This is a genomic window from Methylomonas rivi, assembly GCF_024505165.1.
GTDB classification, from domain to species: domain Bacteria; phylum Pseudomonadota; class Gammaproteobacteria; order Methylococcales; family Methylomonadaceae; genus Methylomonas; species Methylomonas rivi.
On the sequence record NZ_JANIBK010000016.1, the window covers coordinates 1 to 49,754 of the forward strand.

Annotated in this window: 42 protein-coding genes, 1 other RNA gene and 1 pseudogene; 12 read left to right on the forward strand and 32 right to left on the reverse strand. The window is 51.8% G+C overall.

Translation table 11 applies throughout. From position 1 onward, the window contains the following. Nucleotides 1-1,180, reverse strand: a 1,180-nt coding sequence (tyrS, locus tag NP596_RS04840; RefSeq protein ID WP_371927904.1) for a tyrosine--tRNA ligase, incomplete at its 3' end; no start/stop codon positions are given. Nucleotides 1,181-1,325: 145 nt separating this feature from the next. Between tyrS and NP596_RS04845 the strand changes: the two genes are divergently transcribed. Continuing rightward, the gene (locus NP596_RS04845) at nucleotides 1,326-2,615 is read left to right on the forward strand and encodes an OapA family protein (RefSeq protein WP_256614135.1); all 1,290 of its coding nucleotides are present in this window, start codon (nucleotides 1,326-1,328) and stop codon (nucleotides 2,613-2,615) included. After that, nucleotides 2,602-3,729, forward strand: coding sequence for an anhydro-N-acetylmuramic acid kinase (locus NP596_RS04850; protein WP_256614136.1), 1,128 nt, complete (start codon nucleotides 2,602-2,604; stop codon nucleotides 3,727-3,729). The genes NP596_RS04845 and NP596_RS04850 overlap by 14 nt, the downstream gene beginning before the upstream one ends. Nucleotides 3,730-3,736: 7 nt before the next feature. Here the strand turns inward: NP596_RS04850 and argC are convergent, their stop codons facing one another. Continuing rightward, nucleotides 3,737-4,765: an N-acetyl-gamma-glutamyl-phosphate reductase gene (gene argC, locus NP596_RS04855; protein WP_256614137.1), complete on the reverse strand. Its 1,029-nt coding sequence runs from the start codon at nucleotides 4,763-4,765 to the stop codon at nucleotides 3,737-3,739. Nucleotides 4,766-4,884: 119 nt separating this feature from the next. On the opposite strand from argC, the gene NP596_RS04860 reads away from it, so the two are divergent. Both NP596_RS04860 and NP596_RS04865 read left to right on the forward strand, forming a co-directional pair. After that, a complete protein-coding gene (locus NP596_RS04860; RefSeq protein WP_256614138.1) occupies nucleotides 4,885-5,862 on the forward strand; it encodes an NAD(P)H-quinone oxidoreductase in 978 nt (325 codons plus the stop codon). Beyond that, nucleotides 5,863-6,708, forward strand: coding sequence for a sulfurtransferase (locus tag NP596_RS04865; RefSeq protein WP_256614139.1), 846 nt, complete (start codon nucleotides 5,863-5,865; stop codon nucleotides 6,706-6,708). Between the two features lie 58 nt (nucleotides 6,709-6,766). Here NP596_RS04865 and NP596_RS04870 read toward each other — a convergent pair whose 3' ends face one another. The 5 genes from NP596_RS04870 to NP596_RS04890 form a co-directional block, all read right to left on the reverse strand. Continuing rightward, complete coding sequence (locus NP596_RS04870; protein ID WP_256614140.1) at nucleotides 6,767-6,994, reverse strand: hypothetical protein; 228 nt, start codon at nucleotides 6,992-6,994, stop codon at nucleotides 6,767-6,769. Nucleotides 6,995-7,041: 47 nt separating this feature from the next. Further along, nucleotides 7,042-9,201 (reverse strand): S8 family serine peptidase, encoded by a 2,160-nt coding sequence (locus NP596_RS04875; protein ID WP_256614141.1) that lies wholly within the window; start codon nucleotides 9,199-9,201, stop codon nucleotides 7,042-7,044. Nucleotides 9,202-9,390: 189 nt separating this feature from the next. Beyond that, entirely contained in the window at nucleotides 9,391-9,804 is a 414-nt protein-coding gene (locus NP596_RS04880) for a hypothetical protein (RefSeq protein ID WP_256614142.1), read from the reverse strand. Nucleotides 9,805-9,929: 125 nt separating this feature from the next. Continuing rightward, a complete protein-coding gene (locus NP596_RS04885) occupies nucleotides 9,930-13,283 on the reverse strand; it encodes a M4 family metallopeptidase (RefSeq protein WP_256614143.1) in 3,354 nt (1,117 codons plus the stop codon). 464 nt (nucleotides 13,284-13,747) lie between these two features. Beyond that, nucleotides 13,748-14,626 carry a C1 family peptidase gene (locus NP596_RS04890; protein ID WP_256614144.1) on the reverse strand — a complete coding sequence of 293 codons (879 nt, stop codon included), beginning with the start codon at nucleotides 14,624-14,626 and terminating at the stop codon, nucleotides 13,748-13,750. Nucleotides 14,627-15,290: 664 nt separating this feature from the next. Between NP596_RS04890 and NP596_RS04895 the strand changes: the two genes are divergently transcribed. Next, nucleotides 15,291-16,232, forward strand: coding sequence for a hypothetical protein (locus NP596_RS04895; RefSeq protein WP_256614145.1), 942 nt, complete (start codon nucleotides 15,291-15,293; stop codon nucleotides 16,230-16,232). A 109-nt stretch (nucleotides 16,233-16,341) separates the two neighbouring features. On the opposite strand, the gene trmL is transcribed toward NP596_RS04895, so the two are convergent. From trmL to NP596_RS04930, 7 genes are all read right to left on the reverse strand, one after another. Then, on the reverse strand, nucleotides 16,342-16,812 hold the full coding sequence (gene trmL, locus NP596_RS04900; protein ID WP_256614146.1) for a tRNA (uridine(34)/cytosine(34)/5-carboxymethylaminomethyluridine(34)-2'-O)-methyltransferase TrmL: 471 nt from the start codon (nucleotides 16,810-16,812) through the stop codon (nucleotides 16,342-16,344). Nucleotides 16,813-16,815: 3 nt separating this feature from the next. Next, a complete protein-coding gene (locus NP596_RS04905) occupies nucleotides 16,816-19,320 on the reverse strand; it encodes a glycogen/starch/alpha-glucan phosphorylase (protein WP_256614147.1) in 2,505 nt (834 codons plus the stop codon). Nucleotides 19,321-19,437: 117 nt separating this feature from the next. Beyond that, nucleotides 19,438-22,179, reverse strand: a complete 2,742-nt coding sequence (gene secA, locus NP596_RS04910; RefSeq protein ID WP_256614148.1) for a preprotein translocase subunit SecA — start codon at nucleotides 22,177-22,179, stop codon at nucleotides 19,438-19,440. 236 nt (nucleotides 22,180-22,415) lie between these two features. Beyond that, the gene (gene sixA, locus NP596_RS04915) at nucleotides 22,416-22,907 is read right to left on the reverse strand and encodes a phosphohistidine phosphatase SixA (protein ID WP_256614149.1); all 492 of its coding nucleotides are present in this window, start codon (nucleotides 22,905-22,907) and stop codon (nucleotides 22,416-22,418) included. A 90-nt stretch (nucleotides 22,908-22,997) separates the two neighbouring features. Beyond that, on the reverse strand, nucleotides 22,998-24,206 hold the full coding sequence (gene ubiH, locus NP596_RS04920; RefSeq protein ID WP_256614150.1) for a 2-octaprenyl-6-methoxyphenyl hydroxylase: 1,209 nt from the start codon (nucleotides 24,204-24,206) through the stop codon (nucleotides 22,998-23,000). Continuing rightward, nucleotides 24,207-25,517 (reverse strand): Xaa-Pro aminopeptidase, encoded by a 1,311-nt coding sequence (pepP, locus tag NP596_RS04925; RefSeq protein ID WP_256614151.1) that lies wholly within the window; start codon nucleotides 25,515-25,517, stop codon nucleotides 24,207-24,209. Nucleotides 25,518-25,530: 13 nt separating this feature from the next. Next, nucleotides 25,531-26,055: a UPF0149 family protein gene (locus NP596_RS04930; RefSeq protein WP_256614152.1), complete on the reverse strand. Its 525-nt coding sequence runs from the start codon at nucleotides 26,053-26,055 to the stop codon at nucleotides 25,531-25,533. A gap of 109 nt (nucleotides 26,056-26,164) precedes the next feature. Between NP596_RS04930 and NP596_RS04935 the strand changes: the two genes are divergently transcribed. The 6 genes from NP596_RS04935 to NP596_RS04960 all read left to right on the forward strand — a co-directional run bounded on the left by NP596_RS04935 (nucleotide 26,165) and on the right by NP596_RS04960 (nucleotide 29,515). Next, nucleotides 26,165-26,392 (forward strand): TIGR02449 family protein, encoded by a 228-nt coding sequence (locus NP596_RS04935; protein WP_256614153.1) that lies wholly within the window; start codon nucleotides 26,165-26,167, stop codon nucleotides 26,390-26,392. Further along, on the forward strand, nucleotides 26,389-26,682 hold the full coding sequence (locus tag NP596_RS04940; protein WP_256614154.1) for a cell division protein ZapA: 294 nt from the start codon (nucleotides 26,389-26,391) through the stop codon (nucleotides 26,680-26,682). The genes NP596_RS04935 and NP596_RS04940 overlap by 4 nt, the downstream gene beginning before the upstream one ends. 21 nt (nucleotides 26,683-26,703) lie before the next feature. Next, nucleotides 26,704-26,883, forward strand: a non-coding RNA gene (ssrS, locus tag NP596_RS04945) — 6S RNA. A gap of 254 nt (nucleotides 26,884-27,137) precedes the next feature. Beyond that, on the forward strand, nucleotides 27,138-27,572 hold the full coding sequence (locus NP596_RS04950) for a hypothetical protein (RefSeq protein ID WP_256614156.1): 435 nt from the start codon (nucleotides 27,138-27,140) through the stop codon (nucleotides 27,570-27,572). A gap of 61 nt (nucleotides 27,573-27,633) precedes the next feature. Continuing rightward, nucleotides 27,634-28,743 (forward strand): tRNA guanosine(34) transglycosylase Tgt, encoded by a 1,110-nt coding sequence (gene tgt / locus NP596_RS04955; protein ID WP_256614157.1) that lies wholly within the window; start codon nucleotides 27,634-27,636, stop codon nucleotides 28,741-28,743. 22 nt (nucleotides 28,744-28,765) lie between these two features. Continuing rightward, on the forward strand, nucleotides 28,766-29,515 hold the full coding sequence (locus NP596_RS04960; protein WP_256614158.1) for a Fic family protein: 750 nt from the start codon (nucleotides 28,766-28,768) through the stop codon (nucleotides 29,513-29,515). Between the two features lie 36 nt (nucleotides 29,516-29,551). On the opposite strand, the gene NP596_RS04965 is transcribed toward NP596_RS04960, so the two are convergent. The 10 genes and pseudogenes from NP596_RS04965 to NP596_RS05010 form a co-directional block, all read right to left on the reverse strand. Beyond that, the gene (locus NP596_RS04965) at nucleotides 29,552-30,601 is read right to left on the reverse strand and encodes a type I glyceraldehyde-3-phosphate dehydrogenase (protein ID WP_256614159.1); all 1,050 of its coding nucleotides are present in this window, start codon (nucleotides 30,599-30,601) and stop codon (nucleotides 29,552-29,554) included. Nucleotides 30,602-30,834: 233 nt separating this feature from the next. Next, nucleotides 30,835-32,055, reverse strand: coding sequence for an aspartate kinase (locus tag NP596_RS04970; RefSeq protein ID WP_256614160.1), 1,221 nt, complete (start codon nucleotides 32,053-32,055; stop codon nucleotides 30,835-30,837). Between the two features lie 387 nt (nucleotides 32,056-32,442). Further along, nucleotides 32,443-33,810, reverse strand: coding sequence for an AlbA family DNA-binding domain-containing protein (locus tag NP596_RS04975; protein WP_256614161.1), 1,368 nt, complete (start codon nucleotides 33,808-33,810; stop codon nucleotides 32,443-32,445). A 530-nt stretch (nucleotides 33,811-34,340) separates the two neighbouring features. After that, nucleotides 34,341-34,583 carry a DUF2442 domain-containing protein gene (locus tag NP596_RS04980; RefSeq protein ID WP_256614163.1) on the reverse strand — a complete coding sequence of 81 codons (243 nt, stop codon included), beginning with the start codon at nucleotides 34,581-34,583 and terminating at the stop codon, nucleotides 34,341-34,343. A 60-nt stretch (nucleotides 34,584-34,643) separates the two neighbouring features. After that, nucleotides 34,644-34,845 (reverse strand): annotated as a pseudogene (locus NP596_RS04985) (DUF4160 domain-containing protein). Between the two features lie 21 nt (nucleotides 34,846-34,866). After that, nucleotides 34,867-37,479, reverse strand: a complete 2,613-nt coding sequence (alaS, locus tag NP596_RS04990) for an alanine--tRNA ligase (RefSeq protein ID WP_256614164.1) — start codon at nucleotides 37,477-37,479, stop codon at nucleotides 34,867-34,869. A 100-nt stretch (nucleotides 37,480-37,579) separates the two neighbouring features. Next, on the reverse strand, nucleotides 37,580-38,077 hold the full coding sequence (locus tag NP596_RS04995; protein ID WP_256614165.1) for a regulatory protein RecX: 498 nt from the start codon (nucleotides 38,075-38,077) through the stop codon (nucleotides 37,580-37,582). Then, entirely contained in the window at nucleotides 38,040-39,095 is a 1,056-nt protein-coding gene (recA, locus tag NP596_RS05000; RefSeq protein WP_256614167.1) for a recombinase RecA, read from the reverse strand. The genes NP596_RS04995 and recA overlap by 38 nt, the downstream gene beginning before the upstream one ends. A gap of 118 nt (nucleotides 39,096-39,213) precedes the next feature. Then, nucleotides 39,214-39,726: a hypothetical protein gene (locus NP596_RS05005; protein ID WP_256614168.1), complete on the reverse strand. Its 513-nt coding sequence runs from the start codon at nucleotides 39,724-39,726 to the stop codon at nucleotides 39,214-39,216. Between the two features lie 33 nt (nucleotides 39,727-39,759). Then, nucleotides 39,760-40,224 carry an SRPBCC family protein gene (locus NP596_RS05010; RefSeq protein ID WP_256614169.1) on the reverse strand — a complete coding sequence of 155 codons (465 nt, stop codon included), beginning with the start codon at nucleotides 40,222-40,224 and terminating at the stop codon, nucleotides 39,760-39,762. Between the two features lie 114 nt (nucleotides 40,225-40,338). Between NP596_RS05010 and NP596_RS05015 the strand changes: the two genes are divergently transcribed. Then, entirely contained in the window at nucleotides 40,339-40,959 is a 621-nt protein-coding gene (locus NP596_RS05015; protein ID WP_256614170.1) for an SOUL family heme-binding protein, read from the forward strand. Nucleotide 40,960: 1 nt separating this feature from the next. Here NP596_RS05015 and NP596_RS05020 read toward each other — a convergent pair whose 3' ends face one another. The 8 genes from NP596_RS05020 to NP596_RS05055 all read right to left on the reverse strand — a co-directional run bounded on the left by NP596_RS05020 (nucleotide 40,961) and on the right by NP596_RS05055 (nucleotide 49,605). After that, nucleotides 40,961-42,571, reverse strand: a complete 1,611-nt coding sequence (locus tag NP596_RS05020; RefSeq protein WP_256614171.1) for an ABC transporter ATP-binding protein — start codon at nucleotides 42,569-42,571, stop codon at nucleotides 40,961-40,963. After that, entirely contained in the window at nucleotides 42,572-43,312 is a 741-nt protein-coding gene (locus tag NP596_RS05025; protein WP_256614172.1) for a DUF4276 family protein, read from the reverse strand. Then, complete coding sequence (locus tag NP596_RS05030; RefSeq protein ID WP_256614173.1) at nucleotides 43,276-44,361, reverse strand: AAA family ATPase; 1,086 nt, start codon at nucleotides 44,359-44,361, stop codon at nucleotides 43,276-43,278. Before NP596_RS05030 ends, NP596_RS05025 begins: the two co-directional genes overlap by 37 nt. A gap of 14 nt (nucleotides 44,362-44,375) precedes the next feature. Beyond that, nucleotides 44,376-45,719 (reverse strand): ABC transporter permease, encoded by a 1,344-nt coding sequence (locus NP596_RS05035; protein WP_256614174.1) that lies wholly within the window; start codon nucleotides 45,717-45,719, stop codon nucleotides 44,376-44,378. Further along, nucleotides 45,719-46,696 carry an ABC transporter permease gene (locus tag NP596_RS05040; protein WP_256614175.1) on the reverse strand — a complete coding sequence of 326 codons (978 nt, stop codon included), beginning with the start codon at nucleotides 46,694-46,696 and terminating at the stop codon, nucleotides 45,719-45,721. The genes NP596_RS05035 and NP596_RS05040 overlap by 1 nt, the downstream gene beginning before the upstream one ends. Before the next feature lie 49 nt (nucleotides 46,697-46,745). Next, a complete protein-coding gene (locus NP596_RS05045; protein WP_256614176.1) occupies nucleotides 46,746-47,123 on the reverse strand; it encodes a type II toxin-antitoxin system VapC family toxin in 378 nt (125 codons plus the stop codon). After that, on the reverse strand, nucleotides 47,107-47,358 hold the full coding sequence (locus NP596_RS05050; protein ID WP_256614177.1) for a type II toxin-antitoxin system Phd/YefM family antitoxin: 252 nt from the start codon (nucleotides 47,356-47,358) through the stop codon (nucleotides 47,107-47,109). The genes NP596_RS05045 and NP596_RS05050 overlap by 17 nt, the downstream gene beginning before the upstream one ends. A gap of 99 nt (nucleotides 47,359-47,457) precedes the next feature. Beyond that, nucleotides 47,458-49,605, reverse strand: a complete 2,148-nt coding sequence (locus NP596_RS05055) for an ABC transporter substrate-binding protein (RefSeq protein ID WP_256614178.1) — start codon at nucleotides 49,603-49,605, stop codon at nucleotides 47,458-47,460. Nucleotides 49,606-49,754 lie beyond the last annotated feature (149 nt).

The window sequence follows — 49,754 nt, forward strand, 5'->3', positions numbered from 1 at the left end:
CAACTTTGGCAAATTTTCGTTTACCTACTTGATAAACGTGATTACTGGCAACAGCCAAAACCGCTTTCGTATCTTCCAATTTTTCACCGTCAATTTTTACCGCCCCTTGTTTAATCATACGCAAAGCTTCGGACGTACTAGCCACAAGACCCGCTTCTTTTAATAAATTGGCGATAGGCATTCCTTGCGCATCCGCCGGCAACTGAATTTCAGGCATATCATCTGGTAAGGCACCACGCTGGAAGCGCGCTTCAAAATTTTCCAGCGCCTTTTCCGCCGCCTGCTTACCATGAAACCTGGATACAATCTCCTGACCAAGACTAACCTTATAGTTTCTCGGGTTAGCTCCAGCTCGACACTCTTTACGCCATTTCTCGATTTCCACCATCGGCTTGAAGCTTAACAATTCGAAATAGCGCCACATTAAATCGTCCGATACCGACATTATCTTACCGAACATATCATCCGGCGCATCGGCTATACCGATATAGTTATTCAGGGACTTGGACATTTTTTGCACACCATCCAAACCCTCCAGAATCGGCATGGTTAAGACCACCTGCGGTTTTTGCCCGTAAATTTCCTGTAAATGCCGCCCCATCAATAAATTAAATTTCTGATCGGTGCCTCCTAATTCCACGTCGGCCTTCATTACCACCGAATCGTAACCCTGAATTAGCGGATACAAGAATTCATGAATGGCGATAGGCTGCCCGCCTTTATAACGCTTATGAAAATCGTCGCGCTCCAACATACGAGCAACCGTGTGCTTAGCGGCGAGCTGAATCATTTCGGCGCTGGACATTGCCCCCATCCATTCGGAGTTAAACTTGATTTCCGTTTTTTCCGGATCCAGTATTTTGAACACCTGCTCCTGGTAGGTTTTGGCATTTTCGACCACCGCCTCCCGGCTTAAGGGCTTCCGAGTGACATTCTTACCGGTTGGATCACCTATCATCGCGGTAAAGTCCCCGATCAAAAACTGCACCCTGTGCCCCGCGTCTTGAAACTGTTTCAGCTTATTAATCAACACGGTATGCCCTAGATGCAAATCGGGAGCCGTGGGATCAAAACCTGCTTTAACCGTTAGCGGACGATTTTCTTCCAATTTCTTAATCAGTTCCGCTTCCAACAGAATTTCATCCGCTCCATATCGCAGCTGGGCCAAGGTTTCTTGCAACAATTTCCTTCTCCTAAAATAATCATGTTTACGCTCATTATAAATTATCGACCCGATAATTCAGGACAAATTGGCCTTAAAGTTCGCCATATCCGCAAAAATTGCCTACAATGAACCGCTCGACAACCAATGAAGTGTGATTGCTGTGAAAAACAGAATACTCAAAACGGTGCTGTTAAGCACCTGCACCGTTGTTGCCGCTAGCGCAAGTTACGGACTTATCCCTTACAAAAACTTTCAAGACTCAAAATCCCTGGAACAAGAAAAACTGATCTCCTCCAAGGTCAATCAATATACTAATTACGTCGCCCCTGCTCAGCCGGAAGCCACCTTTTCCGAAGACATGGAGCACACGGTTAAATCGGGCGAAAATCTATCGACCATCTTCTCGGACCTGAATCTCAGCCGCGAGGATTTGCACAAAATCATTCATTCCAATGCCACGGGCAAGCAATTCGCCGACATGCTACCCGGACAGGATGTGGTTGCAACGGTTAATGCCGAAGGCGAACTGGAACAGCTCACTTACGCAAAAAACCCTTTCGAAACCCTGGTAGCCACCCGCAGTGACGATGGATTTGACGTTAAGCTGTTCAGCAAAAAAATCGACCATCAAATCAGCAGCGCCAAGGCCACGATACAATCATCGTTATTCGAGGACGGCGTAAAAGCCGGCCTGTCCGAAAAAATAATCTTGAAACTGGCCGACATTTTTGCCTGGGACATCGACTTTGCCCTCAACTTGCGCGAAGGCGATGAGTTCACGGTGGTTTACGAAAAACTATTCGTTGACGGCAAGGAATTCGACACCGGCGATATTTTATCGGTCGAATTCATTAACCAAGGCAAAGCCTACACTGCGGTGCGTTTTGCGGACAATCAAGGCCATACCGGTTACTACAGCCCAGAAGGCAACAGCCTGCGCAAAGCTTTTTTACAAAATCCGATGGATTTTGCAAAAATCAGCTCGCACTTTGATCTACACCGCAAGCACCCGATACTCAATACCATACGCGCCCATAAAGGCGTCGATTATTCGGCTTCCATCGGCACGCCGGTCAAAACCACCGGCGACGGTAAAATCGTTTTCCATGGCGTAAAAAACGGCTACGGAAATGTAGTTGAAATCGAGCACGGTCAAAAATATTCCACGTTGTATGCCCACCTTTCCGGCTTCAAATCCGGCCACAAAGTCGGCAGCACCGTTAAACAAGGCGACGTGATCGGTTATGTCGGCAAAACCGGCTTGGCTACCGGCCCGCATTTACATTACGAATTCCGCATTGCCGGCCAGCATGTCAACCCTGTCACCGCCAAGCTGCCTCGCAGCCTGCCTATGGATAAAGCAGTGTTAGCCAAATTCAAAGCCCAAACCCAGCCACTGATGGCCGAATTGCAAAAGGCCAAAGGCGACGCCTTGCTTGCTAAAAATTAACCCGAAAACCGAGCTTTATATCGGCTTAATGTCCGGGACCAGCCTCGATGGTATCGATGCCGGTCTCGTCGATTTTAGCCCCTCCCTTCCCCGCCTGATCGCTTTTCACTATCAAGCCTTTCCGGACGAACTCAGAAGCCAAATCCATCGGATCAGCCAGCCCGATACAGCCATTTTATTGAACGATTACGGCACGCTGGATGCGCAACTCGGCCAATTATTCGCCGAAGCCGCCCTGGCCCTGCTTAAGAATACGGACATACCGGCCACGGAAATTAAGGCCATAGGCAGCCACGGTCAAACCGTTTATCACGCGCCACAAGGACCATACGGTTTTTCGCTGCAGATCGGCGACCCTAATCGCATAGCGCAAACCACCGGCATCGCCACGATTAGCGACTTCCGCCGCCGCGACATAGCCGTCGGCGGCCAGGGCGCACCGCTAGTGCCTGCATTCCACCAAGCCCTGTTTGGCACCCCCGGCAAGACTGTTACCGTGCTGAATATAGGCGGTATTGCCAATATCAGTCTGCTAACCGCTCAAGGTGTACGGGGCTTCGACACGGGCCCCGGCAACACGCTGATGGACCATTGGTGCCGACTGAATACCGGCCGCAATTACGATGCTAACGGCGACTGGGCCAAGACAGGCCAAGTTCAACCGGCTTTATTTCAGCAACTTCTGGACGACCCTTATTTCCGGCAAGCACCGCCCAAAAGCACGGGCAAGGAATATTTCTCGCCGGCCTGGCTTGCCGCAAAACTCACGGATTATTCAGCCTGCCAACCCGCCGACATTCAAGCCACTCTGTGCCGATTCAGCGCCGATAGTATTGCCAACGCCATACTGGCGCATGCGGCCGACAGTAGCCAAGTATTGGTCTGCGGCGGCGGCGTGCATAATCGGCAATTAATGGCCATGTTACGTAACAAGTTGCCGATACCGGTACTGTCGACCGCCGAATACGGCGTCAACCCCGACCATGTGGAAGCCATGGCCTTCGCCTGGTTGGCGCGGCAAACTCTCAATGGCTTAACCGGCAATCTGTGCAGCGTTACCGGTGCCAGCGTGCCGGTGATACTGGGCGGCATTTATCCGGGCCACCCGGTTTAAACCCGTTTTAAGGATATAGCGCCACCGTTTCCAGACCTTGCTGTTCAGGCAAACCGAATAGCAGATTCATATTCTGCACTGCCTGGCCCGAGGCGCCTTTCACCAAATTGTCGATCACCGACAAAATCACCACGGTATCGCCGCCTTGCGGCTGATGCACGGCAATTTGGCAACGATTGCTACCCCGCACATTACGGGTATCGGCGTGCGAGCCGGCCGGCAACACATCCACGAATGCTTCGTTTTGATAACGCTGTTCGAATAGCGCCTGCAGATCGGCGCCACCCCTTAAGCGCGCATACAAGGTCGCGTGAATCCCGCGTATCATCGGCGTCAGATGCGGCACAAAAGTCAAACCGACCGATTCAGACGTAGCAAGCTGCAGGCCTTGCCGAATTTCCGGCAAATGCCGATGCCCGGCCACCGCATAGGCTTTAAAACTCTCGCCGGCCTCGCTCATCAATGATGAAATTTCGGCTTTCCGGCCTGCTCCGCTGACCCCGGATTTCACATCGGCAATCAAATACTGCGTATCGACCAGGCCATTTTCCAGCAAGGGCAAAAAACCCAACTGCACGGCGGTGGGATAACACCCCGGACAGGCAATCAGGCGGGCCTGTTTAATCGCCTCCCGGTTGACTTCCGGCAAACCGTAAACCGCTTCGGTAATCAATTCCGGACTGGCATGTTGCATGCCGTACCATTTTTCCCATTCGGCTACGTCCTTGATGCGAAAATCGGCCGACAGGTCGATCACTTTGACGCCGCGCGCCAATAAATCCGCTGCCATTTGCATTGCCGTGCCATTGGGCGTAGCAAAAAACACCACGTCGCAAGCCGCCAAATTGTCGATTTCAGGCAAACTAAACGCCGCATCGCATAAACCTCTGAGACTGGGATACAGTTTATCCACGCGCTGTCCGGCATCGGCGCGCGACGTGACCGCCGAAACCGCCACCTCCGGATGCAACGCCAAAATCCGTAATAATTCCACCCCGGTATAGCCGGTACCGCCCACAATGCCAGCACGTATCATGTATTTTGTATCTCATCAGTTATCAAAATGAAGCCGGGAACGCCGCAAAACCGCCTGCAACGCCGAGCATAAAGCCGCATATAATAAAGACTATCGCCACTCCGAAAAACCCCTTAAACATGCGCGCGATTGAAATCATCCCCAATACCGCCGGAAACGCATTAACGCTGAGCGAACTGCCCACACCGGTTCCGAACGATTTCCAGGTCTTGATCGAGGTCAAGGCCGCCGGGATTAACCGGCCGGATTTAATGCAGCGCCAGGGCGTATATCCGCCGCCTGCCGGCGCCTCGCCGATATTGGGATTGGAAGTAGCCGGCATCGTCGTGGAAACCGGCGGCAACGTGACCGGTTTCAAACCCGGAGACGCGGTTTGTGCGTTGCTTACCGGCGGCGGCTACGCCGAATATTGCGTGGCCAACGAAGTCTGCTGCCTACCCATGCCAAACGGATTGACTTTTACCGAAGCCGCCGCCTTACCTGAAACTTTTTTTACCGTCTGGAGCAATGTCTTCGAACGCGGCCGGCTAGCCTCCGGCGAAAGCCTGCTGGTACATGGCGGTGGCAGCGGCATCGGCACTACCGCCATCCAGCTGGCCAAGGCCTTCGGTCATACCATTTATGTCACGGCGGGCAGCGAGGAAAAATGTCGTCACTGTCTCGATCTCGGCGCAGACGCCGCCATCAATTACCGGCAACAGGATTTTGTCGAAACTATCAATCAATTGACCCGAAACTGCGGCGTCGACGTCATTCTGGATATGGTAGGCGGCGACTACCTGCCGCGTAACCTCAAATGTCTGGCCGTTGAAGGCCGCTTGGTGCAGATTGCCATTCAAAACGGCGCCAAAAGCGAAGTCAACCTGTGGCACATCATGCTCAAGCGCCAAACCATCACCGGCTCGACGCTGCGCGCCCGCGAGGACGATTTCAAAGCCGGTATTGCTTTACAATTACGCGAAAAAGTCTGGCCATTACTGGAGGCCGGCACACTCAAACCTAGCCTGGATTCCGTCTTTCCGCTGGCGGACGCCGAGCAAGCGCACGCCCGCATGGCCGGCAACCAGCATTTCGGCAAAATCATTTTGGAGATTTAAATGGCCTATACCACACTTATTTCCGCTGCCGAGCTGGCAGCCAACCTGCACAAATCCGATTGGGTGATTTTCGACTGCCGCTTTTCTTTAGCCGACGACACCGCCGGCAGCAAAGCCTATCGCCAAGGCCATATTCCCGGCGCGCGTTACGCGGACTTAAACCAGCAGCTGTCAGCGCCGGTGCAGAGCTATACCGGCCGCCATCCCCTACCCAACTTTGCGGCGCTTTCTCAACAGCTGGGTGCCTGGGGTGTCGGCAACCGCAGCCAAGTCGTGGTATATGACGATGCCGGCGGCGCTTTTGCCGGCCGCCTATGGTGGTTACTGAGAACCATGGGCCACCAGAATGTTGCCGTACTGGATGGCGGAATCCAATATTGGCAAAAACAAAATCTGCCGTTTACCACGGTTCTACCTAAAATAACGCCCAGCCATTTCCGCTGTTATCTGGATCAACAACAATGGTTAAGCGCTGCCGAAGTTGAAAATGCCCTGGCCGCTAACAGCATCACGTTAATAGACGCCCGCACGCCGGAACGCTTCCAAGGCCTGCAGGAACCCATCGACCCGGTCTCCGGCCACGTACCCAAGGCGGTCAATCGGCCATTTCAATTGAACCTGGATAAACAAGGCTTGTTCCTGCCCGCAGAGCAGCTAAAAACCCAATTCCAAACCTTGACTCATTTACGGCCGCCGGCGCAAGTCGTGCACATGTGCGGTTCGGGCGTCACCGCCTGCCACAATCTGTTAGCGATGGAAATCGCCGGATTGAGCGGCTCCAAACTTTACGCGGGATCGTGGAGCGAATGGATTGTGAATAAAAATCGGCCGGTAGCGAAAGCTTGAATGTATAACTGCCTGTTAAAGATCTTGATGCATTACAGAGTAATTGCTTCCCCTGCCTTCAAAACTCCGAACATAATCCAGCAGAAACAGTCCAGATGTTATGCAGAAAATTGCCAGACAATTGCTCGTAATCAACAAACAGTTGAATTCCATGAGCCTTAACCGTTGAAACGCCACCACCGAAATGAAAAAAATCACGATCTGGCTGTTGGTTGGATTTGTAAAGCCAGCCGTTGGAAGAGTTGCTATAGAAATGGCTATTCGCGCGAGGGATCTTTAAACTCATGAACATAAAATACTCGAACTTGTGGTATTAACACCCCAAAGAACACTTTAGTGACAAACTACGGAAAAGGTTACTCCAGAGGGGGCACTGTTGTACCCGTACAGGCTGATATAGTACTTCACATTGCCGTTTGTCATATTACAGGTCTCAACATTACTAGACGACTCCGACACGCAGGTCTTGGACGAATAGCTGGGCCAACCACCGATTTTCACGTAAAGATCGGCATCCGGCGTTCCCCCCGATGATGTAATGGTGGGATTGTTGCATGTGACGGTTCCAATCTGTTTCATTACATTTCGGGTGGCGGATAGGTTCGATTGCGGCCAAGCGGTGCAATTAACACCGGGACAACTGCCGCCACCATCGGCCGAGCAGTCGCTCGCGCAATGTGCATTGGTCTCGATACCGTTGCACACGGTATCCCCACAGCTCGTTCCGAAACTCTGCAAGAAAAGATTGGGAGCCAAGTTGCCAGCCGGGCCTAAATAGCCTGTTAGTTTACCGCTGGCAGCGGCGCTGAGAATTGCGGTTTTGACCTCGGGTACGGTGGCGCTCGGGTTTTGCCCGCGATACAACGCAGCCACCCCCGCAGTGAGCGGTGAGGCGAAAGAGGTCCCGTCATCAGTCGTGAAGGCGGTGTTGGAAGTATTTGTCGCGAACCTTACATTTGTACCCGGAGCCCAAATATCCACTGCGGCACCCCAGTTCGAGTAGTCAGCGACCGAATCGGCCTGAGAGGTAGCTCCAACCACGAAGGCCGCAGGGGATGAGCCGGGGGAAGTTTTCGCAGCGTCCTGCATATTGTTCCCTGCGGCGACCGACACAAAGATTCCGGCATCGACGCATGCGGCTATGGAATTGTCCTCGGTGGCGTAGACAGCGTCTTCTCCGATGCTGAAATTGATTATGGAAATGTTCGAGCCATTGTTCGCTAAAACCCAGTTAAAACCCGCAACTTGGTCGGACAGGAGGCCGTAGCCTGAATTTGGCATTGTTCGAACGGTGTGCAGGATAGCTGCCTTCGCCACACCGGCAGTGGCCCCACCAGAGAGGCTGAGCGTCCCTGTTCCGTGTGTACCGCTCTTCCCGCTCGTGCAGGCGTCCCCATATGTTCCTTGGCTAGTAGATGCACAGGCATCGAATCTCTCCAAGGTCAACCCGGTCACAGCTCGGTAACCGTAGACCATGATGTAGTAAGTACCCGTTCCGAAAGAAGACATGTCGCAGGTTTCGGTGTTGCTCGATGTATAAGGGCGGCAATCGTAGTTTGAGGCGGTGGGTGCAGAACCCTTTTTCACGTAGAGGTCTGCATCACCAGTTCCACCGTAGATTTTCACCATGACCTTGTCTCCAGAGATGATCGCTGGCGAAGGGGTATAGGGAGCCTTACTCCCGATGCTGACGCTGGTGCTAAACATTTTAGCTCCCTCAACACATCCCCCCGACATACCACCCTGGATGTCCGGGCTGTTGGCAGCGCCGCATTGCATCCGGCCGGCAAATTCAGTGTGCGTGGAAAGAGCGCCTTGGTCGAGGTTGTAAATGTGAACACCTGCACCGGTCATGGTGGTCGCGAAGGAATTGTTCAGGGTCGGGCTAGCTTGATCAATTCGATCCAGAGCCCATCCGGGGTTTGTGTACACGGTGTTGACGTGGACATAAGCGTCCTGTTCCACCAATAATACACGAGGATCCTTAACCAGGGCCGCCGCTTCCTCGTGGGACATCTGAGCCGAGAAACCCCGAATGGCGGCATTAAAGACGTGGCCCAACTTGACGGTCTTGAGCTGGTTCTCCTCGACGACCATGCGCGCGATGTTCTTCGCGCGATCCATATTGAGGATCAGATTCTGGCCTTTAGCCACCACCATATCGTCCTTAAACTGGACGATGTACGAATCCGGGACTGCATTCTGGTGGACGATGATCCCGAAGGAGTCAAATTCAGGTATAGCCGAGCTAGTATTAGCATCTTTCCGAGAAGAGGCTGTTGTCAGCTCCTTTTCAGAATCCGGGATCATGGGAATGACCATATTGGTTTTGCTATCTGCCGGAGCAGGTACCGCTGTCGACTCTATTTCAGATGCCGAATCCATAGCGAGCAGATGCGTCCCATCGACTTTGCAACTTGAAAGTAATCCGCCTGACAGAATCATCAAGGCTGCCGATACACCGCGCCTACTTATAGCCAATATCTTTTTCACAAGCCTCTCCTTTACAACTAAAATCTTGAAAGTAGACAGTAACCATTCGGTGACAATTTGCAAAACGAATGGTGTTTTCTTGCATGTAAGTTAAATAGTGTTTAAGTCATTGATTTTTCAAAAGGCCCTGAACTTAAGTCGACGCTATCGAGACGTATGCAAAATGGCTAAGTTTCAGCTTGAGTCGGATTACTTTTTTTTGACGTACAACGTTACTGCGTAATCTCCGGATGAAATCGATACGCCGTCGATTCTGGGCGGGTTTAACGCGATCAATTTTAGCTCGTGCCCCTTCAAGGCTATTTCTTTCGGTTTATCCTCGGTATTCAAGAGCACTGTTTTATTTTGTCCAGCTATCTCAATGACTTCTAATTCGGCTTTGCCGTTACCCGCCCATACACAAACAGCATTAACAGGGCAGCGTGAATCTTCGAGAACAGCCTTAAATTTGATAACGAGTCCTTCGTCTTCAATCGTTACCGTTTGACCTACTCTCAGAGAAAATTCTGTATCCAAACTAACTTTGCTTGCTTGTGCCGAGGCAGCACCGATCCAGATAAAGAAAACGAAGAAAGTAAGGTAGCTATCAATCAACCGGTGCATAGTCGCCCTTAAAAACTGACATGATTAACTGCCAAGGCATTAAAGGGTTAGCTTTGTCATGTCACAAATTGTGTAGAAAACCCGAAAGGGCGAATGAAAGCGCCCCTTCGGGAAATAGTCCGCTATTAATGGATTAAGGTAAGGTTATAAGGCACAGTTGTGCTGTAAGCACCACCAAAAGCAACTACCTTGATGTAATAGCTGACAATCGAGGCCGAGGTGTTTTTGTAACTCACTGACTCGGTTGAACCCACGTTGGCGCTGGTTCTTAGTCTGCTGCCGGAACTATTCATCAAGTAAAGATCGTAATCCTTTGCCGGCCCCTTCATATTCACCGTGAGGCTTTGACCGGCAGCAAGATTGATCTTGAAGTAGTCTTGGTCGGCAGAATTGCCGATATAGCCTATGATCTTTGTGACTGTGGCGCTGATAGTATTGGCTGTGCGAATTGTGCCATTGTTCTCAACCTCGTCGTAGGTAGTGGAGGTCGCCCCGCCATTATTGATCGCAAAAGTCACAGTAGTGGAGGTGCCGATATTGCCGGCGGCATCGAAGGCTTTACCCATCAGCAAGTGATTGCCGTCGTCCAACGTCAGAGAATCCAGAACCATGCTGTAAGACACAGTCGTATCCGCGCCTTTAAGATTGTTGTCGACATAGAACTCCACTTTAGTGACGCCAACATTGTCCGTGGCGGTGGCATTGAAGGTGATATGCCCGCTAGAGCCGCTCTCACTAACAGAAATGACCGGCGATTCTTCGTCAATAATTGTATTGTCGACCATAAAGGTCACGGGGGATGACACGCCTAAGTTGCCAGTCGCGTCATACGCTTTTGCTACCAGCGTATGGCTGCCCTTGGTGAGCGTGGTGCTGTCCAGCTCAATGCTATAAGGCGCGATCTGATCAGTTCCTATAGATTTATTATCGACAAAAAACTCTACTTTAGTGACGCCAACATTATCGGTAGCGACGGCGGATAACGTAATGGTACCGCTAGAACCACTCTCGCTGGCGCTGACAGTGGGGGCTTTATCGTCAATTTCGTTACCGCCATCGGTTACGTTGAGATTGACCTTGTCCAGGATAAATCCGGTGGCGAGCGCCGAATCCTCGGCTCCCAAGAAATAGACTTGGATGGTTTGCCCTTTATAGGCGGCCAAATCATGGCTATAAATCTGATAACCGCTGGCTGCGTTCAAATTACTGTGAGTGGCCAGTGTTTTAAGAATAGTCCCTGAACTGCTGCGGATCTGCACGGCAAGGGTATCGCGAACCGAAGTTTTGCTGGTCTCCTGGGTTTCGATATGTAGGGCATAGCTCAATGTTGTCGAGGATACGTTGGCTGGAATATTGACCGACTGATAAAGAGCGACGCTCATTTGTGAGCCGGTACCGCAAAACTTGGCCATCTTGATGCCGTCGTAAGGGGTTTGGCGCAAAATGGCGCCGATCTGCATACCGGTCGTATTCGACCAGCCCACGCCATAACCTTTTTCAAAGCTACCATTACGTATCAATTGTCCATTGGCAATCGTAAAGGTCATGGTGGCATTAGTGTATTGCCCCGTAGTATCGGTGGCTTTGGCAACCAACGTGTGACTGCCGTCATCCTGCATGACGGAATCATAGGTTACTGAGTAAGGCGATGCGGTTTTAGTGCCCACCAAGGCGCCATCCAGCAGAAACTCAACTTTCACGACCCCTTTATCATCAGTGGCAGTGGCATTAAAGGTCAGGATGCCTTTTTGGCCGATTTCACTCACGGTGACGGATGGCGGCGTATCGGCGCCAGACCAGGCACTGCCTACATTGATCGCCGCGAAGGCATTCCATACCGCGATTTCTTCTGGCCCCGAAACAGCGAATAGATCACGCACCGCCTGAATATTGGCAACTCGGGCACCCAAGTAGTCTGTAGAGGAAGTCATGTAAGTGGTTAAGGCGCGATACCAAATTTTGGCTGCCTTGTCGTTACCAATGCCTTTCATGCCTTGCGGCAAATAAGAACTTGCTGTTTCACCGCTAGTGGTGGCGCCTTGACTCAGAAAATAAAAGGCGCGATTCATGGGGCCGGAACTGTAATGTACATCCAGGTTTTGTAACGTTGGGCTCCAGGCATCGGCGCTATTGCCATCCTTGCTGGGCTTGTACAGGAAGCGCATTTTTAACGGATAGGCTGCGGTTGTGATCTGTTCACCGTGCGTCCAGTTTCCGCCAGTGTCGGGGATGATATTGCCTTTGCCATTGGCGCCCCGCGCGTAAAATTCGGTCATTGTGCCTATGATGTCGGAATTGGCTTCGTTCAGGCCGCCGGATTCCTTGTTGTAAATCAGATTGGCCGACGTAGAACAAACCCCATGCGAAAATTCATGGGCAGCGACATCGATTGCCGTCAGTGTCTGCAGTTTGGTGCCGTCGCCGTAAGTGATGCACATGCAATAGTCGGAATAGAAGGCGTTATCGTAAGCGTTGTCGTAATGTACGCGGGCATAGGTTGGGCTGCCCAGTCCATCAATACCACTACGTCCGAAAACGTTTTTATACATATCCCAGGTGGCTTGTATGCCAAAAGCAGCATCTACCGCGGCTGTCTGGCCATTGTCGGATGCGGTGGATTCAGGTTCTTCCTTGAAATTGTTGCCGTCGCCCCAGATATTATCGGAGTCCTTATAGAGCGTACCGGTGCCTGAAGTGGAATGGTCAAGATTATAAACCACGTTGCCGCCGCTGGCCGGTCTGGTCAAATCCCTTAACTCAAATCCGCTAGCCAAGCTATTGGTGTTTAGACTCACCGTGCCACTGTATTGGCTTTTGCCGGTGCCTAAGGCATTATCGGTACGAAGACTATCCCATTTTTCGATGATCGCGCCGGTGTGGGCATTCACCAGATAATCCGTGTGTCGTGTGTCACCCGGTGATTCCAGCTCGGTATGGACATAATAGGCCAACAGGTAACCCTTCACTTCGCTAATAAAGTCTTCAGCGTTCAGTTTGTTTTCGGCAACAAGGGTCTTGCGCGGTAATACCTGTTTAGTTGTTTCGGGATAGACCACGAGCTCGGTCAGCGGTTTAGTGATGAAATCAGCGCGAGGAGCGATATCCTTTTTAACGACAGCCAGTACGTCGGTAACGGAAAGTTTCGGCTCGGTATCGACTTGAATGTCTTGCTTAAGCGCAAAAGTGGTGGGGGGACGTTCTATCTGGTTTGGTTGTGTATGAGTAATGACTTCCCCTCCCCAGATGCGTATACCACGGTAGAGCTGTTGGAAGCGGACATGAGTTTGCCCCAGTTTGTCCTGCTGAAGATTTTGAAATTGAAAGGAATGATTCTCATCGAGACCTAACGTCTCGCGCATACCGGTCAGTCGTTGTTGCGATTGTAACATCAACTCATTATTGCTAGGATTTGTAGCGGACGAGGGTGACGAGGTTACTAGCAATAATGCGAAGATAAGGACGAATTGACTATGTTTCATGACGCACTCCTCGAGTGTATTTATTATTGAATTTTATGTATCAATTTCTGACCTATTTCCTTGTGCGTTAAAATGTCGCCGAAAAATATTACATGATGGATGTAGTAGTAATGCCTTGAAATCGCTAAGAATTATATTGGGCCGCCATCTGACGTTTGACTGTCTCGGGTGAGTATCTTCGCATATGACTCATAAGCATTATTTAATCAAATACTTTTAAAACAGATCAGTCTGAACAAGTCGTACAATTAAATACACCCTAGACTTTCCGGGTTAAAACCTCATCAATTTGAGTTGCCAAGTACGTTTCATTTCGTTGGCGGCTAGTTAATAGTCACGTTTTGCAAATCATGCCTCTTTTGTCGCTCAGTTCATGCGTTATGACTGATCTTTGGCTTGCCTTAAGGGACTTCGTTATTCGTCAAGATTTACGGGATTCCCCCCAAGGCTTTACTTAATAAGCTCTAAAGCCCGAATTTCTTGGTTTCGATATACTCGTGCTTGAGCAATGCCCACCAATCCACCGCTAGTCCTTTCAGTACATATTCATAGGGCAGCCAACCGTACCCCTCATCGCCCCAGCTGGTTCCCCAGGAGTTTCTGATTAATAACGCGCCGGTGGTGGCTGAACCACAATTGCTGTTCTTGATTTTCATAGCATCGTCATAGCCGACCGCCACAATCGCATGTCCGCCCACAACCTTGTCTTTAGGGCAAGGGAAAGGAATTTTGCCTTTACCGGCACCCTCTGCCTGCCTGTACGAGTCATAAACCGTAAATCCAAACATGACGGGCATATTGCCCGCTAAATTGGTTTTGATCTGATTAAGTAAGTTTGCAGATGTAGTGCCTGGAGGATCGAGCCGGTAATAATTAATCGCCTGGTAAGACTGAGCAAAGGCATATAAAAACGCGGAGGGTTCCACATCGAAGTCAGCGACTTTATAAGGCCAATACTTTTCCGGCGGTACACCGAACAAGACCATCGCACCCATGGTGGACCTTAAAAAAGCGCCTGTATCGCCAGTCCAGCCCAAAAGATTACGCGTCGCTTTGTAAAGGAATAATCTGGAAGCATCCAGCGCTACACCATAAGCCTTTCTTTCATAGAATTCGATCAATCCAACGCCCGCGTTGGCGGTGCAAGAACCTAATGCCCCCTGATCTTCGATAGGCGAACACCATGCTCTAAGATCTACTTTCGTCGCTAACGTTGCCGGCTCCGACAAGACTTTGAGCTTTTTAAGCATCGGTTTGATTGCTTCATGCTCAGGCGAATAGTCCCTAATATCAGGCAGATCACGCATCCATCCCAGGCCGTATTTTTCATGTAATGTTTTCATGGTTTTATCTCCTTGAAGTATAAGCATAAATTCATCTTATAAAAGACAGGGTAATACTAATTTTCAAAAGTATCTACTGAGCATTTAAGTCAAGATATAGACCCTAAATTATTGAAGCGAAGCTGGGTCAGAGAAGGGAATAAAACCATTCAACATAGTTGGCGATTTTATCTTTGCGGATTTGACAAGCCACCCAATCCGATTGATTGTCGGCCACTGATTACAATCGCAAAACCGCCACCAACTTCGAGAGGCACGCCGATTCCCGCTTAGCACGTCGAGAGTCGACTTCCCGCGCTAGTAACAGAGTAGGCATGTAAGGCGTCAGCTTACTGGTAACCTGTGGCCTTTTGAGATACCGGGTTGCCTTCCTTGAACTAGGTTTTAATGGTATTACGCGACAGACTGGTCCGGTGCTGGATTTCACTGATAGTGAGGTGGTTGCGATGAAACAAGCGACGAACTTTTGCGAACATTGACATGTATTTCACTCGGGTTTTGCTCCCGCCTAAAATCGCAGCAGGATCCGTGGATTACCTAATCAATTTTCAATCGGCGCCAACATACTGCCTTTGAATCACTCCAGCCTGTCCTTTTGCGTATTGGCAAGGAATCGCCGAAGGAGGATACTTAGGCCAATTCCCCCCGGAATAAAGGATCAGTCATGACCACTACAATGAAACTTAAATGGCTATTGGCTTTAGTGATGGTGTTTGGCGGATTTACCGTTTATAAATTATTCGAGGGGCTGGCCCATAATCCTGCTTATCAAGAATACGAATGGATATTCAAAGTCATTTCGGAATTTGGTTTGTTCATATCCGTGATCGTTTCGGCCGGTTATTTTCATCATTGGTTTATCGCCGCCGAAGAACATAAAGAGGCGGAAATAAGTTTACACGCGACGTTGGGCAAATATGTCGATGGCGTTTTAATGAACTCCGTTAAAAGGGGATTTTTAGGCATCACTAATAAGGAGTTCGATTTCAGCCCGATTATGCATGGCCTGAAACCGGGAGATTACGTTTATTGGCTGATAACCTTCGATCCCCGTTTCAAAAACAAATCCCGTGAACTGGAAAACGCCGTCAAAACCGGGGTTAATTTCAGGATACTGATTTTAAAAGCCGATTGCCGAAGCGGCGAATTGCGCGCCCAGGAAACCAACGGCTTTAATCCGCATGAGTTCAATGAATATTCCAAGCTGTTTAAAGTGTCGCTGGAGGACGTGATCAGTCGTATCGACGACAGCGTAACAGGTTCCTTAGGCGTGTTTGTCTATGACGGCCTGCCCAGCCTGCCGCTGTTTATCGTCATCCATAAGGAATCCAAAAAAGTTGAAGTATATAACAGCTTTTATCTGACCGAACCGGTTTCAAAAATGCCGTATTTGCATTGGGAAACCGAACTTAAATCAGGCAATCATGAATTGTTCGAATCCGATCACTGGAATATGTCCGAACTATTTCTCGACTACTTCAAAAAACGCTGGGAAATGGAAAAGGAAAAGCTATATGTGGGCAACCAAGCAGTTGACCTCAAAGACTTTATCCATGCGCCGGCATCAGCTCAACAAAAATGTACTGAACTGGTTGCTTTCACTTAGCCGCCGGACGGAGAGAACCGGCATTCAAGCAAGCCTCGCGATAGCAAAACATTATTGCTGCAAGCCTTCCACCGCGTGGGCACAAAAAGCGAGCCCACCAGACAAGCCGCTATCGGCAATGCGCCCCCGGAAAACCCAGCTGTTTCCAGGCCTCGTAAAGCACGATAGCCACCGTGTTGGACAGATTCAAACTGCGGCTTTCCTGCCGCATCGGCAAATAGACTTTCAATGCGGCTGGATGCTGGGCGAGAAAATCGGCCGGCAGGCCGCGCGATTCGGGACCGAATAACAAGGCATCGCCGGTCTGAAATTTGATGTTGCCGTAACTTTGGCTGCCTTTTGTGGTCAACGCCAACACCCGCCTGGGTTGGCTGTGCTCGATATAGTCGTTCAGGGACGCGTACTGTTTGACGCTGACCCATTCGTGATAATCCAAACCCGCCCGGCGTAACCGTTTGTCGTCCAATTCAAAGCCGAGCGGTTGGATCAAATGCAGTTGCGCACCGGTGTTGGCGCACAAGCGGATGATATTGCCCGTATTCGCCGGTATTTCGGGCTCGAACAGGACAATATCCAGCATGGTTTATTTGCTGTTGACGTCAATCGGCGACAGTTTCCAGATCTCGCGGTTGTAATCGCCGATGGTGCGGTCGGTGGAGAACTTACCGCTGGCGGCTGTATTCATGATGCTCATCTTGGTCCAGTATTCCTGGTCGCGCCACGCTTGATCCACGCGTCTTTGCGCATCCACGTAGCTGCGGAAGTCGGCAATGGTCATCCAGGGGTCGTGCGGATTTTTGATCGAGGCAATCACATCGTCGAAGATACCGGGTTCGAACTGATTGAAGTGTCCGCATTCCAGCAAACGCAACACCCCCTGCAAATCGGCGTCCTGATCGATATAGGCTTGCGGATTATAATGCGGCCGCAAGGCTTCCACTTCCTGCTCGGTCAAACCGAACAGGAAGAAATTTTCCTCGCCTACTTCCTCGCGAATTTCAATGTTGGCCCCATCCAGCGTGCCTATGGTCAAGGAGCCGTTCATCATGAATTTCATGTTGCCGGTGCCGGAGGCCTCCTTGCCGGCGGTGGAAATCTGCTCGGACAAATCGGCGCCCGGGCAGATTTTTTCCATCGCCGACACCCGGTAATTGGGCAGAAACACCAGTTTCAGCTTATCGCCCACTTCGGGATCGTTATTGATCACACTAGCGACGTTGTTGATCAGTTTGATGATCTTTTTGGCCATCACATAACCCGGTGCCGCCTTGCCGCCGATTAACACGCAGCGGTCCACCCAGTTTTGCGTATCGCCGCGCTTGATCCGGTCGTACAAATGAATCACATGCAGCACATTCAGCATTTGCCGCTTGTACTCGTGTATGCGTTTCACTTGCACATCGAACAGGGCATCCACATTGATTTCGATGTCCAGCTCGGCTTTTTTGAAGTCCACCAAACGCTGTTTGCTGGCTTGGTTCAAATCGCGCCAGGTTTTCCGGAACGAGGCGTCTTCGGCATAGGGTTTCAGTTTTTCCAATTGCGACAAATCGGTGATCCAGGCGTCGCCTATGGTGGCGGTAATGAATTCCGCCAATTCCGGATTGCAGCCCGCCAGCCAACGCCGCGGGGTGACGCCGTTGGTTTTGTTGTTGAACTTGTCCGGCCATAACTCGTAAAAATCCTTAAACAAGCCTTCCTTCAATAATTTGGAATGCAATTCGGCCACTCCGTTCACCGAGAAGCTGCCGGCTATGGCCAGATAAGCCATGCGGACTTGCTTGACATGGCCTTCCTCGATCAGCGACATCCTCGTCAAACGTTCATTTTCGCCCGGCCAGCGCGCCGATACCTCGGCCAGAAAGTGGGCGTTGATTTCGAAAATAATCTCCATCAGCCGCGGCAACAGATTCTGCATCAAATTGACGGACCATTTTTCCAGCGCTTCCGGCAACAGGGTATGGTTGGTGTAAGCCATGGTTTTACGGGTAATGCCCCATGCTTCATTCCAGGACAAGCCGTGAATATCCATCAGCAAGCGCATCAATTCCGCCACCGCGATGCTGGGGTGAGTGTCGTTCAGTTGAAAGCAATTTTTCTCGGCGAATTTGGAGAAATTTCTGCCGTGCCGCCCGACCCAATTCGCGATCACGTCTTGCAAGCTGGCGGAAGCCAACAGGTATTGTTGCTGCAAGCGCAGCGCCTTACCATTTTCATTGGCGTCGTTGGGGTACAGCACCATGGTTATGTTTTCGGCGGTATTCTTCTGTGCCACGGCTTCCGCATAATCGCCGGCGTTGAACTCCTGCAGATTGAATTCTTCGGTGGCAATCGCCTTCCATAGCCGCAAGGTATTTACCGTGCCGTTTTTGTAACCGGGAACCGGCGTGTCGTAAGGCATGGCCAAAACATCGTGGGTGTCGACCCAACTGGTGCGCTTGTTGCCGTGTTCGTCGATATGCGACTGGGTACGGCCGCCGAATTTGACGCGGGTCATGTATTCCGGACGTTCGATTTCCCAGACGTTGCCGTTACGCAGCCAGTGGTCGGGTTTTTCCACCTGCTCGCCGTTGACGATTTCCTGGGTGAACATGCCGTATTCGTAACGCAAGCCGTACCCGGTGACCGGCAACTGCAGGGTGGCGCAACTGTCGATGAAACAAGCCGCCAACCGGCCCAAACCGCCGTTGCCTAAACCGGCGTCGGGTTCGCTTTCCATTAGCTCCTCGGCTTCCAGCCCCATGCCATACAAGGCCTTACTGACTTCGTCGTCGATGCCCAGATTCAGCATGGCATTGCTTAACGAGCGCCCCATCAAAAATTCCATCGATAGGTAAAAGGCTTTCTTGCAATCTTCGTCGCGGTAAACGTTGTAGGTTTTTTTCCAGCGCTCGACCAGCCGGTCGCTGATGGCGAGCGATAACGCCTCATAAGCGTAATGCGGCGAACGGCAGTTTTCGTCCCGTCCCAAGCGATGGCTGTAATAGTGTTTGAAGTCGGCGGCGATATGCTTTTTTTCCATGCCCAGCTTGGGGAGTTTGGTGATATCGGCTTTCGGGTTACTCTTTCTGAAGACTTTAACTGGCATCGTTTTACCCTTTTTGAATGTGAATATTTGCTTGGCAAAAACTTAACACTACAAAGCAAAATGCGCCAGCTTTACAGCATTGGCGCACGTTTGCCTGCCGTAAATCGAATCGCTTGGCTAGCTCAATTTACCGTGGCAATGTTTAAATTTCTTGCCTGAACCACATGGGCAAGGGTCGTTGCGCCCGACTTTTTGCGATTCCCGTACAAACGGGTGTTCAGCACTATCGGCGTCCTCTGCCGGCGGAAGTTGTTCCGGCTCCGGCGCGAAAGCGGAATGCGCCTCGGCATGCTCGTAATGCATTTCCACCGGTGCCTGCCGCTGTTCGTCGATAGCCTGCACATCCTCTTCCCGGGTGACCTGAACCTTGGCCAGAATCGTCACCACTTCCACCTTGATGTGGCTCAACAGGTTATTGAACATTTCAAACGCTTCGCGCTTGTATTCCTGCTTGGGATCTTTTTGGCCGTAGCCGCGTAAATGAATGCCTTGGCGCAATTGATCCATGGCCGCCAGATGTTCCTTCCAACTGTTGTCCAGCACTTGCAGCATCACGGATTTTTCGAAATGCCTGATCACGTCCGGCCCGATGGAAGCCGCCTTGGCTTCGCTTTCCTGCTCGGCTTTTTCGACGATCAGCTGGCGCAACTTAGGTTCGTTCAAATTGCGGTCGGCGTCCAGCATCCGCGCGATCGGCATGGCCATATTCAAATCTTGCTGCAGATAGGCCTCCAGACCGGCGATGTCCCACTGCTCCTCCATGGTTTTCGGCGGAATGAACTGGGTGATGGCGTCATTAATGACATCGGAGCGGATGGCGGAGATGATGTCGGAAATGTCTTCCGCCGCCATCAATTCGTTACGCTGGGCATACACCACTTTACGCTGGTCGTTGGCCACGTCGTCGTAGGCCAGGATTTCCTTACGAATATCGAAGTTGCGGCCTTCAACCTTACGCTGGGCGCTTTCGATGGAACGCGTCACCCAAGGATGCTCAATGGCCTCGCCTTCCTGCATGCCCAGTTTTTGCATCAAACCGGCCACCCGGTCGGAGGCGAAAATCCGCATCAGATCGTCTTCCAAGGACAGGTAAAACCGCGAGGAACCCGGGTCGCCCTGCCGGCCGGAACGGCCGCGCAGCTGGTTGTCGATACGGCGCGACTCGTGCCTCTCGGAACCGATCACATGCAAACCGCCGGCGGCGATGACTTTTTCGTGCCTGTCCAGCCAGGCCCCGCGCACTTGCTCTTTTTCGGCATCGCCGGCGTCCTCGCCCAGCGCGGCCAATTCGGCGCTCAAATTACCGCCCAACACGATATCGGTACCCCGTCCGGCCATATTGGTGGCAATGGTCACCGCGCCCGGCATGCCGGCGTTTTCCACGATATGCGCTTCGCGCTCGTGCTGTTTGGCATTCAATACTTCATGCGGAATGTTTTGCTGGGCCAATAAACTGGAAATCAATTCCGATTTTTCGATGGAGGTGGTACCCACCAACACCGGCTGCCCGCGTTTGTGGCAATCCTTGATGTCTTCGATGACGGCGTTGTATTTTTCCCGCGCCGACAGATAGACCAAATCGCCCATATCCTTGCGTATCATCGGCCGGTGGGTAGGGATCACCACTACTTCCAGGCCATAGATTTTGTTCAACTCGAAGGCTTCGGTATCGGCGGTACCGGTCATACCCGACAGTTTTTGGTACAAACGGAAATAGTTTTGGAAGGTGATGGAGGCCAGAGTCTGGTTCTCGTTTTGAATGGTCACGCCTTCCTTGGCTTCGATCGCCTGGTGCAGGCCTTCCGACCAACGCCGCCCGGTCATCATCCGGCCGGTGAATTCGTCGACGATAATAATTTGGTCGTTTCTGACCACGTAATCGACATCTTTCTGAAACAGCACATGCCCGCGCAAAGACGCATTCAGATAATGCATCAGGCGGATATTGGCGGGGTCGTACAGCGTGGAACCTTCCTCGATCAAGCCGTGCTCGACCAATAAATGTTCGACCTTTTCGTAACCGGCTTCGGTCAAATGCACCTGGCGGGATTTTTCGTCGACGAAATAATCGCCCGGCATTTGATCCTGCTGTTCCGGATCGTCGGCTTTTTGCTGCCGGGTCAGGTGCGGAATCACCTGATTGGTTTTCAGATAAATATCGGTGCTGCCGTCGGCTTGGCCGGAGATGATCAGCGGCGTTCTGGCTTCGTCGATCAGAATCGAGTCCACCTCGTCGACGATACCGAAAAACAGCTCGCGCTGTACTTTCTGCTCCAGGCTGAAAGCCATGTTGTCGCGCAGATAATCGAAACCGAATTCGTTATTGGTGCCGTAGGTAATGTCCGCGGCATAGGCGGCCTTGCGTTGGTCGTGGTCCAGATCGCTGACGATGACGCCGGTGGTCAAACCCAGAAAACCGTACAGTTTGCCCATGGTCTCGGCGTCGCGTCGGGCCAGATAATCGTTTACGGTGACGACATGCACGCCCTTGCCCGGCAATGCATTCAGATAAGCCGCCAGGGTCGCCATCAGGGTTTTACCCTCGCCGGTTTTCATTTCGGCGATTTTGCCGTTATGCAGCACCATGCCGCCAATCAGCTGTACATCGAAGTGGCGCAGGCCGAACACACGGGTGGAAGCTTCGCGCACCAGCGCAAACGCTTCGGGTATCAGATTGTCGAGTTTTTCGTCTGCCGCCAATCGGTCGCGAAACTCTTGCGTTTTGGCTTGTAAGGCCGCGTCGGAGAGTTTTTCATATTCAGCCGCCAAGGCATTGACTTTTTTGACTAGCTTGCGTTTTTTCTTGATCAGCCTGTCGTTGCGGCTACCAATTACCAATTTAACCAGCTTACCCAGCATGATACTTCCAGTGTGTGATTGAATTCAAAGCTAGCGATTATAAACCCTATCCCGCTCCCGCCGCCAGAAAACAACCGAACCAATCGGAACAGCGGCAATTAATCGGGACGAAATCCGGCAAAAATCCGGGCTGCCTGTCCGCAATGCGATTTTCCGGTCAAGCAACATGGCCGGCAACTGTTGGGGCGAGCCGACTAATCCGGCGCCACGCTTAAAGAACAAACCCGCAAACAGGCTTACTTCACGGACATTAACGCGCAAGGTATGCTCCATAGCAACTGCCCCGCCGCCGACTTGGAAAAGTCCGCCTGGACGCGGGTCAATGACGCCTTTTTAATCAGGATACTGTCGTCGTCGGCATCGATCAGCCGGGCGACCAAGCCGGACATGGCCGGTTCATGGCCCACCAGCCAAACATCGTTTACGCCGGCAGCCGCCAATATCTTCAGTTCGGCAATGATTGCGTGCGGATCGGCGCCCAAACTCAGCCAATCGACAACTTCAATGGCCGGGCAGTCCGGCAAATGCGTGTGCAATAATTTGGCGGTCTGCTGCGCGCGCCTAAGCGGACTACTGTAAAGCATGGCTGGAAGCAACGCATGCTTTCGGCAAAATTCGGCGACCCGCACCACCTGATCCTTGCCTTTTTTAACCAGGGCCCGCTCGGCATCCGCCATGGGATCGGCGTGGGGTTCGGCCGTGGCGTGCCGCAAACAGGTGATGAGCATGAAACCTCCTTATCTAACGATCATGAAGACGCTTTCGCCACCCCGCATGAGAAGTGCCGGGTGACCGGAGTGCGAAAAAAGCCGGCTAATTCAGTTGTTCTCAAGCCTGGGCAGGGGCTTTGCCAACCCCATGGCGTGTCTGGCCAACAGTTTTTTGGCGAGCGGCAAATGGTCCAAAAATGCCAGCCCGGTATTGCGCAACGCAGCAACCGGCAGCCAATCGTTGGAAAAGATCCGCACTACGTTATCGGTAAAGCTTATGGTTTTACCATGATCGGCCACACGTTGCCGGGCGTAAGCGCTCAATAATTCCGCCGAGCCGATATCGCCTTGATTTTGCCGCTGGTTGAGCAGCCTTTCCGCCAGTTCGACCACATCGCGCATACCCAGATTAAAACCCTGCCCGGCCACCGGATGCAATTGATGCACGGCATTGCCGACGATCACGGCCCGTCCGGACACCATAGTCCCGGCCCGAATCAGGCTGAGAGGAAAAGCCCGCCGCGGCGCCGCCAGTTTCAATTCACCCAAGCGATAACCGAAACAGGCCTGCAATTCCGCCATAAACTCGGCCTCGCCGCCCGCCATCAACGCTTCAGCCTGCTCGTGCCCGCGCGTCCAGACCACCGACAATTGCCTGCCGGCAACCGGCAGCAAGGCCAATGGGCCCTGCTCGGTAAACCGCTCGTACGCGGTATTTAAATGCGGCAAGCCGGCGCGCACCGTGGTAACCAGTGCCGTTTGGCCGTATTCGGTAACTTGCTGCGGAATGTCCAATAATTTGCGCACCGTCGACTGGCCGCCATCGGCGCCAACCAACAATTGCGCGCTTAGATTCAGCGACTGGTTGTGCTGCTTAAGACTGACATTCACCGCATCGCGGCCCGACATCACGCCCGCCACCCGGGTTTCGTATAAGCAGGTCACCGCTATTTGTTCAACCAGATTGGCCAGATGTTCTTCTATATCCCTGGCGGCAATCACGTAACCCAATGCATCCACGCCCTGCTCCGCGGCCGACAAACGGGTTTTGCCGAAATGACCGCGATCGGAGATATGAATATTTTTGATGGCCGTGGCTTTCTCGGCCACGCCTTCCCAGGCCCCCAAGGCATCCAATAATTGCACGGTGCCGGCCGCTAGGGCCAAGGCCCGGTCGCCGGCCGGCGAATCCCTTAATTGCCGGCGGCTGGCGGCCTCGACGACGGCAAGACTAAGGCCGCTGTTTTTTAACGCCAGCGCCAGACAATTACCGGCCAGACCGGCGCCAACGATTATCAGGTCGTAGTGATGCTGCATTTAGCCACCCTGCATCAAGGCTTCGATAGCCGCGATACTTTTCGGCACGCCATGGGTAAGGATTTCATGGCCGTCCTTGGTCACCAGCACATCATCCTCGATGCGAATCCCAATACCGCGCCATTGCTTGTCCACGCTGTCGCAATCGGCCGGCACATACAGCCCCGGCTCCACGGTCAATACCATGCCAGGCTCCAGCAAGCGCCAGTCGTCCTTGATTTTATAATCCCCCACATCGTGCACATCCATGCCCAACCAGTGGCCGATGCGATGCATATAAAACTGTTTGTATTTCTCGTCCTTAATGAGTTTTTTGACCCGTCCCTTCAACAAGCCCAATTCCACCAAACCTTTGGTGAGCACATCCACCGAGGCTTCATGAGCTTTATTCCAGGCAATGCCTGGCCGAATCCGTTCCAGCGCGGCGGCCTGGGCATCCAACACCAATTGGTACAGCAGCCTTTGCGGCTCGCTGAATTTGCCGGATACCGGAAAGGTGCGGGTGATGTCGGCGGCGTAATGGTCGCATTCCACGCCGGCGTCAATCAACAGCAAATCGCCTTTTTGCAGCTTGTCTTTATTTTCGATGTAATGCAGCACGCAAGCGTTCTTGCCGCCGGCGACGATGGACGGATAAGCCACCGCCCGCAAGCCGTCCTGAATGAATTCGTGTATCAGTTCGGCTTCGACTTGATATTCGTACAGACCCGGTTTACAGGCTTGCATGGCCCGCACATGGGCGCGGGCGGACACGTCGGCGGCGCGGCGCATTAATTTGAGTTCTTCCGGACTTTTAAACAGCCGCATTTCATGCAACACATGCTCCAGCGACACCAATTCCCCCGGCGCCGTCACGCCGCTGCGCGATTGTTTGCGGATGTTATTGATCCAGTCCAGCAGCTTGTGATCCAGTTCGCTATCCTTGCCCATTGGGTAAAAAACTTTGCCTTTGTTCTCCAGCATGCCCGGCAAGATATCGTCCAGATCGTCGATCGGAAACGAGTCGTCGGCCTCGTAATGCTTGGTAGCGCCTTCCAAGCCGGCATGCGCGCCTTCCCACAACGCCTTGGTCTGGTCGAATTCGCGGCAGAACAGCACATATTCGCCCTGTTCGCGGCCCGGAATGAACACCGCCAACGATTCGGCTTCGTTGAAGCCGGTCAAATAATAAAAATCGCTATCCTGCCGGTAAGGGTAATGCACGTCGCGGTTGCGGGTTTGGTGCGGGGCGCTGGCAATAATGGCGATATTGCCCTTGCCGATCTGTTTCATCAGCGCGGCGCGGCGTTTTTTAAACTCGGCTTGTTTCATTCGGGCATCCCTATCAATGCATGTTTGTATTTTTGTATTCGGCAAACTGATCACGCACGATCAATACCGCAGCGCGAACGTATTCGTGAATTTCCATCAGCGCGGCTTCATCCTCTTCACCCGCCACATCGCTATCGATTTTGGTCAGCTCGATCAAATCCCGCATCACTTCGGCGCTATCGCCGGGCCAATCCGCATCGGTATGCGCGTATCCGACGCCGAATAAAAATCCCAGGCACCATACTCGCAGGGCTTCCACCTGCTCGCTTAGCGCCTCTTCCTCATCCGGCAGCAGTAAATCGAAATTGAATTCTCCGTTTTCCGGATCGAGCAATGCCCGGCTGCGCTCGAATAAATCCGCCAACAGGGTTTTATCTTCATCGAACAAACCGTTTTGATCGGTAATCAACTCATGCAACCAATTGGCCGCATCAGACTTCAACTCGACGCATAACATCCCTACCGCCATGCCATGGGCTTCGGCGGCCCCCATGTCGGCATCGTATTTTTCCAAAACTGCATTGACGGCCTGATACATGATTTTTCCTGACTTTCCTACTGTGTTAAAGCTGTTTAAAACTGGCACTTATGCTAACATTGTTCGCCATTTTGAATGATTTTAATGTCGTATCGGCCAACACTTTACTATGTCTCAATCGGAAAAAGACCCTTATACGGAATTGGCATCGCTGGAAGCGAAACTGGATACGCTGATTGCGCAATTCAATCTGATGAAAAGCGAAAACAAATCGCTAAAAGTCAAACAAGACGCCTTGGTGAAAGAAAAAGCCAAACTGTTGGAAAAAACCACGCTGGCCAAGGCCCGCGTCGAAGCCATGATTGCCCGCCTGAAAGCAATGGAACACGATTCATGAGCAAAACCATGCAAGCGGTATCGCTGAATATTCTCGGCAAGGAATACAAAATCGCCTGCGCCAAGGAGGAACAGGCCGGCTTGATCCTGACCGCGCAGGAATTGGACAGGCAAATGCGCAAAATCCGCGACACCGGCAAGGTCGCCGGGGCCGACCGGATTGCGGTATTGGCCGCATTGAACCTAGCCCACGATGCGGTTACCGGCAAAAGCGCATCCGGCGATAGCGATTTTTGTGACCGCATAATCGATTTACGCCAAAAAATAGAAAAGGTTTTAGAAAATTCCTAAACCTGTTTAAAATAGCAAGCCTATCTCCTGCAGCGTTCGAGCAATGCTGGGTGTTTCCTGAACCTGTTTTTACCCCGGAAACTTTTTGCCATTCATGGTGCGCATGCCTGTTTATTCAGGAAGCCTGATTGACTGGATTTGGTTTCCACTTGAACCTCCGGTTCAAGGACGAAAGCATGAGACGGCGCAGGCGGGAGATCTCGTTTATCTCTTTTCCCCCGTAAGACCCATATCCCCGCGCATGCCATGCCGGGCGTTTAATCCCGCCGATTATCCCCCACTCCTTTACAACAGCGGTTTTTCTTTTCGTCCCGGCGGTTATAATGCGCGGCTAATTTTTCAATTACCTCTTCGCTCCGCGGCGCAACCCTGACATTATGAAGTTATTGCTGAAGTATCTTTCCAGCTGTTGGTTTCTAAATAACCCGGCCGATTTGGTCCCGCCCGGATCCTTCATGTGGAAAAACGTGTCGTTTTATATTATCTCCGGCTGCATCGTCGAAGGCCTGATTTCAGACCCGGCCGACGGCACACTGGAAGTGCTGGGCCGGTTTATCATGGCCTTCAGCTCCATAGCCGTCCTGCTGTTATTCGAAAAAAAATGGCATTACTTCAACCAGCTATACACCTCCATTTTCGTTTGCGAAAACTTCATCATGACCTTGGCGGTGGGCGCGGAGATGCTGGATTTATGGATGACGATGCAACACATCGAAACGCGCGAGGAAATCAATATTGCCGCCGCGACAATTTTGGTGGTGTGGTATATCGCCATCGTCAGCTATATTTTCAGACAATTTTTCAACTACCGCACCAGCGTCAGCGTCATTTTCGCCTTCAGTTATTTTGTGCTGACCTACGGCGTTCCCATGCTGTTGATGGACATCTAAACGCCGCTGGCCCGACTCTCGCCCCGTCCGGATAACACCGGGCTTTTATGTTTTATAAGCTATGGAATTCACTCTCAAAACCACCGACGGCCAGGCCCGCCGCGGCCAACTGGCCTTCAACCGCGGCGTGGTGGAAACCCCTATTTTCATGCCGGTCGGCACCTATGGCGCGGTCAAATCGCTGACGCCGGAAGATCTACTGGGACTGGGCGCGCAAATCATCCTCGGCAACACCTTTCATTTAATGCTGCGCCCCGGCATGGAGGTCATGAAGGCCCATGGCGACCTGCACGATTTCATGCGCTGGCAAAAACCCATTCTGACGGATTCCGGCGGCTTTCAAGTTTTCAGCCTGGGCGCCCTGCGCAAGATCAGCGAACAAGGCGTGACCTTTAAATCGCCGATCAACGGCAGCAAGATTTTCATGGGCCCGGAAGAATCCATGCAGGTACAGCGCGACTTGGGCTCCGACATCGTGATGATTTTCGACGAATGCACGCCCTACCCGGCCACCTACCAGCAAGCCGCCGACTCGATGCGGCTGTCGCTACGCTGGGCGGAACGCAGTAAACGCGCTCACGAAGGCAACCCTTCGGCGCTATTCGGCATCGTGCAAGGCGGCATGTATCCGGAACTGCGCCGCGAGTCGGTTAACGGCCTGACTAACATCGGCTTCGACGGTTACGCCATAGGCGGCCTGTCGGTCGGCGAGCCCAAGCATGAAATGCTGGCCACGCTGGACGCCATCATGCCGGACATGCCGGGCGACAAGCCCCGTTATTTAATGGGCGTAGGCACCCCGGAAGATTTAGTGGAAGCCGTGCGCCGCGGCGTGGACATGTTCGACTGCGTGATGCCGACCCGTAACGCCCGCAACGGCCATTTGTTCACCCGTTACGGCGTCATCAAAATTCGCAACAACCAATACCAGTTCGATACCCGGCCGCTGGACGAAACTTGCGGTTGCTACACCTGCCGCAACTATTCGCGCTCGTATTTGAAGCATCTGGACAAATGCAAGGAAATGCTGGGCTCGCGCCTCAACACCATCCACAACCTGCATTATTATCTGGAACTGATGCAAGGCATCCGCGATGCGATAGCCGAGCAGCGCTTCGACGAATTTGTACGGGAATTTTACGAACTGCGCGGCGTGACGCCGCCGGGTTAACGCCGCTTTAGGAGACTTGCCGATGGCCATTACCGATAGTCTGGATTTGTTGCTTGCCGAAATCGACCTGCTTAAGGCGGAACTGCAATTGCAAGCGCCCGAAATCGACCGGGTTTTACAGCAAAATCTGGACATTGCCTACACCCATGACAGCACTGCCTTGGAAGGCGGCAGCCTGACTTTACCGGAAACCGACATGGTGATCAGAAACGGCCTGATGCTGCCCGGCAAACCGATGGCGGAAAATCTGACGGTATTGAACCATTATCAAGCCATGCAATTCGTCCGCGAACAAGCCGCCGAACAAAATTTGCTGTCGACCGGCGCGCTGCAAAAACTGCATATCATGCTATCCCGCGGCCTGCAACATCAAACCGGCGGTGCTTACCGCAACCAGCCGGCCAAGCTGATCAACGATCAAATGGCGCCGCCGGCCGACCAAATACCGCAACTGCTGGAGGAACACCTGCATTGGCTGAACCTGGAAGGCCCATTTCTGCACCCGCTGCTGTTCGCCGCCGAAGCGCATTTCCGGCTGTTATCGCTGCAGCCTTTTCAAAACAATAACGGCCTCTGCGCGCGCCTGCTGATGAATCTGATTTTCTTGGGCGAAGACTATCCCGTACTCAATATCGCCGCCCATCGGACGGTTCGGAGCGACTACATCGCTGCATTCAATGCCGGGCAAACCGGCAAACCGCTGGCATGGCAACTGTTTATCGCCAAACAGGCCCTGCTTAACGGCCAAGATTTACTGCGCCGGCTGCAATAGCAATCGCCCGTCGATGTCGAAAGCCATACCGCCGCATTACCCCCGGCGGCTTTCCAGCACGCCCAAAACATCCAATACCCGGCGGCAATAAGCATGTTCGTTATCGTGCATTAGCGCCACGCCGAGCTGGCGCCGGTTGCTAAGGGTCAAATGTTCCATCAACACGATGGCCGAGTAAGGCGTTTCCTGATAATCGATACTGGCTTTCTGGTGGCCCCAAGCGCCGTATTCGCAATGCAGAATACCCGCCAGCGTACCGTTGGCATAGCTGTTGAATAATTCCGACACTTCCTCCAGCTCAGTATCTCGCGACAGATTGGCGGTAAAATCGATCACCGACACAATAGCGGTCGGCACCCGATAGGACAAGGAATCCAGCTTGCCGTCCAATTCCGGCAGCACCAGCGCGGTGGATTTGCCGACATTGGTCGGCGTCGGCACAATCGACACCGCGCAGGCGCGGCCCAATTGCGAGGAAGGATGATAGCCGTCCAGGACTTTTTGGTCGGATAGCGCCGGATGGATAGTAATGATACGAGCGTAATCGACGCCGAAATGTTTGTCGAGAATGTAGCACAAAGGCACCATCGCATTGCCGGTGCAGGTGCTGGCGGAAATCACATCGTGCAAGGCCGGATCGTAACTCTGATGGTTAACCCCGAACACGACGCTGATGTCGCCCCCCGTTACATTCCAGGTGCACAGAATTTTTTTGGCGACTTTTTGCCGAATCAGGGCCCGAAAGTCGGCAATCGACGCGGTGCCGGTGGCGTCGAACAATACGTCCAAATCGAATTCCCTGAGCGGGGCAAAACTGTCGCTCTCGGGCGGACTGCGGCGGCGATCGACGCGTTGGTAACGCACTCTGTTGCCGCCCAAAATCAGATCGCTACCCTCGTAATCCACCGTAAACGGCGGCCGCCCGTAGGTGCTGTCGTGAGCGATCAGATAGGCGACATGATCGATGGGCATCACGTCGCACACCACCCGGATATCGTATTTCCCGCCCGGCGCCTGGGCGAAGTTGTTCCGCAGCACCCCGCCGCCTATCCTGCCCAACCCGACTATCCCCACCCGCAGGCTCATGACCGGTTACCCTTTGCGGCGGCAGGCAAGCGCTGCAAACAAGGCGAAAAAAACAAGGGGTGCGGCGTCGATGAGGGTTGCTTTATGGTCATGGCGAATTTGTTATTGTTATTGACGGCAATTTTTATAAAAGCGAAATCAAACTAGGGCAATAACCGCTTCAAGTCAAGCGCCGGGTTAGGCACAGCCGTAACCCGACTTACGAGAACTTATTCCTCAGCGCGCAGACAGGCTTATTCCCGGTCCAGGCCAAAGGCTTTATGCAAGGCGCGCACGGCCAGTTCAAGATATTTTTCGTCCACCACCACGGAAATTTTGATCTCGGAGGTGGAAATCATCTGAATATTGATGCCTTCATCGGCCAGGGTTTTGAACATGGTACTGGCGATACCGGCATGCGAGCGCATGCCGACACCGACGATGGAGACCTTGACAATGCTGTTGTCGCCGATCACCGTGGTATTGCCGCCCAATTCGTTACGCAAACCTTCCAGCACGTTTTTGGCGCGGGCAAAATCGTTGCGGTTGACGGTAAAGGTAAAGTCGGTAGTGCCGTGGGCGGAAATGTTCTGCACGATCATATCCACTTCGATATTTTCGGCGGCGACCGGCCCCAGAATTTTCGACGCCACGCCCGGCAGATCAGGCACGCCGGTCAAAGTCAGCTTGGCTTCGTCCCGGTTAAACGCGATGCCTGAAATTAACGCTCTTTCCATTTCTGATTCCTCGTAGGTAATAAGGGTGCCGTTGCCTTCCATAAACGAAGACAATACGCGCAATTTGACGTTGTATTTGCCGGCGAACTCGACCGAGCGGATTTGCAATACCTTGGAACCCAGGCTGGCCATTTCCAGCATTTCCTCGAAGGTGATGCGATCCAGGCGGCGGGCTTTGGGCACCACGCGCGGGTCGGTGGTATACACGCCGTCGACATCCGTATAGATATGGCATTCGTCGGCCTTTAAAGCCGCCGCCAGCGCCACGCCGGTGGTATCCGAGCCGCCGCGGCCCAAGGTCGTGATATTGCCGTGCTCGTCCACGCCTTGAAAACCGGCGACAACCACCACCCGGCCGGCATCCAGATCGGCACGCATCTTAGCTTCGTCGATCTCGCGTATCCGGGCTTTGGTATGGGCGCTGTCGGTCAGAATGCGCACCTGCGCGCCGGTATAAGAACGCGCCTCGCAACCCAAATTGTGCAAGGCCATAGCCAACAAGGCGATGGTGACCTGCTCGCCGGTGGATAGCAGCACATCCAGCTCGCGATCGGTCGGCTGCATTTGCATTTCCTTGGCCAGCGCCACCAGGCGATTGGTTTCCCCGCTCATCGCCGACACCACCACCACGATCCGATCGCCCGCGTCGCGGGCTTTTTTGACTTTCTCGGCCACCGCTTTAATGCGTTCGACCGTGCCGACGGAGGTACCGCCGAATTTATAGATGTACAATGCCATGCTCTTTTAGACCTTCTCGGCTCTTAGGCTTTAATAAATGTGTCGCTATCGCGACGGATTATTTTAACGCCGGTTCCCGCACCGGCAAGCGGGGTACTTTTCTTTGCTTGTCCAAAGAAAAGTACCCAAAAGAAAAGACACCCGGACGCCGCTTATTCCCTGCGCTCCTCGCTTTCAACGGGGGTTGACGAAAGGGGCTTCCTGCCCCTTCGTCAACGCGATGCATCCCTGCATCGCCCCTATCGGGCTAATCCCGCCAAAAGCTCCGGTGCTCGGCGCGGCATACGGGGGAAAACCATCCCGAAATTTGTAAGAAAACCAACCATTACAAAATATGGTTCGCTGTTTCGCTAAGAGACTCATCTAACAAACTTAACTATTTAAACTTTACGTCAGATTATTGACTTTACTAAAACCCAACATCTCTGTATCTTCAAAAACATTTATGTCTGAAACAAGCCCCACACAAGTAAAAATATTATAGATTATTGAACCACAAAATACATATGGAACAGATTGATATGTTTCTCGATCTGAGCAATCCGCGTCTCGCAAAGCTGCCTGATGAATTAACATACTATCTTCAGTGGGTTCTTTTGGAAAAACTATTTCACAATCCATTGTTAATGGTAGAGAATATGATTCAATTCTCTCAATAAATCCTTTTGAATCCACATAGGGCGAAGTGTGAAATATATTTATCAATGTAAAACATGAGTAGACATCACGATTATCCCCAATAGCCTTAAGCATATGAAGATAACAATTGGTTAACGCGGCCAAAACTTGAGGAAAAATCGAATAATCAACTATATTCATATTTTCATAGCGCCTTTCATATGCAATGCGACAAAATTGTTTTGCATATATATTTTTTTCATGAGTTTCTTGAAATCCAGAAAAATCATATAAATTTAACGGTACATCAAAGCGCACAACTCCATCGTGCCACCATCGAAATGTTAAAGTCGCTAGACTAGGGTCATTATTCGCAATCTGTCTAGCAACAAAACCATTCACCGCACTGTGAACAGCTGTCATTGGCGCATGTACACCAACAACACTGTTATCTGAATTTGTAACGATTCGAACAAATTCATCAAAGCTTAACTTTTTTTCCGGCGATAGTTGCCATTCGCTTGGCTTAAAGTAAATATGCACCCATGGTTGACTGGATTGGCTTTTTGGTAACTCAGGAATCTGAGTCAATCTTTTAATCGTTTTCTCACGATGTTCATTACCCCTTTTCCACAGTTCATCAAGAATATATCTGTCTGTTTCTTCTTTTGGTTTTGACTGATCAGCTAAACGACGATAGATTCTTCCAGATGAATGAATGTGGGGCGTATTGAAACTCCTTGGAATACCGATGACAATAATCGACTTCCCTTCAACTAGACCTATTTCTTCTAGGGGACCATCAATGACCTTTTCTTCATATAAGATTTCCGGGTTTACATGAGAAGACGCAGCCTCTCTTATTTCTAATGTAATTTTTTCTACATTACTTTTTTCTACACCCAGAAATTCATCTGCAGATCGAGATCCATCATTCTTCTCACTTACTCCAATTATTAACCATCCACCATATTGATTAGCGAAAGCGCACAAATGTTTTCCGTAATCAACAATTTTTAAACCTTGAACCTTATAATCAATATACCAGCCTTCGGATATTTTTCTCAAAAGAGACAAGTCGCTTCCATCAATATCTTCCAATGCCTTATTGAATGGATAAAAAGAATAATTAAGCAAACAATATTCTCCAACTAACAAACTGTAATGATTTATCTTACAAAATATTGCTTTACCCTATCGCTAATTCAATCTACATAGGGGAGGGTTTTGTCCCGTATGCCGCGCCGAGGGCCGTAGGCTGGGTAGAGCAACTCGAAACCCAGCAATAAACATCAAAGCTGGGTTTCATTTCATTTAGCCTAGCCAACAAAAATCAGCTGTCGCAGATTGCCGCTCCGAAATGTTGGGTTACGCTATTGCTAACCAAACCTACATTTAGGAGGGTTTTCATCCCGTTTGCCGCGCCGAGCACCGGAGCTTTTGGCGGGATTCGCCCGACAGGGGCGATGCAGGGATGCATCGCGTTGACGAAGGGGCAGAAAGCCCCTTTCGGCAACCCCCGTCAAAAGCGAGGAGCGCTGGGAGTAAGCGGCATCCGGGTCGCCTTTTCTTTGGATACTTTCTTTTGGCGACGCAAAAGAAAGTATCGCGGTTGTCGGTCCGCGAACCGACATATAAATCACCCGTCGCGTCAGCGACAAATTAACTCAAACAACCTCACCCTCTTCATACAAAGTCTCCGGCGCAATATCCGCTCCATTCGGCCAGGATATGCTCCAGCCATCGACAAAAAACTTCTGAAAATACTGTTTATCTTTCAATGGCTCGAAAACTTCGCCATTCAGCCATTTCCAACAATCAGCAATTCGTTTTTCGCCATTATCGAAAGTCAGTTTAATTTTGTAATCGCTTAAATATTCGGCATCAACAACAACGGGCATGTACTGCATGATTATTCTCCGTCAATTGAGAGGTTCGATTCTATCAATCTGTTTACCTTGATTGGCTTTTTACCAGTTCTGCATCAGCTCTTCCTGATGCAGTAACGCCCATTCCTGAATCAGTTTTTTGGCGGTTTTAGAGCTTATGTTGCCTTTGATCATATTTCCATCCACCGCGTTGACCTTGATATTCAGCATGAAAATGCGGTGGATTGTGGTCGTTATGAAACATCCGAATAATAATTCCAAAAAACATGGATACGTAAGGCATCTTAATCCACCGCTCAAAACACTAACCGGCTAGCCGCTCCCTCACCCACTCCGGCACCGCTTTTAACGCTGCGGCCAGATTGGTTGGATCGTTGCCGCCAGCCTGAGCCATATCCGGCCGACCGCCGCCTTTACCGCCGACTTGAGTGGCAACAAAATTGACCAGTTCGCCGGCCTTGACCCTATCCATGGTGTCCTTGGAAACGCTGGCGATCAGGCTGACTTTATCGCCGCTGACCACCGCCAGCACCAGAGCCGCCGTGCCGAGTTTGTTTTTGAGTTGATCGGCCAAATCTCGCAGAGCTTTGGGGTCGACATCATCCAGCTTCACGGCCAACACTTTGACGCCGTTGACGTCGACGGCCTGACCGGTCATTTCGTCGCCGGCCGAACTGGCCAGCTTAGCTTGCAGTTTTTCCAGCTCTTTTTCCAGCGTGCGGTTTTTTTCCACCAGTTGCTGGACTTTGTCGGCGGCCTTATCCGGCGAGGTTTTCAGCAGACTGGCAATGTTTTGCAGGGCGTTTTCGCGCTGTTCAATCCATTCCAAAGCTGCTTTTCCCGTCACGGCTTCCAAGCGGCGCACGCCCGCGGCCACGCCGGTTTCGCCGATGATTTTGAACAAGCCGATGTCGCCGGCTCTATCCACGTGGGTGCCGCCGCACAGTTCCGTGGAAAATTCGCCGATTTTCAATATCCGCACTTCGTCGCCGTATTTTTCGCCGAACAAGGCCATCGCCCCGGCTTTCATGGCCTCGTCTTTGGCCATCACTTCCGCCGCCACCGGGTTGTTCAAACGAATTTGCTGGTTGACCATGTCTTCGATAATGGCGATTTCCGCCGCCGTCATCGGCTCGAAATGCGAGAAGTCGAAACGCAAGCGCTCGGCATTAACCTGCGAACCTTTCTGCGCCACATGTTCGCCCAGCGTGGTGCGCAAGGCCGCGTGCAACAAGTGGGTGGCGGAGTGGTTGCGTTCGGTGGCTTTGCGGGTTTCCGCGTCGACGCTGACTTCGCAGGCCTGGCCGCTGGTTAGCGTGCCTTGCAGCACTTTACCCTTGTGCAGGAACAGCTTGCCGCCCTGTTTTTGGGTATCGTGCACTTCGAATACCGCGCCGCCGCATTCGATCAGACCGGTATCGCCGACCTGGCCGCCGGACTCGGCATAAAACGGGGTTTGATCCAAAATCACCACGCCTTCGTCGCCGGCTTCCAGGCTTTCCACCGGTTGGCCTTTTTTATACAGGCCGATGATTTCCACCGAACCGTTCAAGGTGTAATAGCCGGTAAACTCGGTATCGCTGTCGTGTTTGATGTCCTGATCGTAATCGGCCGCGAAGCTGCCGCCGGCGCGGGCGCGGTCGCGCTGGGCGCTCATTTCCACTTCGAAACCGTGGTGGTCGACGCTGAGATTGTGTTCGCGGGCGAAATCGGCGGTCAAATCGACCGGAAAGCCGTAGGTATCGTACAACTGAAACACCACGTCGCCGGGGATGACATGGCTGTCCAGTTTGGCGACGCAGGCCTCCAGAATTTTCATGCCTTGTTCCAGGGTTTCGGCGAAGCGTTCTTCTTCTTTTTTCAGCACCCGTTCGACTTGTTCCCGGGCCTTGGCCAGCTCTGGATAGGCCTCGCCCATCTCGGCCACCAAAGGCGCCACCAATTGGTAGAAGAACACTTCCCGGATGCCCAAACGGTAACCGTGGCGGATGGCCCGGCGAATGATGCGGCGCAGCACGTAGCCGCGGCCTTCGTTGGACGGCAATACGCCGTCGGCCACCATGAAGGCGCAGGAGCGGATATGGTCGGCAATCACCCGCAACGAGCTGTTGTTTAAATCGCTGGTGCCGGCCAGTTTGGCGGCCACTTTCAGCAGATTTTGGAATAAATCGATTTCGTAGTTGCTATGCACGCCTTGCAACACGGCGGCAATCCGTTCCAGCCCCATGCCGGTATCCACGGAGGGCGCCGGCAGCGGCGTCAGGTTGCCGTCCTTGTCGCGGTCGTATTGCATGAATACCAGATTCCAGACTTCGATATAACGGTCGCCGTCTTCATCCGGGCTGCCTGGAGGGCCGCCGGCCACGTGTTCGCCGTGGTCGTAGAAAATCTCGGTGCAGGGGCCGCAAGGGCCGACGTCGCCCATGGACCAGAAATTGTCCTTGGCGCCGATGCGGGAAAACCGGTTCGGGTCGATTTTGACATCTTCCAGCCAGATGGCTTCAGCTTCCGAATCCTCGTTAAACACCGTCACCCATAGGCGTTCCGCCGGAATGCCGAGCTCCTTGGTCAAAAAGTCCCAGGCGTAATGAATGGCCTCTTTTTTGAAATAATCGCCGAAGCTGAAATTACCCAGCATTTCGAAGAACGTATGATGTCGGGCGGTATAACCGACATTTTCCAGATCGTTATGCTTGCCGCCGGCCCGCACGCAGCGTTGGCTGGTGGCCGCGCGGGTAAAATCGGTTTTTTCCCGGCCCAAAAATACGTCTTTAAACTGCACCATCCCGGCATTAGTAAACAGCAAGGTCGGATCGTTACCCGGAACCAAAGAGCTGGAAGGACGCACGGCATGGCCGTGTTGACGGAAAAACTCCAAAAAGGCGGCCCGCAATTCGGCGCTGGTCATTTTTTTCATGGTGGTTACTTCGGTTGTTTTTATTCTTTAAACACATGTAGGCTGGGTTGAGCGAAGCGAAACCCAGCGATAAGTCAATTGATGCCGGACTTCACGTAGCTCAACCCAGCCTACGCAATTTAATCTTCAATTCCGCAAACAAGCGTTTGATCATCTCGCCGCTAAAGCCGCGTTGCTGCAAAAAACGGCTGCGTTTTAGCCATTCGTTTTGCGTTAAAGCTGTTTCCTCGCCATATTTGTTGCAGTACACGTCCATCAGCAGATTTTGCCAGTCGCCTTGCTGTTCAGCCAGCGCATCCAAATCGGCATGTTCTATACCGCGCTGCTGCAGTTCGTAACGAATACGCACCGGACCGTAGCCGCCGGCGATGCGCTGACGCACGTAACATTCGGCATAACGTTCGTCGTTTTGCCAGTTTTGTTCGGCCATATCGGCAATGACAAGTTCCACCTCATCGCGCTGAAAACCGCGCAGCGCCAGCTTATCCAGTAATTCCTTTCGGCTATGTTCGCGTCTGGCTAATAAACGCAGACAAGTCGCTTCGATTTGTTGCCGGCGCTCAGTCGCCGTCGACGAACTCGACGTCTGCTTCCGCATCGGGCGCAACTGGCGGCAATGTCGCTAATTTGGCAAAGGCTTTTTCGCGTATGGCTTTTTCCAGCTCTGCGGCTTTGTCCGGGTTGTCCTTCAAAAACTGCTTGGCATTGTCCTTGCCTTGGCCGATTTTGTCGTTGTTGTAGCTGTACCAGGAACCAGACTTTTGTACGAAGCCGAATTCCACGCCCAGGTCGACCAGTTCGCCGAAGAAGGACACGCCTTCGCCGTACAGAATCTCGAAATCGGCCTGCTTGAACGGCGGTGCGACTTTGTTTTTGACCACTTTGACCCGGGTTTCGTTGCCGATCACCTCGTCGCCTTTCTTGATGGCGCCGATACGGCGGATATCCAGCCGAACCGACGCATAAAATTTCAAGGCGTTACCGCCGGTGGTGGTTTCCGGGTTGCCGAACATCACGCCGATTTTCATCCGCAATTGGTTGATAAAAATCACCAGCGTATTTGAGCGCTTGATATTCGCGGTCAGTTTACGTAAGGCTTGCGACATCAAACGGGCTTGCAGCCCCATGTGCGAGTCGCCCATGTCGCCTTCGATTTCGGCTTTCGGCGTTAATGCCGCCACCGAGTCGACTACCACGATATCGACCGCGCCGGAACGTACCAGCATGTCGGTGATTTCCAGGGCCTGTTCGCCGGTATCCGGTTGCGATACCAGCAAATCGTCGATATTGACGCCGATTTTTTCCGCATAAACCGGGTCCAACGCGTGCTCGGCATCGACAAACGCCGCCGTGCCGCCCAGTTTTTGCATTTGGGCTATGGTTTGCAAGGTCAAAGTGGTTTTGCCGGAGGACTCCGGCCCGTAAATTTCAATCACCCGGCCGCGCGGTAAACCGCCCACGCCCAAGGCAATATCCAAAGACAATGAACCGGTAGACACAACCTCAATATCGCGGGAGGCGGCGACATCGCCCATCCGCATGACCGAGCCTTTGCCGAACTGTTTCTCAATCTGCATCAATGCGGCGCCCAGCGCCTTTTTCTTGTTCTCGTCCATTTTTATCCCCACACGATCCACAACTGGTTAAAGCCGCGCATTATCACACAGATAGCCGCCTGTAAAACAGTTTCCATGCGATCTTGGCGGGCGTTTGCATAGACTGATTAATCTGATTCTACTGGCTGTCGATAATTTCCAGACAGCGTTGAAACGTACTCCGCACGATGAACAGCGTCATCACAATGGGATACAGTAGGTAATGGTCCGGCATCGCCAGCCCGATCAGCACAGCCACGGCCAACGCGCAGGTATCAAAACGCGACAGATATTGCTGCAGATAACGCAAAGCCTCCCGCGATTCGCGGTCGAAGCGGGGCGCTTTATTGATGAAGGCCAGCAGCATCCAGCCGCAAAGCAAAGCATAGTAGATGGGGAACACATGAAACATCGGCGAACCTTTGCTGAACAAGGGCTCCCAGTAACCGTACCAGGCCCATAAAACGCTACAGCAGAAACCGTCCTGCCAGACGCTGCTTGACAGTTTTTTCAAGCAACCGCCCAACAAAAACAGCCCGGCCAGACCGGCTCCGGCCATCCATACCGGCTCATCGTTAAGGAAAGGCAAATAGAGACTCTGGGTTTGCACCAGCGTCGTCAACACGATACAGAAGATGATGAAAATAGGCATTGGGATAAACCGGCTTGAACCAAAAGCCCTAATTTACACGCCCACGCCCCATTTGGCATGCAAATAAGCTTGCCGGGTGTCGAAAATCCGTTGCAGTTTTTTACGAATCAGCAAACTGTGCATGATCCGCCCGAACCAGCCGAACGGCATGGCATAAAACACAATGTCTTCCATGACAATATGCCCCTGCTGTTCGGTCAGGCACACTTCGTGACTCCAAAACTTGAACGGGCCGACCGCTTGTTGATAGACAAACCGGTGCGGCTCGTCGCAGTGGCTGATTTCCGACAACCAGGGCATAGCCCTGCCGAACACGGCTCTCATCCGGTAAGCTATCATCAGGCCGGTGTAAATTTTTGCCGGAACCTTCGAGGTAATTTCAACGTTAAAAAAGTCCGGGGTGATCTGGTTCAGGTAATGCGGCGAGGAAAAGAAATCCCAGGCTTCCTGACGTGTCAGCGTTAATGCCTGCCGGCGATAGAGTTGATAAAGATTCATAGGCTTAATCCTGAAAGATCAACTGGAGCACGTCAGCAATCTACCGCAAAAAAAATATTTCGCGGCATACTGGAAGCCGAGGGCGATTTGTCGCCATTATTCCCGGACTTGCAAATGATAAAAACGTTAATGCAACTATTGGCAAGCCTGTTTTTAGCGGGGTGCTCCATACTTGGTATACGCAACAGCGCGGAAGCCGCGTACACGTTGATTTTGCAAGACGGCGACATTGAAATCCGCGCCTATCGGCCTTTACTGATCGCGGAAACCCACGTAGACGCCGATTACGCCAACAGCGGTTCGGTAGGGTTTAACCGTCTGGCCGGCTATATTTTCGGTAACAATCGCCAACAGCAAAAAATGGCCATGACCACGCCGGTTTACCGGGAACAGCAAGGCGAAAAAATAGCCATGACCGCTCCGGTGTTACAGCAAAAATCCGCCGGACATTGGCGCATGGCGTTCGTGATGCCGCCGGAATACACGTTATCCACCCTGCCCGAACCGCTGGATCCTCTGGTGGAAATCAAACAACTACCCGCCAAAAAGGTCGCCGTGCTGCGGTATTCCGGCAGTTTGAGCGAGGAAAAAATCAGCACGATGGCAGACGAATTAAGTGCCTGGCTGAACCGGCATGCTTATAAAGCCCTATCGCCCGCGCGCTCGGTGGCTTACGATCCGCCCTGGACGATCCCGGCATTACGCCGCAACGAAGTACATATCGATATAGAATGAGTTAATGCTTCCGCGTGGACTGCAGTTTTGGCACGGCCGCCAGCAAGGTTTTGGTGTAAGCATGCCGGGGCTGGGTTAAAACCTGTTCGACCAGTCCTTGTTCGACGATTTTACCCCGGTACATCACCGCCACTTCGTCGGCCATTTCCGCCACCACGCCCAGATTGTGGGTGATCAGCAAAAAGCTCAGGCTTTGCTGTTTTTGCAGTTCTTTCAGCAAGGCGATGATTTGCGCCTGTACCGAAACATCCAATGCGCTGGTCGGCTCGTCGCAAATAATCAGTTTGGGTTCCACGGCCAGCGCCCGGGCAATACAGATACGCTGCCTCTGGCCGCCGGAAAATTCGTGCGGATAACGCAAGGCGGCATCAGCAGGTAAATCCACTTGCTGCAGCAATTCAGCCACCCGGCTTTGCATCAGCGGACGAGTGATGTCCGATCGCAATGCACGCAAGCCTTCGGCGATAATGTCGCCCACCAGCATTCTGGGATTCATGGCCGCGAACGGGTCTTGAAACACGATCTGCATGGCCGCCCGTTGTTTCCGCAAGGCTTCGCCCTGCAATTGCGTCAAATCGATGTCATCAAACAACACCCGCCCGGCATGGGCCGGAATCAGATTCAACAAGCCCTTGCCCATGCTGGTTTTACCGCAGCCGGATTCTCCGACCAGCGCCAGCGTGGTGCCGGCATGCAGTTCAAAATCCACCCCATCCACGGCTTTGACATGACCTACCACGCGTTTGAAAATGCCTTTGCGGATCGGGTAATAGACCTTGAAATCCTCCACCTTCAACAACGGCGGCTTGTTTTGGGCGACTCGATCCAGGCAGCTTTCCATCTTCGGCAAAGCCGCCAGTAATTTCAAACTGTAAGGGTGCTTGGCTTGCCGAAAAAATTCGCCGGTGGCGGCGGTTTCGACTATCTTGCCTTTTTGCATCACCGCGATGCGATCGGCGATATTGGATACCAGAGCCAAATCGTGACTGATCAGCCACAAGGCCATGCCGGTTTGCTGCTGCAGATTTTTCAGCAAGTCCAGAATCTGCGCCTGTATGGTCACATCCAGCGCCGTGGTCGGCTCATCCGCGATCAGCAAATCCGGTTTGCCGGCCAGCGCAATCGCAATCATCACCCGCTGCCGTTGGCCGCCGGACAATTGATGCGGATATTCGTTGATGCGGCGCTCGGGTTCCGGAATTTCCACCTGTTTGATCAGTTCCAATACCCGTTGCCTGACCTCGTCCTTGGCTAGTTGAAAATGGATATTCAATACTTCGGCAACCTGCTCGCCGATCGTCATGACCGGATTCAGCGACGACATCGGGTCCTGGAAAATCAAACCGATGCGGCGACCGCGCAGCCTGCAAAAATCGATTTCCGGAATTTTCAGCAAATCCCGGTCTTGTAAAACCATGCCTGCTGCCTGCATCTGCGCGTTATTCGGCAACAACCGCAGCACCGACAACGCGGTAATGGATTTACCGGAACCGGATTCACCGACCAAAGCAAAGGTTTCGCCGGAACGGATTTCGAAGCTGATGTCGTCGACGACTTTATTTTGGAAGCTAAAGCTAACCGATAAATGTTCGACTGATAACAAGGGCTTCATCTAGGCAGTTCCTAAATCGGTTAATTGCTGATACCAATCAGCAAAATGTTTGCACTCTGCACATAATTTATCGATACCGATGTTTTGAATCGCCAGCGGGCCATGATAGGTCTTACGGTAAGATTTTTTGGAGCTGGCAAAAATTTGTACTGACTCCAAAGCCTTCTTGATGCGTTCGGAAGGTTTAGTTTCATAGCTATTATTAATGTGCTCAGGTGTTTCAAAGTCGCTACGATCAGCTTGTAACTTAATTAATGCTTTTGACCATTCTGAATGAATATCCGTTAATTTTGAAATGTCTGAGAATAGTAACCCTTCAAACTCATAAGGCTGAATGTAAGGCACAAAGCGATTTAAATATGTATTATTTGATTGAGCAATATCATCTTTCAGCGCTTGTTCGAGAAACTGAGTTCTTTGATAAACATCGATTATCGCCTGACTTTTCTCATAACCAGGAAAGCGTTTTTCCAGTCCATACAGATCAAAAAAAGTGGTGATAATAGTAGCATTTTCTTCTTTCAGGCAATTAAGGATAAACAGCTTTACCCGATCATAATTTAAAGCCCCTCCTCTATGACCTCGTGAAGTTGTAACACCGCGTCCAGTCAAAAAAATCTGCTGATGAGCCAGTTTTGGTGCCAAAACATTTCGTACAAAAGTTTCTTCAGTTGGCCCTTCGCAGACAACATAAACGCGCATCATTAGGCTGGCCTCCCGCCAATAATGTTTTGCTTCCACAAATCTCCTAAGCTGTAATCCATTAGCCAATCCGTTAATTGGGATTCATCGAGCCGTCGAAAAGTAGATGCATTATTGACTCGATCCACCACAATTAAATCGTTGACTGAGAAATAATTGATTAACTCGACCGACTGTGTAGAGATGATTAACTGAGTACTTTCCGAAGCAAGCTTTATCAAATCAGCTAAAACACCCAAAGCATAAGGATGTAAACCTAACTCCGGCTCATCAATCAAGATGGTGTCGGCCATCAATAACTTAGGTTGTAATAGCAAAGTTGCAAGACAAATAAACCTCAAAGTACCATCTGACAATACATGTCCTTTGAAAGGAGTATCTGGGTTGCCGATTTCTTTCCATTCCAGTTGAATTGATTCTTCGCCTTCACGAATAATAAAATCATCGAAGAATGGAGCAACTAACCGTATTGTTTTAATAATTAGAGAATAATTTTGTGGAAACTTAAGTTTTAGTCTATTTAAAAATGCCGCCAAATTTGAGGCATCCGGCTTGAGTCTTAAGTTATCTGACACTGAGTGAATTTGCTTAACTAATGCCGTATCACTAGTGTCATGAAAATGATAGACGCGCCAACTTTCTATAGCAGGTTTAATGTACTGAGCATAATGATGCTTGGATTCTTTTAGCAACGATTCATCATTGCCAGAGTTGATGATTGTTGATGAAGGGTAAGGCGCAATCACACTACCGTCATAACAAAGCTCTTCTCTAACAAATACAAGTCTATTATCTAGAGTGGGCCTCAGAGAAAACTCGTAGCTATTATGGCCAAAATGAAATGCCAAGGACATTTGAGTAGTTTTTTTTCGCCCATAATATAATAATAAATCCGGGCCACCGTTCATTTGAACATATGCTTTAAGATTTCTATCATATATGTTGGCCAAGAACTTAAATGCAGAAATAAAATTACTTTTACCTGCGCCATTAGCACCTAACAAAATATTTATTTCGTTTAATTCAAGGCCTTTCAAGCTGTGAATTGACTTGTAGCCGCTAATACTAAGTTTTTTTAATCTAGACATAATCAATTCATCGTTTAACTTGCTTGAGCTCGTCTCGGATCAAACGCATCCCTGACGCTATCGGCAAACAAATTCGCCGCCAGCACCAGCGCGAACATGAAGACGAAGGCCGCCGTCAGCGACCACCACACCACCGGCTCTCTGGCCATTTCCAGGCGGGCGCTGTTGATCATGTTGCCCCAGCTGTGTGTGGTGGGGTCGACGCCGATGTTGATGTAGGACAGCACCGCTTCGGCCAGTACCAGTGAACTGAAATCCAGCACCACACTGATCAGCACGATGTGCATGACGTTGGGCAGGATGTGGCGGAACAGGATCATGGCCGGTTTGACACCCAGGGCTTGCGCGGCCAACACGTATTCCATTTCCCGCAGCTTTAGGGTTTCGGCGCGTAGCAAGCGACATAGGCCGGTCCAGCTGGTCACGCCCAAAATCAGGCATAGAAACAGCAAGCGCATGTCGGCGCGCACCAGCAGATTGTTGAAATTTTCCGGGTGGTTGGTCATGTAGACCTGCACCATCAGAATCGAAGCGGCTATCAATAACACACTGGGAATGGAATTGAGCGTGGTGTAGATGAATTGAATCACATCGTCGACCCAGCCCTTGAAAAACCCGGCCATGATACCGAATACGATGGCTAGCGGCAGCATGACCAAGGTGGTCAGGGAACCGATCACCAGGCCGGTGCGTATGCTTTTCAGGGTTTGATAAAACACGTCCTCGCCGACCTTATCGGTACCCAGCACGTGGTAATACGCCGACAGGGAAAACAAGGTATAACAGCCGCTCACCACCAAGAACAAGGCGGCCCATACGGCCTTGCTGCTGGCGCTGCGCCATAAAACCCGGCGCCGTTCGTGTTGGTCGCCCCAAGCCAGCAATAACACCATCAGCATCAGGCCCGCACCCCTGCTGAATCCGCTAAGCGTTTTATCGAAAACATCGCCCGCCCATTCCGTTTCGGGATCGGCCAGATGCGCGCCGCCGTATTGCAGGCGCGGATAATCCCAGCGGGTGGAGCCGTCGTCTAGGGCTAGCGTTTCCTTGGCATAGCCATGGACTGCAAACGGCGCGGAATAGGTTTTCTCGCCGTGTTTGCGCATGGTGTCGCAAGCCACGTCCAGCAAGCTGACGGCTTCGTTACCGCGACTGTCGCCGTCTTTAAAATGTATCGAATCGGCCAAACCGATCAGCGCGAAACATAGCAGCAAGGTCAAAGAGGCCATTGCAACCGGACTGGCGGCGATTTTTTTTAACGGCCTGCGCATGTGCTGTTGCCGGCCTAAATACCAGGCAAACACCACGCTGGTTACCACCAACAGATAAATCAACGCGTCTGTCCACAGCACGATCATTAGCTTAACCTCACGCGCGGGTCGACCAGGGTATAGGAAATATCGGTCAGCAGCAGGCCGGCGATATAGAGCACCGAGCCCAAAAACACCATGGAGCGGACGATGGCGAAATCCTGCCGATTAATGGCATCGATGGTGTAACTGCCCAGGCCGGGGATGCTGAAAAACGATTCCATAATCAGACTACCCATAAACAACAACGGCAATACCACCACCACACCGGTCAGAATTGGGATCATGGCGTTTTTCAGCACGTGCTTGAACAATACCTGGGTTTCGGTAAGGCCTTTGGCGCGGGCGGTACGCACGTAATCTTTTTCCACTTCTTCCAGAAAAAGCGTCCGGTACCAGCGCGCGCCGGAACCGATGCCGGCCACCACGCTGATAATCACCGGCAGAATTAAAAACTTGAGCGCCGCCAATCCGCTGTCGTAACCGGAAATCGGCACCAGCTTCAGCAGTTTGCCGATCAGGAACTGCCCGCCGATGATGTAAAACAACGACGATACCGACATCAGCATCACGCACAACACGCTGCTGCCCAGTTCGACATAAGTATTGCGGAACAGCACCATCAACAGCGCCAGCGTGATATTCACCAGCAAGCCGACGATCAAGGACGGCAAGGCCAGTGCCAGACTGGGCCACATGCGCTGGCGAATGTCGGTACCAATGTTGCGGCCGCTGTCGGAAATGCCGAAATCGAACAAAAACAGGTTCACCGATTTTTGATAGAAAATGGTGTCGGTCAGTTGTTTGCCGCCCGCCTGTCCGCCATTCCACAAAAGCGGCAAATCGTAACCGTGCTGATGCTTCCAGTTTTGAATCGCTTGTTCGGTGACGTGCTTTTGCCCCAGCTGCATGCGGGCCATATCGTCCGGACTATTGACCACGAAAAACAGCACAAAAGTCAGCACATTGACCGCCATCAACAGCGGCAAGGCGTAAAGAAAGCGGCGAATGATATACGTGATCATATTAAATAAAACTTATCGGTGGACGCTTGAGCATAAATTGCAACTGCCGTTATTTTTCAATGAGCAAAACATCCTCGGTATAGACTTGAAACGCCTTGTCGTAGGTTACTATCCGCAAGCTTTCGCATCGCGCTTGCGCAATGAGTAAACGATCGAACGGATCTTTGTGGTGCGGGGCTAATTGTTGAATCGCTTGCGCATGAAACGGCGTCATGTTCAGCCATTGAAAGCCCTGCGCCTGTATGTCTTCCGCGAAAGCCGGGGTGGGCAACGGCAATTTTCCCAGTCCATTTTTAATCGCCATTTCCCAAATCGAAACCGCGCTGACGAAAGCGCCTTCTTGCTGAATTTTTTCGACCAGCCACAAGGGCTCGATCCGCCCCATCAACCAATCGTAAACAATGCAGGTATCAAGCAACAGACGCATCATCCGTTCCATTGAACAAATCGGCGATTTCGGCATTGGTTTCGGCGGAATCCCAATCGGTAGAATACACCACCCGCTGTAACCAAGCACCGGGCGGCGAAACTTTGGGCGCGCTGTATTTAACGAGCTTGGCGACCGGTACCCCGTTACGGGCGATAATCACCTCTTCGTCTCGCTCGGCGGCAACCACCAGACTGGACAAATTGTTTTTGGCTTCCAAAATATTAACTTGCATCGCATGCCCCTACAGCTTGGCTAATATTAGCCAAAATATGGCTATCAGCCGGTTTTGTCAATCGATAACACACGTCCTTTAACACCAAGGCAACCCTTATCAAGTTTCGAATTGCCTGCGGCGATAAGCCTTAACCGCCGGATAAATCGCCAAGCCCAAGGCGGCAAAAATCGCCAACAACGGCCAGAACTCGGCATGATTCCATTCCCGGCGTTTTTGTTCGCGCAAGCCGGTATCAATGCGGCTGTATTTCAAGCGGTTGTTGATCATGCGAGCCGGCTTGAGGTTTTTATACCAGCTATGCAGCAAGGCGAAATCCTTGGGGAAATAGCCGAACAGCCAAGGCGCGTCCCGGCGCAAGATGCTTTGCATGCGGTCGATGATGATTTGCCGTTCCGGACCGTTGTCCATGTTGCGCATTTGCTCGAACAGGCGGTCGAATTCCGGGTTGGCGTAATTGCCGGCGTTCTCGCCGCCCTGCTTGACCTTGGAATTGGGCCCATACAACAGAAAGAAGAAGTTTTCCGGGTCGGGATAATCGGCATTCCAGCCCCAAACGAAAATCTGCGCCGCGCCGCTGCGCATTTTTTCCTGAAAGCGGTTGTAATCGGTGCCGCGTATCACCAGCTGAATGCCGAGCTTTTCGAATTGCTTGCGGTACCAGTTCATCAAAGCCTTGTCGTCGCTGCCGGTCGCCGTGGTATCAAAATACAGCAGCAAGGCTTCGCCGGTTTTCGGGTCTATACCGTTCGGGTAACCGGCCTCCGCCAGCAATTGCTTGGCTTTTTCGATGGATTTACGCTGCGGTTTGCCGTTTTGCCAGTCGTAAACCACCGGATTGATGCCGGCCTCGCCGTCCTGATAGCCGAAGATGCCCGGCGGCAACGCGCCTTGCGCGGCCACGCCGCGGCCGTTGGCGAAAATGGCGATAAATTCTTCATAATCCACCGCAATGGAAATGGCTTGCCGCAGTTTGCGGTTTGCTTCGCTATCGCCGCCTATGACGGGGTCCAGCATATTAAAGCCCATGTAAAACACCGAAGTGGCCACCGAGGTTTGCAGTTGAATCTGCTTGTCCCGCATCATCGGGGTCAACTGCGGATCGCCGCTGCCTGAAAACTGCACGGCTTGGTCGAAACTATCCGAGGCAATGCCGGAGGCGTCGTAATAGCCTTGTAAGAATTTGGCCCAGTACGGAATGGTTTCTTTTTCCAAGGTGTACACCACCTTGTCGACAAACGGCAGCGGCTTGCCGGCGTCGTTCAACCAACCGGCTTCGCGGTCGCCCGCGTCGCCCTCACTCGGATAAAAGTCCGGGTGGTAATGCGGATTTTTCGCCAGTACCATGCGCCGATTGGGATTGTTTTCCTGCAACCAATAGGGCCCGGTGCCGACCGGAAACCAGTCCAGGGTAATGTTTTTGTTTTTCAAACCCGGCTGCGCATAAAACGCATCGGCTTCCCACGGCATCGGCGCGAAAAACGGCATGGCCAGCCAATATTGAAATTGCGGATATTTGCCTTTGATGCGGATGCGGTATTGATTCTCGCTCAAGGCTTGCACGCCGCGCATGGATTGGTTTTTCAGCTCTTGAACCGGAATTGCCGCCGTAGCTTGGGCAAACTCGGCAAAGCCGTCTATATACCCGGCCATCAATTCAGCGATAGGCGACTGCGTTTTCGAATAGGCCAGCCGCTTGATCTGGTAAACATAATCTTCGGCCGTTAAGGTTCGGCTTTGCTGCACCGGCAAGTCCGCCAGTGTATTGATGCTCAACAATTGTTCGTCAGTCAGGGCGTGATACAAATAATCGCCGGATTCGCTTCGGCTGAAAGCCGGATGCGGTTGGCAAGCAATGCCCGGTTTAATGGTTATCAGATATTCGCTAAACGCAATCGCCGCGTCGACTGCGGTTTCCGGCAATGCGTTACCTTGTGCGTCCAGGTAGCGAACTACGGGCATTTTGGCAGCTGTTAAAGGTTCCAGTTGATACGGCCGTTTCAAATAATGGTATTGCAACGGCGGTTCGTAAATCTGGCCAATAAAGCCGTATTCGTCACTGCTATAGGCTACCGCCGGGTCCAAGTGCTTGGGCCGCTCGGCAAAAGACGAATACAGGATAGCCTGACCGTGGTCGGACTCGGGATAAGGGTTATTGAGTTGGGAAACGTCGCACGCGGTTAAGATAAAAACCGACAGCAACAGCAGAAGATTGCGAACTTTAGGAACCGACAGATTGCTGGACATTATGCGAAGGCCTTGGAAACTTACCGGCATTCTAACAACAAGCCATTAAAATAATAAGCGGCAAGAAGAATACAGTAACGAATGCCGCTTGGTTCAACCAAACTTGCGGCCGCAAACCGCTTCGCCCCCTCGTTCCCACGGAGGACCGC

Bases quoted from the DNA above. Each gene is read 5' to 3' on its own strand.
- argC (WP_256614137.1), bottom strand. From the start codon at position 4,765: ATGATACGTGCTGGCATTGTGGGCGGTACCGGCTATACCGGGGTGGAA.
- NP596_RS04860 (WP_256614138.1), top strand. From the start codon at position 4,885: ATGCGCGCGATTGAAATCATCCCCAATACCGCCGGAAACGCATTAACG.
- NP596_RS04865 (WP_256614139.1), top strand. From the start codon at position 5,863: ATGGCCTATACCACACTTATTTCCGCTGCCGAGCTGGCAGCCAACCTG.
- NP596_RS04870 (WP_256614140.1), bottom strand. From the start codon at position 6,994: ATGAGTTTAAAGATCCCTCGCGCGAATAGCCATTTCTATAGCAACTCT.
- NP596_RS04880 (WP_256614142.1), bottom strand. From the start codon at position 9,804: ATGCACCGGTTGATTGATAGCTACCTTACTTTCTTCGTTTTCTTTATC.
- NP596_RS04885 (WP_256614143.1), bottom strand. From the start codon at position 13,283: ATGAAACATAGTCAATTCGTCCTTATCTTCGCATTATTGCTAGTAACC.
- NP596_RS04890 (WP_256614144.1), bottom strand. From the start codon at position 14,626: ATGAAAACATTACATGAAAAATACGGCCTGGGATGGATGCGTGATCTG.
- NP596_RS04895 (WP_256614145.1), top strand. From the start codon at position 15,291: ATGACCACTACAATGAAACTTAAATGGCTATTGGCTTTAGTGATGGTG.
- trmL (WP_256614146.1), bottom strand. From the start codon at position 16,812: ATGCTGGATATTGTCCTGTTCGAGCCCGAAATACCGGCGAATACGGGC.
- NP596_RS04905 (WP_256614147.1), bottom strand. From the start codon at position 19,320: ATGCCAGTTAAAGTCTTCAGAAAGAGTAACCCGAAAGCCGATATCACC.
- secA (WP_256614148.1), bottom strand. From the start codon at position 22,179: ATGCTGGGTAAGCTGGTTAAATTGGTAATTGGTAGCCGCAACGACAGG.
- sixA (WP_256614149.1), bottom strand. From the start codon at position 22,907: ATGCTCATCACCTGTTTGCGGCACGCCACGGCCGAACCCCACGCCGAT.
- ubiH (WP_256614150.1), bottom strand. From the start codon at position 24,206: ATGCAGCATCACTACGACCTGATAATCGTTGGCGCCGGTCTGGCCGGT.
- pepP (WP_256614151.1), bottom strand. From the start codon at position 25,517: ATGAAACAAGCCGAGTTTAAAAAACGCCGCGCCGCGCTGATGAAACAG.
- NP596_RS04930 (WP_256614152.1), bottom strand. From the start codon at position 26,055: ATGTATCAGGCCGTCAATGCAGTTTTGGAAAAATACGATGCCGACATG.
- NP596_RS04935 (WP_256614153.1), top strand. From the start codon at position 26,165: ATGTCTCAATCGGAAAAAGACCCTTATACGGAATTGGCATCGCTGGAA.
- NP596_RS04940 (WP_256614154.1), top strand. From the start codon at position 26,389: ATGAGCAAAACCATGCAAGCGGTATCGCTGAATATTCTCGGCAAGGAA.
- NP596_RS04950 (WP_256614156.1), top strand. From the start codon at position 27,138: ATGTGGAAAAACGTGTCGTTTTATATTATCTCCGGCTGCATCGTCGAA.
- tgt (WP_256614157.1), top strand. From the start codon at position 27,634: ATGGAATTCACTCTCAAAACCACCGACGGCCAGGCCCGCCGCGGCCAA.
- NP596_RS04960 (WP_256614158.1), top strand. From the start codon at position 28,766: ATGGCCATTACCGATAGTCTGGATTTGTTGCTTGCCGAAATCGACCTG.
- NP596_RS04965 (WP_256614159.1), bottom strand. From the start codon at position 30,601: ATGAGCCTGCGGGTGGGGATAGTCGGGTTGGGCAGGATAGGCGGCGGG.
- NP596_RS04970 (WP_256614160.1), bottom strand. From the start codon at position 32,055: ATGGCATTGTACATCTATAAATTCGGCGGTACCTCCGTCGGCACGGTC.
- NP596_RS04980 (WP_256614163.1), bottom strand. From the start codon at position 34,583: ATGCAGTACATGCCCGTTGTTGTTGATGCCGAATATTTAAGCGATTAC.
- alaS (WP_256614164.1), bottom strand. From the start codon at position 37,479: ATGAAAAAAATGACCAGCGCCGAATTGCGGGCCGCCTTTTTGGAGTTT.
- NP596_RS04995 (WP_256614165.1), bottom strand. From the start codon at position 38,077: ATGCGGAAGCAGACGTCGAGTTCGTCGACGGCGACTGAGCGCCGGCAA.
- recA (WP_256614167.1), bottom strand. From the start codon at position 39,095: ATGGACGAGAACAAGAAAAAGGCGCTGGGCGCCGCATTGATGCAGATT.
- NP596_RS05005 (WP_256614168.1), bottom strand. From the start codon at position 39,726: ATGCCTATTTTCATCATCTTCTGTATCGTGTTGACGACGCTGGTGCAA.
- NP596_RS05010 (WP_256614169.1), bottom strand. From the start codon at position 40,224: ATGAATCTTTATCAACTCTATCGCCGGCAGGCATTAACGCTGACACGT.
- NP596_RS05015 (WP_256614170.1), top strand. From the start codon at position 40,339: ATGATAAAAACGTTAATGCAACTATTGGCAAGCCTGTTTTTAGCGGGG.
- NP596_RS05020 (WP_256614171.1), bottom strand. From the start codon at position 42,571: ATGAAGCCCTTGTTATCAGTCGAACATTTATCGGTTAGCTTTAGCTTC.
- NP596_RS05030 (WP_256614173.1), bottom strand. From the start codon at position 44,361: ATGTCTAGATTAAAAAAACTTAGTATTAGCGGCTACAAGTCAATTCAC.
- NP596_RS05035 (WP_256614174.1), bottom strand. From the start codon at position 45,719: ATGATCGTGCTGTGGACAGACGCGTTGATTTATCTGTTGGTGGTAACC.
- NP596_RS05040 (WP_256614175.1), bottom strand. From the start codon at position 46,696: ATGATCACGTATATCATTCGCCGCTTTCTTTACGCCTTGCCGCTGTTG.
- NP596_RS05045 (WP_256614176.1), bottom strand. From the start codon at position 47,123: ATGCGTCTGTTGCTTGATACCTGCATTGTTTACGATTGGTTGATGGGG.
- NP596_RS05050 (WP_256614177.1), bottom strand. From the start codon at position 47,358: ATGCAAGTTAATATTTTGGAAGCCAAAAACAATTTGTCCAGTCTGGTG.
- NP596_RS05055 (WP_256614178.1), bottom strand. From the start codon at position 49,605: ATGTCCAGCAATCTGTCGGTTCCTAAAGTTCGCAATCTTCTGCTGTTG.